Annotated in this window: 54 protein-coding genes and 1 pseudogene (1 of these 55 cut by a window edge); 34 read left to right on the top strand and 21 right to left on the bottom strand. The window is 65.8% G+C overall.

The features are described 5' to 3' along the window. From NX1_RS08540 to NX1_RS36090, 15 genes are all read left to right on the top strand, one after another. Window positions 1–34, top strand: the final stretch of a protein-coding gene (locus NX1_RS08540) for a C40 family peptidase (RefSeq protein ID WP_245668394.1). Its footprint begins 1,109 nt before the window's first position; only the last 34 of its 1,143 coding nucleotides appear in the window; its start codon lies off the left edge, out of view; it ends in the stop codon at window positions 32–34. Continuing rightward, a complete protein-coding gene (locus NX1_RS08535) occupies window positions 31–696 on the top strand; it encodes a hypothetical protein (protein ID WP_068056380.1) in 666 nt (221 codons plus the stop codon). Before NX1_RS08540 ends, NX1_RS08535 begins: the two co-directional genes overlap by 4 nt. After that, window positions 693–1,229 (top strand): hypothetical protein, encoded by a 537-nt coding sequence (locus NX1_RS08530; RefSeq protein WP_068056377.1) that lies wholly within the window; start codon window positions 693–695, stop codon window positions 1,227–1,229. The genes NX1_RS08535 and NX1_RS08530 overlap by 4 nt, the downstream gene beginning before the upstream one ends. Then, window positions 1,226–2,212, top strand: coding sequence for a hypothetical protein (locus tag NX1_RS08525; protein WP_068056375.1), 987 nt, complete (start codon window positions 1,226–1,228; stop codon window positions 2,210–2,212). Before NX1_RS08530 ends, NX1_RS08525 begins: the two co-directional genes overlap by 4 nt. A 42-nt stretch (window positions 2,213–2,254) precedes the next feature. Next, window positions 2,255–3,157 (top strand): hypothetical protein, encoded by a 903-nt coding sequence (locus NX1_RS08520; RefSeq protein WP_068056372.1) that lies wholly within the window; start codon window positions 2,255–2,257, stop codon window positions 3,155–3,157. A 60-nt stretch (window positions 3,158–3,217) separates the two neighbouring features. Continuing rightward, on the top strand, window positions 3,218–4,153 hold the full coding sequence (locus NX1_RS08515) for a hypothetical protein (RefSeq protein WP_157119620.1): 936 nt from the start codon (window positions 3,218–3,220) through the stop codon (window positions 4,151–4,153). 11 nt (window positions 4,154–4,164) lie between these two features. Beyond that, entirely contained in the window at window positions 4,165–5,166 is a 1,002-nt protein-coding gene (locus NX1_RS36095; RefSeq protein ID WP_157119619.1) for a hypothetical protein, read from the top strand. Between the two features lie 264 nt (window positions 5,167–5,430). Continuing rightward, a complete protein-coding gene (locus NX1_RS08505; protein WP_068056366.1) occupies window positions 5,431–6,543 on the top strand; it encodes a hypothetical protein in 1,113 nt (370 codons plus the stop codon). 126 nt (window positions 6,544–6,669) lie between these two features. After that, complete coding sequence (locus NX1_RS08500) at window positions 6,670–8,463, top strand: type IV secretory system conjugative DNA transfer family protein (protein ID WP_169812201.1); 1,794 nt, start codon at window positions 6,670–6,672, stop codon at window positions 8,461–8,463. Continuing rightward, on the top strand, window positions 8,460–9,353 hold the full coding sequence (locus NX1_RS08495) for a DUF4913 domain-containing protein (protein ID WP_068056362.1): 894 nt from the start codon (window positions 8,460–8,462) through the stop codon (window positions 9,351–9,353). The genes NX1_RS08500 and NX1_RS08495 overlap by 4 nt, the downstream gene beginning before the upstream one ends. Beyond that, window positions 9,350–10,249 carry a hypothetical protein gene (locus NX1_RS08490; RefSeq protein WP_068056360.1) on the top strand — a complete coding sequence of 300 codons (900 nt, stop codon included), beginning with the start codon at window positions 9,350–9,352 and terminating at the stop codon, window positions 10,247–10,249. Before NX1_RS08495 ends, NX1_RS08490 begins: the two co-directional genes overlap by 4 nt. Beyond that, window positions 10,246–11,190 (top strand): hypothetical protein, encoded by a 945-nt coding sequence (locus tag NX1_RS36860; RefSeq protein ID WP_068056358.1) that lies wholly within the window; start codon window positions 10,246–10,248, stop codon window positions 11,188–11,190. Before NX1_RS08490 ends, NX1_RS36860 begins: the two co-directional genes overlap by 4 nt. A gap of 215 nt (window positions 11,191–11,405) precedes the next feature. Further along, on the top strand, window positions 11,406–12,269 hold the full coding sequence (locus NX1_RS36855; protein ID WP_068056356.1) for an MBL fold metallo-hydrolase: 864 nt from the start codon (window positions 11,406–11,408) through the stop codon (window positions 12,267–12,269). 248 nt (window positions 12,270–12,517) lie between these two features. Further along, window positions 12,518–12,832, top strand: a complete 315-nt coding sequence (locus NX1_RS08475; RefSeq protein WP_068056354.1) for a hypothetical protein — start codon at window positions 12,518–12,520, stop codon at window positions 12,830–12,832. Between the two features lie 89 nt (window positions 12,833–12,921). Then, complete coding sequence (locus NX1_RS36090) at window positions 12,922–13,722, top strand: hypothetical protein (protein ID WP_157119618.1); 801 nt, start codon at window positions 12,922–12,924, stop codon at window positions 13,720–13,722. 967 nt (window positions 13,723–14,689) lie between these two features. Here NX1_RS36090 and NX1_RS36085 read toward each other — a convergent pair. Next, window positions 14,690–15,658 carry a hypothetical protein gene (locus tag NX1_RS36085; protein WP_157119617.1) on the bottom strand — a complete coding sequence of 323 codons (969 nt, stop codon included), beginning with the start codon at window positions 15,656–15,658 and terminating at the stop codon, window positions 14,690–14,692. A gap of 515 nt (window positions 15,659–16,173) precedes the next feature. Here NX1_RS36085 and NX1_RS08465 point away from each other — a divergent pair. Then, the gene (locus NX1_RS08465; RefSeq protein WP_157119616.1) at window positions 16,174–17,253 is read left to right on the top strand and encodes a hypothetical protein; all 1,080 of its coding nucleotides are present in this window, start codon (window positions 16,174–16,176) and stop codon (window positions 17,251–17,253) included. A gap of 477 nt (window positions 17,254–17,730) precedes the next feature. On the opposite strand, the gene NX1_RS08460 is transcribed toward NX1_RS08465, so the two are convergent. From NX1_RS08460 to NX1_RS08425, 8 genes are all read right to left on the bottom strand, one after another. Beyond that, window positions 17,731–19,053, bottom strand: coding sequence for a Wadjet anti-phage system protein JetD domain-containing protein (locus NX1_RS08460; protein ID WP_068056348.1), 1,323 nt, complete (start codon window positions 19,051–19,053; stop codon window positions 17,731–17,733). Further along, complete coding sequence (locus tag NX1_RS08455; RefSeq protein WP_245668411.1) at window positions 19,050–22,394, bottom strand: ATP-binding protein; 3,345 nt, start codon at window positions 22,392–22,394, stop codon at window positions 19,050–19,052. Before NX1_RS08455 ends, NX1_RS08460 begins: the two co-directional genes overlap by 4 nt. A 2-nt stretch (window positions 22,395–22,396) precedes the next feature. Beyond that, on the bottom strand, window positions 22,397–23,101 hold the full coding sequence (locus tag NX1_RS08450; protein ID WP_068056344.1) for a DUF4194 domain-containing protein: 705 nt from the start codon (window positions 23,099–23,101) through the stop codon (window positions 22,397–22,399). Continuing rightward, window positions 23,094–24,611: a DUF3375 domain-containing protein gene (locus NX1_RS08445; protein ID WP_245668393.1), complete on the bottom strand. Its 1,518-nt coding sequence runs from the start codon at window positions 24,609–24,611 to the stop codon at window positions 23,094–23,096. The genes NX1_RS08450 and NX1_RS08445 overlap by 8 nt, the downstream gene beginning before the upstream one ends. A 362-nt stretch (window positions 24,612–24,973) precedes the next feature. Further along, window positions 24,974–26,302 carry an AAA domain-containing protein gene (locus NX1_RS08440; protein WP_068056340.1) on the bottom strand — a complete coding sequence of 443 codons (1,329 nt, stop codon included), beginning with the start codon at window positions 26,300–26,302 and terminating at the stop codon, window positions 24,974–24,976. Next, entirely contained in the window at window positions 26,292–27,818 is a 1,527-nt protein-coding gene (locus tag NX1_RS08435; RefSeq protein ID WP_068056338.1) for a hypothetical protein, read from the bottom strand. The genes NX1_RS08440 and NX1_RS08435 overlap by 11 nt, the downstream gene beginning before the upstream one ends. After that, window positions 27,815–28,960 (bottom strand): hypothetical protein, encoded by a 1,146-nt coding sequence (locus tag NX1_RS08430; RefSeq protein ID WP_068056336.1) that lies wholly within the window; start codon window positions 28,958–28,960, stop codon window positions 27,815–27,817. The genes NX1_RS08435 and NX1_RS08430 overlap by 4 nt, the downstream gene beginning before the upstream one ends. Window positions 28,961–29,007: 47 nt before the next feature. Next, entirely contained in the window at window positions 29,008–29,841 is an 834-nt protein-coding gene (locus tag NX1_RS08425; protein WP_068056723.1) for a hypothetical protein, read from the bottom strand. 134 nt (window positions 29,842–29,975) lie between these two features. On the opposite strand from NX1_RS08425, the gene NX1_RS08420 reads away from it, so the two are divergent. The 5 genes from NX1_RS08420 (at window position 29,976) to NX1_RS08400 (ending at window position 37,163) form a co-directional block, all read left to right on the top strand. Next, the gene (locus tag NX1_RS08420; RefSeq protein ID WP_068056334.1) at window positions 29,976–31,289 is read left to right on the top strand and encodes a metallophosphoesterase family protein; all 1,314 of its coding nucleotides are present in this window, start codon (window positions 29,976–29,978) and stop codon (window positions 31,287–31,289) included. Further along, entirely contained in the window at window positions 31,289–34,450 is a 3,162-nt protein-coding gene (locus tag NX1_RS08415; protein ID WP_068056332.1) for an AAA family ATPase, read from the top strand. Before NX1_RS08420 ends, NX1_RS08415 begins: the two co-directional genes overlap by 1 nt. 232 nt (window positions 34,451–34,682) lie before the next feature. Next, window positions 34,683–35,207 carry a hypothetical protein gene (locus tag NX1_RS08410; RefSeq protein WP_068056330.1) on the top strand — a complete coding sequence of 175 codons (525 nt, stop codon included), beginning with the start codon at window positions 34,683–34,685 and terminating at the stop codon, window positions 35,205–35,207. A gap of 622 nt (window positions 35,208–35,829) precedes the next feature. Beyond that, window positions 35,830–36,264, top strand: coding sequence for an NUDIX hydrolase (locus tag NX1_RS08405; protein WP_068056328.1), 435 nt, complete (start codon window positions 35,830–35,832; stop codon window positions 36,262–36,264). 224 nt (window positions 36,265–36,488) lie between these two features. Next, the gene (locus NX1_RS08400) at window positions 36,489–37,163 is read left to right on the top strand and encodes a nucleoside/nucleotide kinase family protein (protein WP_084501242.1); all 675 of its coding nucleotides are present in this window, start codon (window positions 36,489–36,491) and stop codon (window positions 37,161–37,163) included. Here NX1_RS08400 and NX1_RS37820 read toward each other — a convergent pair. Beyond that, window positions 37,144–37,392, bottom strand: a complete 249-nt coding sequence (locus NX1_RS37820; RefSeq protein WP_068056327.1) for a PfkB family carbohydrate kinase — start codon at window positions 37,390–37,392, stop codon at window positions 37,144–37,146. The two genes, NX1_RS08400 and NX1_RS37820, sit on opposite strands and share 20 nt — an antisense overlap. A gap of 198 nt (window positions 37,393–37,590) precedes the next feature. On the opposite strand from NX1_RS37820, the gene NX1_RS37815 reads away from it, so the two are divergent. Continuing rightward, a complete protein-coding gene (locus tag NX1_RS37815) occupies window positions 37,591–38,184 on the top strand; it encodes a hypothetical protein (RefSeq protein ID WP_245668392.1) in 594 nt (197 codons plus the stop codon). A gap of 19 nt (window positions 38,185–38,203) precedes the next feature. After that, window positions 38,204–38,779: a hypothetical protein gene (locus tag NX1_RS37200; protein ID WP_174555469.1), complete on the top strand. Its 576-nt coding sequence runs from the start codon at window positions 38,204–38,206 to the stop codon at window positions 38,777–38,779. A 647-nt stretch (window positions 38,780–39,426) separates the two neighbouring features. Here NX1_RS37200 and NX1_RS37195 read toward each other — a convergent pair. Continuing rightward, window positions 39,427–39,594: a hypothetical protein gene (locus NX1_RS37195; protein ID WP_174555468.1), complete on the bottom strand. Its 168-nt coding sequence runs from the start codon at window positions 39,592–39,594 to the stop codon at window positions 39,427–39,429. Between the two features lie 172 nt (window positions 39,595–39,766). Between NX1_RS37195 and NX1_RS37190 the strand changes: the two genes are divergently transcribed. From NX1_RS37190 to NX1_RS08355, 6 genes and pseudogenes are all read left to right on the top strand, one after another. After that, on the top strand, window positions 39,767–40,093 hold the full coding sequence (locus tag NX1_RS37190; protein ID WP_174555467.1) for a hypothetical protein: 327 nt from the start codon (window positions 39,767–39,769) through the stop codon (window positions 40,091–40,093). Between the two features lie 130 nt (window positions 40,094–40,223). Continuing rightward, complete coding sequence (locus tag NX1_RS08375) at window positions 40,224–40,610, top strand: GFA family protein (protein WP_084501240.1); 387 nt, start codon at window positions 40,224–40,226, stop codon at window positions 40,608–40,610. 103 nt (window positions 40,611–40,713) lie between these two features. Then, window positions 40,714–42,189 (top strand): HEPN domain-containing protein, encoded by a 1,476-nt coding sequence (locus NX1_RS08370; protein ID WP_157119613.1) that lies wholly within the window; start codon window positions 40,714–40,716, stop codon window positions 42,187–42,189. A gap of 305 nt (window positions 42,190–42,494) precedes the next feature. Beyond that, a complete protein-coding gene (locus NX1_RS08365; protein WP_218024081.1) occupies window positions 42,495–43,898 on the top strand; it encodes a hypothetical protein in 1,404 nt (467 codons plus the stop codon). Window positions 43,899–43,971: 73 nt separating this feature from the next. Then, window positions 43,972–44,271, top strand: a pseudogene (locus NX1_RS08360) (GFA family protein); the annotation flags it as partial. 343 nt (window positions 44,272–44,614) lie between these two features. Next, window positions 44,615–45,760: a UDP-N-acetylglucosamine--N-acetylmuramyl-(pentapeptide) pyrophosphoryl-undecaprenol N-acetylglucosamine transferase gene (locus NX1_RS08355; RefSeq protein ID WP_245668391.1), complete on the top strand. Its 1,146-nt coding sequence runs from the start codon at window positions 44,615–44,617 to the stop codon at window positions 45,758–45,760. On the opposite strand, the gene NX1_RS08350 is transcribed toward NX1_RS08355, so the two are convergent. Genes NX1_RS08350 through NX1_RS08340 form a run of 3 tightly spaced genes read right to left on the bottom strand, consistent with a single transcriptional unit; the run spans window position 45,757 to window position 48,822 of the window. Then, window positions 45,757–46,884 carry a DegT/DnrJ/EryC1/StrS family aminotransferase gene (locus NX1_RS08350; protein WP_068056311.1) on the bottom strand — a complete coding sequence of 376 codons (1,128 nt, stop codon included), beginning with the start codon at window positions 46,882–46,884 and terminating at the stop codon, window positions 45,757–45,759. The two genes, NX1_RS08355 and NX1_RS08350, sit on opposite strands and share 4 nt — an antisense overlap. Continuing rightward, window positions 46,868–47,842 carry an ATP-grasp domain-containing protein gene (locus NX1_RS08345; protein WP_068056309.1) on the bottom strand — a complete coding sequence of 325 codons (975 nt, stop codon included), beginning with the start codon at window positions 47,840–47,842 and terminating at the stop codon, window positions 46,868–46,870. Before NX1_RS08345 ends, NX1_RS08350 begins: the two co-directional genes overlap by 17 nt. Further along, window positions 47,839–48,822, bottom strand: a complete 984-nt coding sequence (locus tag NX1_RS08340; protein ID WP_068056307.1) for a dTDP-glucose 4,6-dehydratase — start codon at window positions 48,820–48,822, stop codon at window positions 47,839–47,841. Before NX1_RS08340 ends, NX1_RS08345 begins: the two co-directional genes overlap by 4 nt. 181 nt (window positions 48,823–49,003) lie before the next feature. Between NX1_RS08340 and NX1_RS38345 the strand changes: the two genes are divergently transcribed. After that, a complete protein-coding gene (locus tag NX1_RS38345; protein WP_068056305.1) occupies window positions 49,004–50,512 on the top strand; it encodes a peptide deformylase in 1,509 nt (502 codons plus the stop codon). A gap of 13 nt (window positions 50,513–50,525) precedes the next feature. Further along, window positions 50,526–51,083, top strand: a complete 558-nt coding sequence (locus NX1_RS08330) for a GNAT family N-acetyltransferase (RefSeq protein WP_084501238.1) — start codon at window positions 50,526–50,528, stop codon at window positions 51,081–51,083. Between the two features lie 8 nt (window positions 51,084–51,091). Here the strand turns inward: NX1_RS08330 and NX1_RS36075 are convergent, their stop codons facing one another. Then, window positions 51,092–51,286, bottom strand: a complete 195-nt coding sequence (locus NX1_RS36075; protein ID WP_157119612.1) for a hypothetical protein — start codon at window positions 51,284–51,286, stop codon at window positions 51,092–51,094. Between the two features lie 122 nt (window positions 51,287–51,408). Between NX1_RS36075 and NX1_RS08325 the strand changes: the two genes are divergently transcribed. Next, a complete protein-coding gene (locus NX1_RS08325) occupies window positions 51,409–51,831 on the top strand; it encodes a hypothetical protein (protein WP_068056304.1) in 423 nt (140 codons plus the stop codon). A 527-nt stretch (window positions 51,832–52,358) separates the two neighbouring features. On the opposite strand, the gene NX1_RS08320 is transcribed toward NX1_RS08325, so the two are convergent. Beyond that, window positions 52,359–52,943, bottom strand: coding sequence for a hypothetical protein (locus NX1_RS08320; RefSeq protein ID WP_068056302.1), 585 nt, complete (start codon window positions 52,941–52,943; stop codon window positions 52,359–52,361). Then, window positions 52,940–53,575: an RNA polymerase sigma factor gene (locus NX1_RS08315; RefSeq protein ID WP_084501237.1), complete on the bottom strand. Its 636-nt coding sequence runs from the start codon at window positions 53,573–53,575 to the stop codon at window positions 52,940–52,942. The genes NX1_RS08320 and NX1_RS08315 overlap by 4 nt, the downstream gene beginning before the upstream one ends. Window positions 53,576–54,338: 763 nt before the next feature. Between NX1_RS08315 and NX1_RS38655 the strand changes: the two genes are divergently transcribed. After that, a complete protein-coding gene (locus NX1_RS38655; protein ID WP_169812200.1) occupies window positions 54,339–54,587 on the top strand; it encodes an NUDIX domain-containing protein in 249 nt (82 codons plus the stop codon). Further along, on the top strand, window positions 54,553–54,741 hold the full coding sequence (locus NX1_RS36060; RefSeq protein WP_157119610.1) for an NUDIX hydrolase: 189 nt from the start codon (window positions 54,553–54,555) through the stop codon (window positions 54,739–54,741). Before NX1_RS38655 ends, NX1_RS36060 begins: the two co-directional genes overlap by 35 nt. Here the strand turns inward: NX1_RS36060 and NX1_RS38800 are convergent. The 4 genes from NX1_RS38800 to NX1_RS08295 form a co-directional block, all read right to left on the bottom strand. Beyond that, on the bottom strand, window positions 54,735–55,526 hold the full coding sequence (locus NX1_RS38800) for an NYN domain-containing protein (RefSeq protein WP_218024080.1): 792 nt from the start codon (window positions 55,524–55,526) through the stop codon (window positions 54,735–54,737). The genes NX1_RS36060 and NX1_RS38800 overlap by 7 nt on opposite strands. Window positions 55,527–55,795: 269 nt before the next feature. Then, entirely contained in the window at window positions 55,796–56,296 is a 501-nt protein-coding gene (locus tag NX1_RS08305; RefSeq protein WP_068056296.1) for an HIT family protein, read from the bottom strand. A 306-nt stretch (window positions 56,297–56,602) separates the two neighbouring features. Continuing rightward, entirely contained in the window at window positions 56,603–57,412 is an 810-nt protein-coding gene (locus NX1_RS08300) for an SAM-dependent methyltransferase (RefSeq protein WP_068056293.1), read from the bottom strand. Between the two features lie 18 nt (window positions 57,413–57,430). Continuing rightward, entirely contained in the window at window positions 57,431–57,616 is a 186-nt protein-coding gene (locus NX1_RS08295; protein WP_068056291.1) for a hypothetical protein, read from the bottom strand. Between the last annotated feature and the right edge of the window lie 55 nt (window positions 57,617–57,671).

The raw sequence follows: 57,671 nt of genomic DNA, 5'->3' as shown, positions 1-57,671 counted from the left end.
TCCCGACACCAGCCTCCCAGGAGGTCGCACATGAAAACCCGTCCCCCGTCGGTCACCGGTGGCCAGATCACCCCCGAGATAGTGGTGCGCGTACGCGCTGCCTCCCTGCGAAAGTTCACCAGGAAACGGCAATTCGACCAGGTCGCGGTCCAACACGGCTTCACCGATTCGTGCAGTTTCGAGCGGTTCGTGACCGCGTTACTCGATGTCGCCGGAGTCGACTACGAAGGGTTGCGCCAAGTCGAGGCCGCGCGGCGCACCGTGCACCGCCGACTGGTGGCCATGGCGCGGCGCGGGCCGCGATTGATGTTGTGGTCAGCGGCCACCATGGATGCCTTCATCGTCTGCCGGGCCGACGGCCGAGTCATCTGGCACGACCACTTTCCGCCCGACTGCCCCGTCGCGAGCGGCATCGCCGCAGCGGAAACCTCGGCACGGCAGGCGATTTGGCTGGCAGGTCAAGCCCGCGTCCATTGGGGCGCTGAAGCGGCCACCCTGCACCTGATCTTGGCTCGTAGCCGTGGAGTCGAGCTGATCAAGCTGCATCACGCGGCCGTTACCGCGGCGCTGGTGCTGGATGTGGTCACCGATCCGGTACACAACCCCGCCGCCGAACAATGCACTCACCCCACCGTCGTCGACTGGCACCGCACCGACCTGGGCGCGCTGATCCATTCACCCCGGGAATCGGCGTGAGTACCACCGCCTTCGTCCTCGTCGTGGCCGTAGCGCTGGGCCTGGCGGCGTGCTCGTCCACCACTCCCGACACCGTGCTGCCCACCCCGGACCAGTGCCGCGCCGATCGGTTCGCTGCGCCCTACAACGAGCTGGATCCGTGCCGGGCCGAGGCGGTCCTTGCTGCGGCGGTGACCGCGATCTTCGGGTATCGGCCGCGTGAGCACGCCGACCCGCGCGCCGCGTTTCGGGTCGCCTACCCGCTGATGGACCCGCGGTTCGCCAACCAGGCCGAACCTTCTGCGCTGGTGTGGGCGCCGATCACCGCCGAGCAATTCCAGCGCTGGCAGCACGACGGCATCGAGCTGACCACGACGGTGCGGATCACTTCTGATGACCACCCGGCCGACACCGCCACCACCGCCAGCCGTGTTCTCGCCGTCAGCCTCCAACCGCACGACCAGGTCGGCATCGAGTTCGCGGTCTATGCCCACGCCAGCCGCGCCAGCGAGAGTGCGGCGTGGCTGCTGTCGGGGATGGAGGTGGCTTCGTGAGCGGGGATCCGGTCGAAGAAGGCAGCCAAGTCGTGCGGCAAGGATTCGTCCAAGCTCTGCAGACCGCGCACACCACCGCCGCGCTGATGCGCGGGCGCGGCGGTGAATCCCGGTCGAAGGCCGAACATGTCCAACGCATGAACGACGCCGCGGCCAAGGAGCAACGCTCAAGCCTCGAACACTGGATCCGCGTGCGGGATGCGATCGAATCATCCAGCCAGGCAAGGGAATTGAATTCTGCCAGGGTGCAGGAAGTCCGTGCCCGGATCTGGCGCGGCGGACAGCTGCATGAGCTGGATATGCGCCACAAGGAACGCCAAATCGAGCGGGCCGATGAAGACCTGGACCGCCGCAATGCGGCGGGGAGGTTGGAACGCAAGCAGAAAAAGGAGCTCCACAAGCATCAGGTCGACGGCTACGTCAACCGGGAAGCCCGCGCGGTAGAGATGCACAACCTGGAGGTCGAGTACAAGCAGCTGCTCATCGACATCCGTCGCCGCGCCGCCGGTTTCGCCGACTCGCTGACCGAGCACGGTGATGCCGGGGCCGCGATGGGTTCGGCGGCGGCGTTCGCCAACGCCCAGACGGCGGAGGGGCTCTCGGATAAGCATCAGCAGGCCGCGGCAGCCTACCGGGCGCGGCTGGCCGAGGACGCCGGCATGGATGTCGATGACTTCGAGGCTCTGGCTGACCTCGCGGCGGCGTGGGAGCAGGCCGGGCCGTGGCAGGGCGCTCTCGATGATGTTGCCGGGCTGACCGAACAGCTGAGCTTCGCCACGCAGCTCGAGCACGATACCGGCGACGTCGTAGTCGACGCCGAGGTTCTCGACGCCGGGGCCCGCGATGGCTCGCTCATCGAGACAGCGATCGAGACCGCGGGGTTGACCGGTGTGGACTACGACGCGGTCATCGACGTGGACATCGAACTCGATCCGGTCGAGATCCCGCTGGGGCCCGTGCCGGAAACGGGGGTCGAGCGATGAACACACCGACGATTGCGCTGCCGCTGGGCGGGTGGCGGTGAGATGGACGCTCCGACTTTGTTGCAGGCGCATCTGCTCAAAGCGGTGCAGAACCTCGCCTACGACAACCACCAGTTGCAGGCGCGGGCTCGGGCCACCGGCCAAGCCGATACGTCGCCGGAGTTACTGCGCACACTCGAAATCGGTGAGCGCTCTCGTGAACAACTCGAAGCCACCGCGGTCGCGATCGGCGTGCCGAAGGCGTGGATCGACTACGCCCGCGCCGCCGGGCAACGCGGCGCGCTGTGGCAGCCGGGACAGGTGATGCTTGGCTCCGGGCACGTGCCGCGCCACACGCTGATCGCCGCGCTTTCCCGGGAAATGCACGGGTTGCAGGACATGGCCGGTGTCCATGCCGCCTACACCGGCCGGGGCGACCTGGGCGGTGGTCCGGTCGCGGAATTTCGGCGGGTCATGGGTATGACTTGGCAGCGCCTCGGCGCGGTCTCCCACGCCTTGACGCTGAGCGAGGAGGAACGCCATCAGGTCTGGCAGCGCGGGCGCCAGCACTGGTCTACGGTGGTCGCCGCGCAGGTACGCGACTATCCCGACCAGGAACTGGTGCGACGCTGGAATCAGGTGGCGGGCATGGAGTTTCCCGTGGTGGCCGCGCCGATCCTGGTCCTGCAATGGGCTGGAATCACCCACGAAGATTCCGCCGCCCAGATGCCGATCTCCCCGGACCGCATGGTCGAACTCGCCGCCACCGCCCTCACCGAACACACCCAGGACGCCGAGCGGCTGACCGTCACCGACCCGGGCCGCGACCACGACACCGCAACGGCGATCAACGCCGCGATCGACGCCGCCGGACTCACAGCTCTGCCGGGGAAAGCCGATCTCGCCGAGGAGGCGGTGGAGCCCGCACATCCACCACGTGAGCTCGACGCCGGGCGAGGGTTATAGCCGGTCCTCGTAGCTCGAAAACTACTGCACACCAACGCTTTACATGGAAAGGCAAACGACGTGAATCAACCACTACCGGAGCTGGAACGATTACCGAGCTGGAAGGTGCGGTTGCTCGAACGTATCCAGAACCTCTCCGCCGTTCACGCTCGGGTGCTGATGCAGGGGCATCCGGAATATCAACCGCACTACGGTGAGGGGCATATCCCGATCCAAAGCTGGCGGGCGCATCTGCGGGCGTTGGAGGCCGACCGCGGCGAGATCGAGATCCACGCTGCCGCCGTCGGGGTGCCTTCCGTGGCGATCGCCGCAGCGCAGGCGGCGGGGCAGCGGGGCCTGCAATGGGACGAGGTTTCCCATGCCGTGCCCACGCTGCGGCATGGTGAGGACCCGGTTCGCGGCCACATGGTCGATGGAATCACCTCGGATGTGTGGCAGCTCGAGCACATGGCCGTGATCAGCGTGGAGCATCGGCTGCGCGGGTTCGACGGCCGGGTGGCACGTGATGCCGGGGCGGACGCGCAGTTCGAGGCGAACATGGTCGCGTTGTGGGCGCGGGCTGACACCACCGCCCACGTGATCGGTGTGACTGCCGAGGAAGCCAGCCAGTTGTGGGAGCGTGATGGGGCCGGGTGGCAGCACCTGGCTGGGGTGGTGCGCGGCTACGACGACGCCGAACTGCACGAGCGGTGGCGCACCTACGCCTGGCCCGGAATCGAACACGAAGCCCGCCGCGGCAGTGATGATCTCGTCTTGGCTCACCAAACCCACGCCGAGCTCGACCTGGCACCACCGACCCCGCATGTGCTGATCCATCGCGCGACTGAAGCGATCTCCACGATCGATCCCACGATGTCGACCACTACCGCGGAGATCGGGTCAGCGGTCGGGGCCGCACTCCCCGATGACTCGGGCCGGGATTGGGTCAGCGAAGCCAGTACCGAAACTGGGCACCGGACAACCGATTCCGGTCCAGATCCCGGCTACGAGCTCTGAAGGACGCGGCGATGACCACCCCCGATTCCTCACCCCCGGACACTGTGGTCGGCTGGCAAGCTCAGCTGCTGCTGCGGATCCGGATGCTGGCCGCCGAACACACCCGCGTCCGCAACGCGGGCTACGAAATCACCGAGGACCCCGACCTCAACGTCGAGCACCGCGCCGCCTACCTAGCACACCTGGACACCCTGGAAGCCGAGCGCGAGCAGGTCGAGCAGACCGCGCTGAGCGCGGGGCTCGATCCCACTTGGATAGAGGACATCCGCGAACTCGGTACCCGCGATGTCCGTCCACCCATCCGGCCGACCGCCGCACGCCCCGCGCCCGCGCGCGACAACGCCGCTCAGGAGATGTATGTCGACATGCTCGGGGTGGATTTGTGGCATTTGGAACGCATGGCTAGCCTGTCCGCGGCGCGCGCGGATCGTATCGCCACCGGCCGGTGGAGTTTCGGTGCCAATCCGATGGCCGAACAACGCTTCGCCGACAACATGCAGGCGCGTTACCAGCGTGTCACCGCCCTGGCTCACGCCGCCGAGATCAGCCCGGCCGAGGCCGAAACCCTGTGGGGCGCTGGTGCTGAAGGCGCGCGCCGCGCGCATGCGGTGTTTGTCGAAACCTACGACGAGCTCAGTGTGGTCGCCGAATGGAACTCCTACGCCATCGCCAGCCCGGATCTGGCGATCCCGCCCTACCTTCCCGCCGACTCCGCTACCGCCACCCCCACCGCTGGCGCGCACGCCTGGCCACCGACGCCGCAGCAGATGGTCGACGCCGCCAGCGCCTCGCTGCGCGCGCGCTTCGTCGACGCCGCATTGTCCGACAGCGGTGTGATCGACGACCTCACCGCCGACCACACCGCCATCACCACCGCGATCGAGGCCGCGCTGCCCGATGGCGGCGGCGACGCCGCGCTGCCCGTCGGTGACACCGTCGGGGCCGGTGAGCTCGACTATCCCGCCGACTCATACGAGCCGCGCCTCGCGACCGATTTCGGCACCGAGATATGACCACGACACCCCGAAAGGATTCGCTGCGAACCGACAGACTGAAACCTGCTCCTGCCTAACGCTTTTCGTTGACGTCTGGTTACGGGCCAACAGACCGTGACGTCGAACCCTGCCTGCCGGGACATTCCTGCGCCGCACCACCACTTGGCGGTCGCCTGGCGCTACGCCTTCCACTTTCCGGAGGTCGTCGATGTCCACCACCACCGCATCACCACACCTGTCCCACTCATCGGTGCACGTTGAGCTGGAGCCGGGGGCTCGGGCATGAGCTGGCCCGATCCGCCCCGCGGACCCACCGACCCCGCCTACTACAGTGACGCCGCCACCAGTCTCGAAGCCGAGGTCCGCGCCGATTTCGCGCTCTATCGCCAGCTGCGGGAGATCGCCCCGTACGGTGAAACCCCCGAACAGCAGCAAGAACTCACCGCCCGCGCCGACGAGCTGGCTGCCACGCGGGGCCGCAGTGAATCGGTCGAGGCTCGCACACTGTGGGGGCAGCTGCAAGCTGCGGTCGCCGGATATGAAGCCCGCCCCGAGACCACCCGTCAACTCTTCGCCCGCCTCGACCAAGCGAAAGCAGCCGGTGATCTCCCGGTCGACGAGCTGGCGTGGCGCAACCTGCGCCAGGCCGCCGAAGTCACCGGCCACCTGGAAACCACGGTCACCGGCTCGGACCAGGACGGTGCTCGCTGGCAGCCACCGCAGCGCTCCCGCACACGTGAGGCGCAGCGCCCCACCCTGTTCGACCGGGCTCTCGGTGGGCGCGGGCCCGAGCTGACCACCCTGACCGAGGTCGACGCGGTCATCGCCGAGACCGATCGGCTGCTGGCGATCGAAGAAGAACTCGGCGACCTCAACCGCGGCGAGCACGAGCACACCGACTTGCTGCCCGAGCGCCTGCGTCCGCCACCAGGCGCCGACACCCACACCGGCGAACCCGACCGCGAGTCCGCGCAGATCACCGCGCTGCGCGAGGTGCAGGACTTCACCGCCGAGCACGCGCGGCTGGTCGAGAACTGGGACAGCTCACCCGAGCACGATCAAGCCCACATCGCGCGCCTGGAATCCCTGCTCGCCGCCGCGCGCACCGCACGAACGACCGCCGCCGACGCGGGGGTAGCGCTGGCCGATATCGAAGCGGTCTACCTCGCCGGGCGCGAGGGCACCTACTGGCACCAACAACCCGGTGACCCACAGCTGGCCAACCGAGACCGACCAGTGAGCGAACCAGACCCACTCCCAGAAGGCGCCGAGATCGAAGCCGCCATCGAGGCGGCGATGCCCGAGGGCGAGGCCGCCGACTGGAGCGCCGAGCACGCCGAGGACGCCACCGCCGTGGTGGAGCACCGCGACCTAGGCGTCGATGTTGCCTCGTGAAAATCACTGCACCCCAATGCAACCCATGACGAAGGAGTTCTGCTCATGATCTCGACCCGGGAAACCCGCCGCCGCACCAAACGCGGGATCGGCGAGGAAACCGCGCTACTGCTGCTTGCTCTGGCGGTGATCGTCGTGGCGCTGATGGCGTGGGCGGCACTGTGCGTGGGCAGCTGGTGGGCCGGACAACCCGTCATCGCTCACCCATCCCGCGCGCTGCTGGCGGTCATCTCCGGGCAACACCGGTGGCCCTGGCAGTCCAGCGTACTGCTGGTCGCCTTCCTCCTCGCCGGCACAGTCGTGGCGGTGGCCGGGTGGCGAGCGCTGTCGGCCGGTAGCGAAATCGACGCCGCCGCACGCACCATGCAACGCCCCGGCCGGATCCGGCTCGCGCGAGCACGCGACAATCTCGCCGTCAACCGGCGGCTGCTGCGCGACGCCGGCCCCGCCATCCAGGCGATGAAGGGCCCACCCCTGGGCAGGACGGTGATCGGCGGGGTCGAGTTGTACGTACCCGCCGAGCTCGGTGTCACGATCGCGGCGGGCACCCGCACCGGCAAGACCATGGCCTGGGCGATTCCCGCGGTACTGGCGGCGTGGGGGCCGTGCCTGGCGACGTCGAACAAGCCAGATCTCTACCGCCACACCCTGTCTGGGCGTGAACAGCGCGGCCGGGTCTGGCTGTGCGACCTGCAGGCGGTCACCGGGAAGGTCGAGTGCGGGTTCTGGGTGAACCTGTTCGCCCAGGTCGATAGCTTGCCCGCGGCGCGCAAGCTGGCCGGGTTCTTCGTCTCCGCGGCCTCCGGTTCGGCCTCCCAAGCCGCAAATGCGAAGGTGGACAGCTATTTCGACGGTGGCGCGCAAGAGCTGCTGGCGCTGTACATGTACGCCGCCGCCTGCGCCGACGGGGACCTGCTGCACGTGGCCGAATGGCTGGGCCGTGACCAGGACCAAACGCCTTCGCTGATCCTGCGCTCCTACGGCCACGCGCGCTCGGCCGACCGCATCCTCGAATCCCAGGCCCTCTACGCCCGCCAGCGGGACGGCCTCTACGACATGGCGCGCCGCTACCTCAACGTGCTCACCGACGAGGGCTACGCCCAGCTGGTTACCCCACCCCGGCGGCAGAAATTGCAGGTGCAGGAGAAAACCGACAAGGACGCTGGGGGTAAGACCCGTCTCGTCGTGGTCAAATCCGAACAGGCTCAGACCCACTTCTTGCCGGAGTTCAAACTGGTCGAGTTCGTCACCTCCACCGACACGCTGTATGCGCTGTCGATGGCCGGACCCGATGGTGCGACACCACTGACCTCGGCGTTGGTCGGCCAAATCCTTGAAGCCGCACTCGAGACCGCGCGCGCTCGCCCCGACGGTCGATTGGCGGTGCCGCTGTTGGGGGTGCTCGATGAGGCCGCCAACTGTGCCCGCATCGCCGAACTGCCGACCTATTACACCTACGCCGGGGGCTGCGGAATCATCCTGATGACCATCCTCCAGGTCTTGGAACAGGGCGAAGACCTGTGGGGGGCAAATGGTTTGAAGACGATGCGTGCCCAGTCGATCGAGGTCTACGGCGGTGGGATCGCCGCGACCGACTATCTCGAGCATTGGTCGGCGATGACCGGGCCTCACGATGTGGCCGATCGTTCCCGCAGCCACGGCGCCCAAGGCGTGCAACGCAGCCTGTCCTGGCGTTCCGAGCCCAACCTGGACGTCGCCCTGCTCGCCGCGTTGCCCAAGGACCGCGCCCTGGTGCGGCTGCCGGGCCATGGGCCGGTGGTGGTGCGCAAGATCTGGTGGCAAGACACCGAATACGCGCCCCTGATCCTTAAATCGTTGGCGCGCTTCGACAAAGCCGCCCAACCGATCGCCCTGCCCGGCGGCGGCAGCAATGCCGTGGCGGGGCAGCAGCAGCCATGACCAGCCCGACACCGCCCACCGCGGGCGGCACGACGAAGCCGAAGAAGCCGAAGCCGCCGCAGTTCACGCATTTCACCGACTTCGTCGAAGACTGGCTGCTGCCGGTCATCAGCGTCCGCCTGGCCGAAGCCAACCGCGAGAACACCTACACCTGGTGTTCGCAGTGGTGGGCCCACCGCGCGGTCGCGGTGCGGATGGCCCACCTGCACGCCGCGTTCGAAGCCCAAGGCCGCGCCCGAACCGGTAACGCGTTCAGCTCGTATCTGCTTTCCCATGTCGATGCCCATTTCAAGGTCATCGGTGACGCGGCTAACGGGCCGCTGCACCGCTGCACCCGCACCACCCATGTGGCCACACCGTCGCTGCCGTTCACCCCGGTCCCGGCCAGTTGGGGCAACCTGGCGAAGGCCAAGAAAGAAGCCAGCAGCTCAAACGGCGAGGAGGAGAAGAAGCCGCCGCCGCGGTTCGCCCATTTCAGCCAGTTCGTGCAGGACTGGTTGCTGCCGGTCACTTCGGTGCGGATCGCGGCCAACAACCGGGAAGGCCAATACACGTGGTGTCGGCAGTGGTGGAGCCACCACGGGGTCGCGGTGCGTTTGGCCGGGTTGCACGCGGTGTTCGAAGCCGCGCTGCGCGCCGAGGACAAAATGGCGATGAGCAGCCTGTTCACCCGCCACATCGACCCGCACATGCGGGTAATCCTCGATGCCGCCAACGGGCCGCTGCACCGCTGCACCCCCGACCAGCACAACCCCACACCCGGGCTGCCCGCAGCACCGATCCCCGCGAACTGGTTCGGCACGCCGGGAGCCAAAACTCCGATCGACCGGCTCGGGTTCGGCCCCGACTTCCGTGCACTCGGTATCAACCCGGCAGCAGGCCGGTCATGAAGGAGCCGACCCGAGCGCAGGTCAAGGTGCTCGAAAGTGTGCAGAACCAGTCGGTGCACCTGCGCGCCCTGCACGCCACCGCCGCCGAACACCAACAGCGGACCGGTCAACGCCCACCGCCGGCGTGGTATACCGAGTTCCACCACCACGCTGTCGCGCGCGAGGCCTTGAGCGAGGCGGCGCTGGCCGCGGCTGTGCCGCGGGCGTGGATCGACCACGTCCGTGAGCGGGGCGAGCGTGGCATCAAATGGCACCCGGATCTGTACCTGCGTGCCCCGGAACCAATCGAGTGGGACCGGGTACTGGACGGCCTCGACCGTGACGTCCAGCGGCTACGTGAATGGACCGCACTCGATGCCGCCCACCACCCCGGCGCTGCGGGCGGCACTGAACTCGACGCCAACCTCCGTGCGCTGCACACCCGGACCGTGGGGGTGGCGAACCTGTTCGGACTCACCTCCGGACAAGGCCGCCAGTTGTGGGGCACTACCCAGGACTGGGTGCAGGCCTCGGTCGCGATGCTCGACGGCGTTCCAGCCGAGGGAATCGCCCAACGCTGGCAGCAAGCCCTGCGCACCGACACCAGCAGCTACGCCCGCCAAGCCACCGCACTGGCCGAGGCCGGAATACCGATCGACACCGCCGCGGCGCTCCCGCGGCTCGAGAATCTGCGGGCTCGCGTCGGCGCCTCGGTGCAGCCGCCGCAACCGCTGTTCCGGCCCGCGCTCACCGCCGCCGAACAGATCGAGGCCGCCGTCGACGCCGCGAACCTCACCTACAGTCCAGAGTTCGACATCGAATCCGCCGCTGCGCCACCGGTATTCAGCGATCCCGATGGCGCCGACCCGTGGACCGAGATCACGATCCTGCCAGCGGCGGACGGGGCGGAGCGATGAGCGGCCCGAACACCGATACGCGCGTTGGCGATCTCCCGCGCGAGCATGCGGCGTTGCTGCGCGAAATCCACCAGCTCGCCGCCGAATCCGCGCGACTGCGCCACACCATGCACACCGACAGACTCAGCGCCGCCGACAGTACCGCGGTACTCGACCAGCTCGGACACCTCGACCGGGAGCGCGAACTCACCGAAATCGCAGCCCGCAGCCAAGGCATCCCACCGAGCTGGGTCGACCAGGCACGCCAAGCCGGACAGACCGGGCGCGCCTGGACCGACGAGCAACTGCTAGGGGCACCGACACGCCAGCAGACGGGCCGTAGAACAGTCAAACGGGTCATCGCCGACACCGCCCAGCTGGTCGACATGGCCGCCATCACCGCCGCCCGCGAACACCTCCTCACCCTCCACGGCATCACCAGCGAGCCCGAACCCGCTGCCGCGCAACAACTCCGACGCAACATGGACGCGCTGTGGACGCGCGCGACCCGTACCGCGGCAGCGATCGGGATGAGCGGACGCGAACGCGCCCGCGCCTTCACCATCACCGACGAGCATGTGCGGCAGCGCACCGAGCATTACCTGCACTACGGACTCGATGAACTCAACGCCGAATGGCGCAACCACGCAAGTCCCGCGGTCGCGGCCAGTGTTCGACGTTCACTGTCGAGCCTGCGACGCGACGCCCGCACGACGACGACCCCCTCCAACCCCGACCTCGACGCCGACCTGCCCAAACCCGCAGAGCTGAGAGACCGCGCCCGCGCAGTCCTCGGCGAGGCGGTCGCCGCGGACCACGCCGAGTCCGGCCACGCGACCGAGGCCGCGATCGCCGCCGCCATGCCAGACCAACTCGCTCACGACCTGGACACCGACGCGAGCACCGACGGCGGCGAGGCGACCACCACCGAGGCCTATCGGGACGCCGGACCAGACCCGTAAACCGCTCGACCGGCGCCGATCTGGCCTGCCGGAACCAACCCCGCCCGGAAAAGGACCAATGCCTCGCGACTCGATCCCCACAGGCGCACACCGACCCGCCCCGCGACATGACCAGACCGCCACAACGCCGCGACCTTCGCCGACCACCGACCCGGCCCCGTCGGCGACGACCGCTGACACGCCCCTTGCCTCTCGCACGACCAGGAGTTCCTGCCATGACCCTCAGCCTGAACCGTAGCGCCCGCCCGGCCGCCGTGCACAGCCACCAGCTCGGCGAGCACACCATCACCTACCTGCCCGACGGCGTCGCGCTGCTCGAACCCGAAGCGTGGCTGCCCGAGGCCGACGACCAGGTATGGACCGAACACGCCCATCTGATCAACGACGACGGCTACCTCGTCGGCAGCGTCGGCGCCCTGCTCATCGAATACCGCGGGCGCGCCATGCTCGTCGACGCCGGCTTCGGCCCGTTGGCGGTGCCCACGGCGGTGGGGTTGTTGCGGGGCGGGCAGCTGCTCGACAGCTTCGCCGCCGCAGGCAAAGACCCCCGCGAGATCGAACTGATCGCGGTCACCCACCTGCACATGGACCACATCGGCTGGCTGTGGGCACACCCGCCCGGCCACACCGACCGCCCGTTCGCCGACGTGCGTGTGGTGGTCGGACGCACCGAGTGGCAACACCCCGAACTCGCCGCCGTCGACGGCACCCCGCGCGAAGTCCTCGACATCTTCGCCCACCAAGTCCGCACCATCAGCGCCGACGAGGAGATCTTCCCGGGCGTCACCGCGATCCCCGCCCCCGGCCACAGCCTCGGCCACACCGGCTACCTCATCGAATCCAGCGGGCAGCGGCTGATCACCTTCGGCGACGCGCTCACCACCCCCGCCCAGATCACCCACCCACACCTGACCACCGTCACCGACGATGAGCCCGCCCTGTCCCGCGCGACCGCGATGCGACTACTCCACGAACTCACCCGACCGGACACCCGCGGATTCGGCCTCCATTTCGCCGACATCCAACTCGGCCGCGTCACCACCGACACTGAGGGGCGACACCAGTGGCAGCCCGAATAACGCTGCTGCACAAACACCTTCCGCACCCAAACCTCCACGCCGACATGATCATCCACGCGGTGATGCAGTGATCCCTTGAGCCCAAGAACGTTTTCGACACCTCATTTGGAGGTTTCTGCAACCACCGATCCCAGGCCGCCGATCCTCGGCGGGTCGGGGTCTCGAAACCTTGGTTTCGAGACGCACTGCGTAGAGCACGCCGATCATCGGGTGGCGCTGTTGCGTCATCGACGATCACACTTTGAGTCATGAGCAATCTGGACTTGCCCGCCGACGTCAGCGCAATCCTGGAGCACGTCGGCAGATACGCAGAGGGCTACGGCGGTCACATGAAGTGGAACGAGGAGGCCAAGCTCAAAGCCGACATGATGAACATGCGGCACCGATGGGGATCTCACCGTGTCTCAGTGGCTGCACTGAGACACAAGTGTCGCGAGGTCGGCCTGTCGGACGAGGACACCAACCTGATTGTCGATTTGCTGACCAAGACCCAAGCCGGTCGACGCCTGATCCCTCAGAAGACGTATCGCGACTTCCGTTTCGCGCAGCAGGTCGAGGGCTGAACCGACTGGCTCGCAACACTTTTCTCGAATGTCGGCAGGAGTCGACCGAAGACCTTCATGCGCTGTCTCATTCGCCGTACGGTCAGCGCATGAACTTCCTGGATGCGGTCGGCGCCGAACGGGCGGAACGAATTAGGCGCGCCCATGAGAGAACGAGCCAAAGGATCGAATGGCTGGGAGATCCACACCTGCCAGCCGAAGGCAGCGCACTGGCCGGTGATGACCGGCTTTGTCCAGAATGGTCGACAAGCAAGGTAGCTCTCCAAGGGCTCATTTCAGCAACTGACCACCTCGGCGCGCTGCTCGAGTCGGTGCTGACACACACCAGGCCCGTCTCGCAATTCACCTTGGCGCGCGCTGCCCTGTTTGCAGCCTCATGCACGATCTGGGTGTTGAGCCCGAAGCCACGGCCGGATCGGCAGAAACGTGCACTGTCGCTTGCTCATGAGGATTTCCGTCAGTTGCGCGCTTTGGTGACCGATATCGAAGGCGGGGCGATGGCTGCACTCCTGACCCCAGCGAACGCCGCTGCAACCCGGACATACGTCGACACCCAGGTGAGCAAGATCGAACAGATTCCAGGATTCGAGGGCCGCAAGCCCAACGACAGCGAAATCATCAGCAAGGCGGCCGAATACATTGATCCTGAAGACAGCGGTGCCGCACACGCGCTCAAGCTGCTGTGGCGCATCCATTCGGGTCATGCCCACGGCCTAGGCTGGCCACAACTGCTGAGACAGCCTGAGATCGTGGCGAGTAGTCCGAACATCCTCTACCAGCGGGTCAAGGCAGATCCCGACGCCATCGCACAGGCCATAGACTCCGCGACCCTCGCCAGTGATGTGGCCTTCAGGCTTTACGAGCAGCGCTCAGCATCTCCGCACGAGTAGCTGGGAGGAGAAACCTGCCGAGGGCACCATCAGGCGAGACGAGATCCTGGCGTTACTGGCGCGCGCCGACATCCCCGGGCGGCCTAACGGACCACACAGCTCAGCCTGGAGTCCCTTTCGGCTCCGGGGCTGAGCTGTGGTTTCCGGCGTTTCAGATCCTCGACTTCGCTGACTGCCAAGGACTTCTGGCACAGGCCAGCGCCTACACCGCACTCGAAAGCGCCCGCGCAGCTTGGACCGGATCGCCGACCGCGATATCACCCTCACCGCCGAAGAGATGGCCAGGTGGACCAAGCCCTTCGGCGGTCACGACTAACCGCCATCGGTGACAACATCCAAGGGGACTGTCGGCGAGGCCGCGGGCCGATTCCACCGGGGTGGCGATGAACGTGAACGATCCGGTTCCGGGGGCGACGATCAGGGCCAGGCCCAGGAATATGAGTCGCGAGAGGCCGTAGGGTTGAGATCATGGCGTGCGCTCATTAGGTCGGTGATGCCTGCCGCGGCGACCGACAGTCGGCCGCAGCCGCGGCACGTCGCTGCGGCTGGTCTTCGGCTGCTTCTTTCTCGGATGTCGAAGGGCGGTGTCTCCGATACTGCGGGCTGCCACATGCGGAGGGATTCTTCGCCGGGTGCTGTAGAAGACATGGATGCTGGCGTCATCTTCGGCCGGAACCCAAAGTCCTTTGCTGATGTCGACGTTTTCGGCTTCGCTCAGGCCGACTGGATGGCACCGCAACGTTCCCGATCTTCGGGGCCGGGGATGTCGGTCTGCGACGGCTTCGCGGAAGAAAATCGGCAAGGCACCCGAGCACGGCGCGAGCGTCGCGGCGTCGACGATGGTCGGGGTGGAACAAAGCGACTCCAACGGCCAGACCCACGTAGAAAAGACTGAGAATCGAAGCGACGGTCACACTGACGGCGACGACCTCGCCGATAGATGTGACCACAGCAGCAGGCCATGTCCTCATTTCGAGTTGCTCCTGGAATTACGGCGCGCAGGCATGAGCTGGGTGTGGCGCTGGGCGGCGGCTGGACAAGTGCCCCCGTACACGAGCGTTAGCGATGAACTGCCCAGTCGAATATGCGCGCGACCACGTTCTTGCACGAAGGACGCTTGCGGCAGTCCGATCATCGGGGCTGTGAAGCAGGCGGCGAGATCCTCCGGGTACGGATACCCGTTCCAGCTCAGTTCCCAAGTCTTGTCCGTTCCCCAGAGCTGGGAGAAGCGCTCGAACGGTCGCGCGAGCCCGGGACGCGGGGGGCGGTGGAACGGATCCCACCACCATGTTCCTGTAGCCCAGCGCCGGTCCGGATCTCGAACGTTGAGGTAGCTCACCAAAGCCGCGAGGATTGTTTCGATCTCCACCGTCATCGGAGGCACACCGTCCACAGCGGCGCGTTCGACATCTGTTAGCGGCATGTCGGGACCGGGATAGCGGTCATCGATAGGTCCGTCGGCATTGTGCGCGGTCTCGAAGGTGCTGCTAGCGGTAACGACTGCCCGAGCGCCGGTTGGCAGGTGCAGAAGGTGGAAGCACTCGCCTAGCGCTCGGCCTGCGGCCTTCCCGGCGGCAAACAGTCTGAGCCCGGGCACTCCAGTGTCGGGATAGGTGGGACTTCCCAGCAGACGCCCGACGGCGTTCTCCGGCGCACCTGGGACGACGAACACCAATAGGTCGAAACGGGGGGACACCGTCATCGTGTAGGACAGGAACGTGCTCGCGTTGTAGACGCTGACTATCGGATGTTGCCGACCGGCTGAGTCGAAATTGAACAAACTCAAGGCGAGCAGCGCTCTGAACCGCCGTTGCTGATCAGTGAAATCAACCAGGCCAACGGTTTTGCGGCCGACTCCGGCCTTGGCTGAGGGGGCGTCCTCTCCGGTGTAGGTCCTCCGGAGATCGCTGAAGTGGCGACGCGGTGTTGCAGGCATGCGTGATCCATTCGTGCGGCCCGGTCCACGTGGTCACGCACCTCGGCAGGCACGACGTTCATGGATTGCGAAACGGGTGCCCCACACCCTTTGTAATTGCGCACGGAAACCGGGCTACCGCCGCAAAGACACCACGACCCTCGCCGAGCCGCGTCGTCGCAAGGACAACGCTGCAACACTAGCACGAGCGATCGGCAGTGTCGAAGGTCGCGACGCCCGGACGGCAACAGCTAGGTCGTCGTCGAGTCATCGGCGGAGATATGACTCAGCGTGCCCGGCGGGTGCCTATGCCGGGCGACATCCGGTCGAGAACGCCTTGCCTCGAGGGCTTTTGGCAGGCTATGCTGGCCGCTGCCTGTGGAGGCATTGTTGGCGTCGTCTGCCCGGTTTCAGGACGACAGGGCCACCGAATGAGCAAGGGCTCACCACGATCGAAGTTTGATGATCAATGACAACTGTGGAATTCTGACCAGATTTTCCTCGCCGAGCCGGGCGGCCGAGAGGAAGGCTGAGTCATGAGTGATCCACTCAAGCAAATCATCGATCTTCGCTGCTGTTTGACCGGCGAACGCCATGCTCTGGCTGGTGATCTCGTAAATCGCGGGCTTCGTTCTCTGTCGGTCGGTACGACGTCTGCGGCTATCTTCCGGCAGATCGCGTCACGGCAGTGCATGGACGAACGCTTCGGTGAACTCCGGCCAGTCCTTTTGCCGGATGCCACCTCACGGTTTCAGCAGCGGTTGGAATCCTCGCTGCTGCTTCGTATTCGAGAATGCGCGCCGATGGCCTCCGACGAGCCGTACACTGGGCACAAGGTCTTCCGCATGGTCAGCCCTCGTCGCGAAGGCATGGTTATCGATGTGGCCGACGAGACGGTAGAACGCTTCTTGCGTGCATTGCTGCCGGTTCCCGAATCCAATGGCGATTACCTCGGCGTGCCAGGACTGCGATTCACAGTGCGCGACGACCATCTGCGAATGCATTTGCTCGACAGCACTGGCCGCCTGACCGACGCCTGTGCAATTCTCAAAGGTATAGGAAGACGGAGGTGGCGGAAGATATGGTCGAAGATCGGCCGAGTTGACTACGAGGAAACTGTCAGCATCGGGAAATGCCTCGACCCCGTTCTGACTCACTCGCCGAAATTGGACCAGATCGAGGTGCACAATTGGGACCATCCACCCGAGCCCAATGTGGCGCTGAGCAGCGCCGTGCTCCGTCGGTATGGTCTTCTCAAGGATGCGTTCGCGATCGATGTCTGGCAGTCACGCAGAGCCGTTGTCGCATTGGAGATCGATACAGGGCGGCCGGTCGAGGAGATCCTTCACCTTCTAGCCGCACCTTACCTGGGAGTCGATCAAGACCGATTCTCTATCGACATCAAACGCCGCGTAATCGTCGATAGAGCAGCGGATCTCACTGGCTTCAAAGGGGGCAGCCCACACACAGTCCAGCCACCTGCGATCGAGTTCCGAACGCTCCGGAGCTACGACGACCAGTCCCGCGACTACTTGCCGGACCCTGCCGTAGTAGACCAGAAAGGCCCGTCAATCGAGGTCGGCGGGAACATCGGAGAGGGTTCGGCTTATGAGTAGCGCCGTAACACCTGCGCTGATATATGTGGCCCTACTCGATCGAACTCTCGACAGCGGTGAACGCTCTCGGCGAGTAGCGATCCTGATGATGATTGGCGTCGGATGCCTCCTTCTGTTACTGATCGGCGTTGCCGGAATACTCGTGGCCCTCTCCCTGACGATTGGAACGCCGGGCACCCTGGCGATTACCGGTGCCACGGCAGCGTCGGTATCGCGACTGGCGAAATCCTCCAGACCCTCCGGTCGCCGACCGTAAGCGACCCAAAGGCCTTCTGTGATCGTCGGCCGAGAAGGTTCCGTTCAACTCGTCACGGATATGAGCGAGGTGATGAGGCACGCCGTTCGTGAACTTGGGTCTGCTCCAGACCTTCCCACAGCAGACGAGCCCCGACGACTGTTCGAGTGAATCGGCCTCGATCCGTCATGGAAGTCGTGTCCGGATTCGGGTCGGCATTTCGGCGGCCATAGCTCGCGATCTCAATCTGGCGCCGCACGTGGTGAATCCGCTGTACTTCTGTTGGTGGCCCACGACCGGCAATGCGGTGGCCCCATCACCCTGGGCAACGGAGGGTCGATCGCTGATTTGAGTCGTGCTGCGGCGTGGGGGAGTGGGATGGCTTCCTGCTCGATTCGTCGGAAGGGTGCGGGTCCTGCTGTGGTGATGGTGTCGTAGGCGGTTGCCTCGGCTTGGGTGAGGTGGGTGAGCCGTGTGGCTGTGGGTTTGATCGGGTGACCAGCTTTGTCGTGGTTTACGCCGTGGTGGGCGTAGTGGTGTAGGTCGGTGGCGTCCATGAGGATGGAGTGGACGGTTTTGGCGGGCAGGCCGGTGGTGGTGGGGGTGGCCATGGTGGTGCGGAGTCGGTCGAGGATCGCGTAGCCGTCGGCGTCGATGTCGCCCCAGTAGATGATGTGATCGGCTGCGCGTATCCAGGTGATGTCGGCGAGGAAGGACGCGGCGGCTTTGCCGCCGCCTTCGACGACGATCGTGTCGTAAACGGATGGGAACCAGAGGCGGCAGTCGCGGTTCTCGACGATGAGGACGACGCGCGGTGAGTAGGCGAGGTCGTGTGTGTCGCCGGTGGTCCAGGCGTCGTGTCGGCGTTTGCCGGAGGCGGTGTAGTCGGGGTCGACGTAGGTCAGGTGGACCACGGCCAGTCGTGGCCGGACTTCGGTGCGCACATCGCGCCCGGTCACCGCTCGCAGGAGCGTGCCGTGGTTTTCGAGCCATTTGGAGTGCATGCCCGGGACCGGGAGTTGGCGGGCGGTCCAGGAACCCACGTCGGGATGCTCGCGTAACCAGGACACGGCCTCGAACAGGACCACGGCGTCGGGATCACCGAGCCGATAGACGGCCTTCAGAACGGCCCGGGTCAGGGTCGCACCGGCAGTGTGGAGTGAGGCAGCGATAGAGCGGGCACGAGCGATATCGATCGTCACCGGTTTCCTCGCAGTCCCGGAGACGATCTCGGCAGCGGCGGAAAGGTTCTCGGCGACGAGTGTGGCAGGGAAGTTCCCGGTTACACTGCGGATGGTTACTGGTTTGCGGATGATTTCCGTGCCTGGGGTGCTGCGGATGTCCCGGGTTTCGTACGTGCGCCACGCTGTATGCCATTCGTGCCAGCGGTCGTATCCGATCTGCTCGACCGCCTTTCCGCTCGACAGGCTGGGGCGAAGCGGGACCGAGAAGGTCACGGGGTCGCCGACTCCGTGTTCCGCGCATATTGCTTCGGCCCACTTCTGGTCGATCTTGGCGCGGAGCATCTCGACGGCCTCGGTCGGAGTGACGAGTTTGGCGGTCATTGGTCGTCCCGAGGTACGCCGAGGATGGGTTTGGCCCAGGAGCGGTTGTCGGTGTTCTTGAGTACGAGGTATTCGGCGTCGATGTGTGGTTCGATGGCGCTGTTCTTGTCGTTGGGGGCGCCGATGATGAGCTGGAATCCGAGTCCGCGCCAGGCGCCGATGGCGCGGCCGGTGTAGCGGGCGTCGGCTTTGATGAGTGCTTCGTCGAGGAAGACCGGTGCGTAGCGGGGGCGTTCGGCGCCCGCGTCGCCGAGTTGGTAGCGCAGGGCGGAGCCGACGATGAAGGCGACGAGTTCCTGGGATTCGCCGCCGGACTTCTCGCCGATGTGGTCGTAGAGTGCGACGTGTTCGCCGGCGGCGTTTCGTTTCTCGGCGCTGATGCGGATGTGGTTGCGCACATCGATCAGGTCAGCGAAGTCCGGGGCGGTGCGCCGGATACGGTCGATCACCTTGGCCATCCGACTGTAGGTTCGTTCCCGCTCGCTGTCGGTATCGGCTTGGGCGATCTGGGCACGGACGTCGCGTAGTTCCTTGCGGAAGCGAGCGCGGACCGTCGAGTGGCTTTCCTGTGGGTCGATCTGAAGTCGATGGTCGTTGTCGGAGAAGGGGAGGTCGGCGAGGATGCGGTTGACCGGTTCGATTCGGTCGCGGATCTCCCGGATCGCCGAGGAGAGTTCGCTGTCGAGGCTGGTGAGGTCGTTGCCGGACAGTTTCAGCAGGCTGTCGCGCCACTGTTCTTCCAGCTCGTGCAGGCGGTTGGTTTCCAGGTCGGTGAGCAGGCGGTCGAAATCGTCGTAGGAGCCCTCGGGGTCGGTGCCGAGGTTCGGGTTGGGCCAGCGCTCGACGAAAGTCGACAACACCGAAGACAATAATTTCCTGGCGCTGCCGATCGCGGTTTCCGCCGTCTTGCGCCCCTCGGCCAGCCGTTCGGCCGCATGGCGTGTAGCGGTCTCGAATCGCTCGAGGGCCTTGTCGGCAGGGACTTTCTCTGTGTCGTTATCGAAGAACTCGGTGAGATAGTCGCGCTGTTCGGCGGTCACTTCGCGTCCGTACTGGCGCGCGGTGTCGAGTTCGTGTTGGGCACTGGATGCTTCGTTGATGGTGTTTTTCCATGCCGTTTCGAGCTCTTCGTTCTTGAACCTGGCGCGGTGCGCTTTATCGACGAGGTCGGTGACCGTGGCTTCCACCTCGTTCAACTTCTTCTGCAGCCAGTCGATCTCAGGGTTGTCGGATCGGACCTCGTCGATGATCAGTTGCCATCGGTCCCGTTCGGCGGTCACCGAGTCGAGGTCCACCTGATCCCAGGACAGTTCTGTCAGAGTCCGATAGGCGCTGCGGCGGTCCTCGAAGGAGTCGAGGGCCTTCTGGGCCTGTTCGGCGTGGTCGTCGGCGTCGGTCTTGCGTTCTTCGGTGTCGCGGATCTGTTCGTCGAGGCGCTTCAGCAATCGTTCGTTGGTGAAGCCGAGGACGTTGGCCCGCCCCTGACCGCCGTGTGCGCCACGCGCGCCGTGGGAGGTCTGCCCGGAAAGTGTGAGCGCCTTGAGGTGTTGCGACAGCAGGCGGGGGCTTTCGACACAGACGTAATCGAAACGATTGACGAGTTCGTTCTTGAGCCAGGCAGTAAACACCGAGGGGCGATAGTCCAGCCGGCCGGGGAGCGTGCGATCGTCGAGTCCGGTCTCGTCCCGCAAGCCGGTGGGCGCCCCCTCGAATTGGATACGACGCGCTGTGGGTACGGTGTTGATCTTTTCGCGGAACGTGTTCAGGTGCGCGGTGTCGATCAGCATCTTGGTGGCGAACCCGCCCAGTGCGAGGTTGAACGCTTCGCGCCACGGCTCGAATTCGGTTCGGACCTCTATCAGTTCGCCGACGAATGGGAGTTGTTCCGGTGTGAGTCCGGCGGCTTCGGCGAGGGCGGCGCGGGCACGATGCAGGTCGGTGGGGATATTGCCCCGACGCGAGGCGACAGCGTTGCGCTCAGCGCGGAACTGCCCCAACTCATCTGTCACGTTCGTTTGGTTCGTCTTTGCATCAGCGAAGCGGTCCTGTGCGGTCTGCCTGGCCGCTTTGTCCGCGAGCAGTTGGTGTGCTTGCTCGACCAACCCAGCGAAGTCTGCTGCATCGGAGACAGTGGCGCCGAGAATTTCGAGCGCCGTATCGACCCGGGTCCGCGCCCGCTCTACCTCTTTGAACCGGGTGTTCACTTCACGCAGCTCTCTGTGGGCCTTGTCCAGTCTTTCGCCGCCGGAAGCGCGGAGTGTCTCTGCGATTCCCTCCAGTTCGGATTCCGCCCCGTCGGCCCGTGACTCCGCTTCGGCGGCGGCTGCTCGGGCCTTTTCTTGACGTCGCTGCAGGTCTTGCTTGGCCGCCTGCAGTAACTCGACGCGTCGTTCGGACCGCCACAATCCCGCCGGTGACGAGGAGTCGTTGAACGAACCGATATCGTCGATGATGCGCACGCGCTCGATCGCGTCGAGGATGATGCGGCGATGATCGCGGATCGGAGTGAGCGCTTTGACCTGTTGGCGGGCGGTGGCCATCTGTTTGCGGGTGCTGGACAGTTCATCGAACTGTTTGACCACCTCGTCGGCGGTGGCCAGCGTGGATGGTTCCTCGAGAACCATCGTCTTGTACAGCGCGTCGACCGTGGTGATCTGTTGTCCGGCCTGGATCCGGCCCAGCAATGCGACCGCCTTGTTTCCGTCACCGGCGGCGCCGATCCCGAGCGCGGTGTGCAACCGCGCGGTGTATTCCCGATCGGTGGGCTGGCGCGCCAGCCCGAGCGCCTTGACCGCGGCCTCGGCGAACCGCTTGCTCGCCGGTCCCTCCAGCGTGCGCAGATCGAAGGAGGCGTCGCAAGTGGCACGCAACTGGACGAGGTCGTCGACAGACCTTGCCGACGACGGCACGTACCAGGCCCGCACTGCGGTGAACCGCGCGCCGGACCGATCGGCCCAGGTCATCGCGATCGCCGACCAGGTGTCTCGGCCGTCCCCGCGCAGCACGCGGGCCTTTGTCTCGCCTCCGTTACGGGATTCATCGAGTTTTCCTCGCGCATAGGACAGGATGTTGCGCTGATCCTTGCCACGCGGGCGTCCGACGACACCGCCATTGGAGGCGCCGTTGAACGGCATCGTGTGCGGCATGATCAACGCGATGTAGGAATCCATCAGGGTCGATTTGCCTGACCCGGACTCCCCGCACAGCAGGGTCGCACCAGGTGAGAACCGCACTCGATGGTGACCGTCGTAGCCGCCCCAGTTGACCAACTGCAGATCCTGCGCTACCCACTGCTCGCCTCGCGATGCCTCGGGAATCAGCCCGAACAACGTGTCGATCATGCTCACGGTGTGGTCTCCTCGGCGCTGCCCGCGATTGTGTGGCCTGTGCCGTTGTTGCGCTCGCTCAACCACATGTTCAGTTCGCTCAGTTTCTCCGTGCTCATCACGACCTCCACCAGCGGCGTGATCCGATATCGCCCGGTGGTCTCCTCTTCCAGGAGGCCCTCTCGGGCCAACCGTGTCACCGCGCTGCGGATCTCCTGCTGCCCTTTGGCCATGTTGGTGTCGTCGGGGTCGTAGTAGGTCAGCCCGGTCTGCTCGAGCTCTTCGATATCGACGCGCGCCGATGTTTCACCTGCGATCCGTTCCTGTTGGAACACCGTGCGCAGATGCACCAGGACCAACGTTTCGGCGCGGTTGTAGGGGTCGTCCTTCAACAGGATCGGCACATCGAGTTCCGCGGACCGCACCTGTTGTTTGTAGGCGACGCCGCGATCGTGATCGACCACCAGCCTCACGAACAGGTCGTGCAGCCGGGATTCGAGGAGTTGCTGGTTCTCCAGCAACGTCCGCCACTGCGCCGGATTCTTTTCGGCCAACAGGAACCGGCGTTGCAGCAGCCGCACCAGCACCCGCCGCACTGCTGCATCCAACGTGCCCGCATCACCGGCGAACAGTTCGGTCGGGTCTTCCTCCATCGAGACCGGGTCGATGAATCCGGCGTCACTGCCCGGCCATCCGTCGTCGTGGATGTTCGTTTCACTCATCGGCTGTCTCGTCCTCGGTCGTCACGATGACCCCACCCAACGCGAACCGTCGTCGCGTCCGATCCGGTCGAACAGCCTCGACAGTGACCACCGCCCCGGTTTCGGTCATACCCGAGCGATGCGCGAGTTCGAGGAGACCGAGCAGATCGACCGGGCGGCGGATTTCCTCGGGTGCCGCACCGAAGACGGCCGCGATGTCGACGGTGCCCGCTTCGGTAGCGAACCGGGCGAGATGTGCCTCCAGCGCTACATAATTCGGGCCGCCCCAGGCTCGGGTGTCGGTGTCGGGCACTTGCTCTTCGTCCCATTCGGCCAACGGTGCCGGCGGGCTCGGTGGGCGGGGATCGCTCAGCGATTGACGCAAGTGCTCGACGCCGGCGCTCGGCAGGCGACGTAGCGGTTCGATCGGCTGGCCGTGGCGCGAACTGGGCATCCAGTGATGCAAACCGGTCATCACCTCCCGTAACAACTCGTCGACCTGCCGGTCGCGCATCGGGTCGTGGTTACGGACCTGGGTCGTGATCACATGCGATGCCTGCCGCTGCGCGGTCAGTACCTCTTTGACGCCCCGCTCGATCCGACGTGCGATGTCGGTCAACTCCCGCCGCTGCGGCTCGGCCAATCCCGCGACGAACCGATGCCGCAGCACCATACGGAGCTGGCCGGACAAGTCATCGATCTGCTCCGGATCACCGATCAACCGCAACGCCCCGGCGAAGGCCCGCCCCTCCGGCGTCGCGTCCATGATCTGCTGCCCCCGCTCCAAATATTCCCGCAACACCTCACCCGTGGGCCGGACATCCTGACGCAGATCGGCGACCACATCCCGCTGCATGGCCTTGAGCGACTCGGCCACCCGAGCGAAATCCGCAGGCAGCTCCCGCGCCAGATGCAGCACGTTTTCCGCTTCCTCCACCAGCCGCTCATCATCGACCGCCACCACCGCACCGCCATGCTCGAGCCGCCGCAGCTCCTCCTGACGCTCTCGGATCTCCACCTCCAACCGGGCGATCCGCGCCATCACATCCGGGTCGGCATCCTGAGCCAGCCGCTCCACCGCCTCCAACAGCGTCCGGACCCGCGACTCCGACACCCGCGTGCGGGAACCACCCACCCGCCCCGCAACCTCCAACGCTCCCACCCCATGCGCCGACAACCGATACACCTCGACCTCGTTGTCGAGCACCTGACGTACGAGCCACCCGGCGTTCACCCACTGACGACACAGATCACGCGCGTTCCCCGCCGGTAACGGCAGCCGGTCCTCCTCGCCATAACCGGCTGCCCGCAACTGATTCAGCGCATCACCGATCTCGGCATGAGCGTCTGCCACCGCGACCGCGGAACGCTCAGCGGTGAACACCGTCGCCAGCATGGTCACCACAAACGGCGCATATGTCTGGTGGAGCAGATCGAGCATCGGCGTCTTGAACGCCCGAAGAGCCCCCTGATACGCACCCTCTACACCCCGACTACTCATCAAACCCAGAGTACGTCCAGTGGCCGACAACCAGGCTGAAAGAACCTCCCCCGGAGTCGATTCGGGAAGAGCGAAACAATTTGCTCTGCCACTGCCAACTCGCATCGTCGCGCCACTGTGAAGTCCAGGCGTACACGGGTTGCGTCGCCGCGCACGCGGCCGCGCGGCACCCGTGGTGCTGGTCTTGTGGACACGGCACGAACAGCGCAGGTCACGCTTGTGCTCCGACCAACCACGTATCAGCACCAGTCATCTCAACCCGCGTGGGACCGTATCGGGCGTCGGTCACAATCAACGTCGGCACTCCTCCCGCCGCGCGGTCAGCGGCCCACCCCGGTTCCCTTCCCGACAATCTGGCCGAACTTGCTTCGGTATCACAGTGCGGATCGAGTTCATGCGGCGACCCGATGGCCGGCCAACTTGGCCATGATCACCTGATTGGCCTCCCACCCGTCAGGAAATTTCGCGGGCACCCCCAGATGTACGGGCTCGGCGGACGGATGACTGTCGAGCATGTCCGGAATGCCTTCCCGCGCGACAACTATGCACGCTTGCCGGTGACGGGAGGCAAGTACGCACAATCGTCCGGCTTCGAGGTGGAAGGCGGTGGCGTCGCGGCGTCCGGACAGGGGGTGTACCACGATCATCAGCTCGAATTCGCGGCCTTGCAACCGGTTCGCCGTGTTGACCGCGATGTCGGCGGCGTGCGGGTTGCCCGTGCGGGTCAGGGCGATGCGGACGAGGTCGGCTTGGTCGCGGTGGGCGACGCCGATGGCGATGTCGGCGGCGGACAGTTCGCGGCCGTCGGGGTGGCGTTCGCAGGTGGCGACCGCGCCGCGGTCGAGGATGCGGGCGGCGAGATTCGCTGCGGCCTGGATGGTTTCGCTGTCGGTGCGGGGGACGTGCCGACGTGGGAGTTCGTGGAGTGCCCATCCGGTGGTGAAGGCGGTGGTGAGGGTTTCGTCGAGATCGGTGTTGCCGAGCGCCCTGGTGCGGAATTGCATGGACCGGACATGGGGTCCAGTGCCGGCGGTGAAGGGCGCGAACGGGTAGAACGCGTCGGCGATGGTCGGGGCGGCGGTGGCGGGCAGCCGCCAGGACACTGGCAGCTTGTGGACCGGGGTGTCGGGGTTGTGGTCGAGCATGACCGTTACCCCGTTCACGGTGGGGTCGTGCGGAAGGCCGATCCAGCGTTCGGTGCCGACCATGGTGAACGGATCCAATTGTCCGGGGTCGCCGACGAACAGGCCGCGGTCGAAGCGTTCCACGATCTGGAGCAGGGTGTCCGAACGCATCTGATAGGACTCGTCGAGGATTGCCCACCCGAACCGACTGTCGCGCACGGTCGCCCATTTGGCGGAGGTGCCGACGATGATCTGACAGCTGGACAGGTCTGCCAGTGTTTTCCGTACAGTCGACGCCGCATCGACAGCGGGTGGCGGGGTGTAGGTGCTGCCGGACAGTCGGCCGATCGTTAGTTCCGGGTGTTCGGCGGCCAAGCGAAGGATCATGTCGTCGACTTGGTTGTTGGTTTGTGCCACCACGATCGGGTGTTCGTCGTGGTCGACGAGATGTCCGGCGGCGCGGACCACCAGGGTGCTTTTGCCGGCGCCGGGTGGGGAGTCCACGACGATGGCTCGGTGGTCGGTGGCCAAGTCGGTCAGGATCGCGGTGGTGGCCTGTTCGGCTGCGGCTGCCGCGTTCGTGTGGTCAGTCGTCATAGCCCCACTCCTCTGCGGTGGCGTCGTCGGGAATCACACCTTCGGATTCGGGGAGGTCGGCGATGGTGTGGGTCCATGGAAGGTCGGCTCGGTCGGGGAACACAGGGTTGGGGCGCCAGCCCGGGTTGGGCAGGTAGGCGATGGACCGCCCGAGCTCGGGAACAGCCTCCGGTTTCGGAGTTTTGGCGGTGCCCATGCCTGCGGTGATTTCGATGGTGACCACGCTGGTGGGATCGTCGAGTTCGGTGGACACGATCGTGGCTTTGTGACCGGCGGGCATGTGGGGGCTGATGAGTTCGGTGCCGTCGGCGAGCCGGGTCGGGTCCAGGGTGCGGATGGTGACCAACGGTCGCAAGACCCGTCGGCCCTTGTCGCTGCGCACGACGCGGTCGGGTTCGGTATCGATCACTTCTCCGGCGAACGCTTCACCGATACTGCGCCGGTCAGCGAGCACGAAAGGGTCGTCCAACGCGGTGTCGGCCTCGTAGTCGGCCAGCGCGCGTTCGAGCCGAGCCAGTCGCCGGGCCGCGGCGACCGCGCCGTCGCGGGTCGGTTGTGGCAGGACGGTGCCGGAGTCCTGGATGTCGGAGAAGCCGGTGAATCGGGCACGGTCACCGGCGAATCGTCCTGCGGCGCGGGGTGCTTCGGGCACGCCCCGCAGCAGCGAGATCGCCTCCCACATCATCCGCCAGGTCGGTTTGATCTGTTCGTTGATCAGTTCCCGCAGCTCCGCCTGCGCGGCGGCCAGCGCCACCTGGTCGCCAGTAGTTCGGGCGGCGTCGAGATGCTTGATCGCCGGTGCCAGGTGCGTGTTGTCGAAGTACGGGTCGGTCGCCGGTCCGGCGGGCGGGCACACCGCCGGGTCCTCGGCGTCGAGCAATGCCTGTTGGACGCTCGTCCCCGGAGGGGGCGCGATCCAGGCCATCAGCGCGGCCAGATTCTGGTCCTCGAGGCTGCTCTGCCCGGTGGCCCAGTGTTCGGTGAGCAGATCGGTGACCGACATCAGCATCGAGGTCCCGGCCTGTTCAGCCGAATCGGCCAGGAACGTCAACCATCGGCCCAGTTCGGGGACGCCTTCGGGGACCGAGTAGACACCGGTGGTCTCGCGGAACCGGCAGGCGCGGCCCAGGTCGGCCAAGGACTTGATGCCACCGCGGTTCGGGACCAGGATCTGCGGGGCGTCGGTGTAGAAGGACCGCGCCTCACCATGACGGGTGGGGCTGTCGTAGCGGTCGATGCGACAGGAGTTGATGTGGCCCATGACTTTTCGGGCCAGGTCGGCGGCGAACACGAACCGCTGCACGCGGTCGCGTGGCTGTCCGACCACGAGCAGCGTCGGCGCATGTTTGGCGTCGCCCACGATCGCGGCCAGTGGCGCTCCCGCCTCCCCTGCCATGGTCAGCGGTGCCACCACCAGCGGTCGCGGGGACAGCCGCCGATGCCGGAACCTTGTGATCGGAACCGCCCGCGTGCTTTCCATCGCTTCCAGGTGCGCGAGCGCGGACACGCGGCTCATTGCGCGTCTCGAGCGTCGGCGGCGGTCACTTCGGCACGCAGTCGGGCCGCGTGCCGCAGCGCGGCGGCCATCTCCACCTGGTCGGGGGCTGGGGCCAGTTCACCGCGCGCCAGGCCCAATGCCATTGTGGTGGTATCGATCCCACCGAACTGTTCCCGCACGGCCGAGCCCAGGACGTCCAGGGACGCGCACTCGCGGGCGCGGGAACGACAGAAGAACGCCATCTCGCAATGGTTCAAGCATTCCGGGCGGTAGTTCGCCGGTACCGCATCCAACGCTTCCACCAGCTCCTCGACCGATCGTTGCGGCTTTCCGTCACTGCCGATGGCCAGATCGAAGGTCAAGCCTTCCGGGAGCTGATCGACCAGGTCGGTGATCTTCTCGATCCTTGTCAGCTGTCGGGCGAGATTGCGGACCTGCTTGCGCGCGTCGATCTTCGCGCCGGTAGGGCGGTTGCTGAAGTTCTTCGGTGCCACGAGTACGACCGTGTCCGACACCGTGTCGGGTCCGATTCCGTGCTCGGCGAGCATGGCGCGTAGCGCGATGATGTAGGCGGCGGCCTGGGTCGTCGCCGAGCGCAGCAACGCCGGGTTCGCCTGCCCGTCGATGATCGGGAAACTCTTGATCTCCACGATGTGGAACCTGTCGCGGACCCGGAATGCGACCAGGTCGGGTTCCAGGAACACCGGGTACCCGCCAACGACCAAGCGCAGCATCGGGTGATCGAACAGGGTGCCCTCGATCTCACCGCGCGCCACTGCGACCAGCTGCTGGCGGGTCTTGGCGTGGCGGACGGTGGAAGTGGCGTCGCCGGAGACCTCGTTGAGGTCCGCGTGCGCGACCTCGGTCGGGTCGAGTTCCAGCGTTTCGCGCAGCACGCGTAGCAGTTCGGCACCACCGTTCGCCTTGACCATCGCCTCGAACGAATTGCCGCGGGTGATGGCGAAGACGGACTGCCCGTAAGTGGTCGGGTATCCGACGCGGGCCGCGATGGCACTCTTGTCCGAGCCGGACGCGTCCAGGACCGCGCGTAGCGCGCAGCGGGGGTTGTTCTCCAACGCCGCGAGGGATCGGGCGTTGTAGGGCAGGCGGGCCGTGGATCCGCGCAGCGCGTCGAGCCGCTTGTCGGGGGCTACCTTCACAGGAGTCGGTTCCTCGGGGTGGTCGATGGGATTGGAGTGTAGGGGCTTCAGCTGCTGGTCCGTACCTGGTTGATCTGCTGCAGCTGCGCGCCGAACAGTTGCTGGTCCTCGCTGAGCTGTTTACGGGCGCGTCGGGCGGAGCTGGCGCGAGTGGCTCGATCAGCTGGCTCGTGGATCGCCAGTTCCGCTGCGGCGGCGTCGATCACACGCTGTGGATCCGCTGCGGCACCCCCGGAGGTCGGGTCTGCCGCGTTGGGGATGCTCCCCGCGAACCGCCACAGCAGGCGTTGCGCGGCCGGAGTCGGGCCCATGCCGGTGGTGCGGGCCTGATGTACCGCTTCGGCGATGTTGATCGCGCTGGTGAGGAAATCGACCCTTGGCGACAGCGGGCCGATGATCCGCTGTTCCAGCGACCAGGTGCTGATCGTGACGAGCGCGCGAGCGGTGCCGAGTAGGTCGTGGGTCAGCGCCGGGCATAGGTAATAAGGACGTGCGCCGGGCGCGGTCCGGTAGGACCGTTCCTCGTCACGGCGCAGGCTCGACAGTTTCGATGCCGACAGCTCGCCTGGAAAGAACGCCTCGTGCACACCGACGATCAGCTTCGGTGCCGCGGGCGCCTGCAGCAGCATCAACGCCCGGTGCGCGTGCTCGCGCGCGGGCAGCATCATCGCGTGCGACACCGCTGTCGCCCCAGGTTCGGTCGTGACGGGTTCAGGTACGGCCTCCTCGGTCTCGACGAGGGCGTCCCAGGCCCGTTCGGCGCGGCGCAGTTGGGCGCGCAGCTCGGCGGCGCGTTCGGTGTCACCGGCCGCGGACGCGTCCCGGATCGCCCGACGCAGCACGGCGATGTTCCTCTCCAGCACGTCCAGCGGCTCGCTCATGCCGGGAACCATACCAGAGTTCCAGAGTTTGCCAGACTTCCTCCAGAGTGTGCGGTACAGTGGTGGCGCTCGGACCCCATTCGATCCGCGACGGCGCACAGTGAGCCGTCTTGCCCCTTCCCGGAGAATCTCCCGTGACCGGACGTATCTTCCACACTTCCGACTGGCATCTGGGCCGCCAGATCGGACGCCGCCGACGCGACGACGAGTTCGCCGCAGTATTGACCGAAATCGTGTCCATCGCAGAGGCTTTCGGACCCGACCTGATCGTGCACAGCGGAGACCTGTTCGACGGGTCCCGTCCGAGCCTGGACGATCTACGTCTCGCCGTGGAGACACTGCGCCTGCTCGGACGGATCGCGCCGACTGTGGTCGTGGCCGGCAACCACGACACCCGCACGGTCCTCACCTTCCTGGAGTACGTGCTCGACGTGACCGCAGTGACCGACGACCACCGGGTGAGGTTCGCCACCGACGCTCGCCCAGGCGGTCTCATGGTCGCCGAATACCCTGCCGCTGGCGGCGAACAAACCATCCGCATCGGCGCGCTGCCGTACCTGCATCCCAATCGGTTCACCTACGACCTCACCGATCCTGGCACGGCCACAACATCATTCGCTCACCAGATGCGGCATGTGCAGGACGACGTATACCGGCAGCTCGGTGCCGGCCGCGGTAGCCGCGACATCCTGATCTATGCCGCGCACCTGTTCGTGGAAGGTGCGACTCCTTCGTATTCCGAGCGTCCGATCTCTTTGAGCTCGGACTACGCGGTGGCGGCTACGGGGCTGCCGCTGGTCGACTACGGTGCGCTGGGACATATTCATAAGCCGCAACGCATCGACAGCGTCGGGTTTCCCGCGCACTACGCCGGTAGCCCGCTGCAGATGGACTTCGGCGAGACCAGAGACACCAAGAGTGTGGTGTTGGTCGAGGTCGATCCCGGCAGCGATCCCAGGATCGAACTGGTCCCGCTGCGTTCCGGCCGGCGACTGGTGAAGCTGACCGGGACATTGGACGAGATCACTCAACGCGCAGGTCGGGTCGGCGACGCCTGGGTCAAAGCGATCGTCGACACCGACAGTCCCACCACGGGGCTGTCGGAAGCCCTCGCCAAGATGCTGCCACAGGCCACGATCATCGATATCCAGGAACGTCGTGCGGGAACGACCAACCCGATCCTTGACCGTTCCGCCGCGACAGCTGAAGTGCCCAGCGTCCAAAACTTGCTGCACGACTACCTGATCGACCGCGAGGTGACCGGTCGGCACCTCGACCATGTGATGGCCGCTCTTGCCCACCTGCAGAGCGAGCCCGATCCCGCCGATCCTGCCCCGTGTTGTGAGGAGAACCTGCTCACCGCGGCCATCGACGGGCACGGCCTCGACGGCGTAGACCGGTCTGGGCTGCTGGCCGGTGTCATCACCGACGAATCGGCGGTGCGGTGATGCAGCCATTGACTCTGACAGTCAGCGGGTTCCGCAGCTACCCCACGCCGGTCACCATCGACTTCACCGGCAAGGGCCTCACCGCCGTGTTGGGTGATACCGGTGCCGGCAAGAGCAGCATCCTCGAAGCAATCACCTACGCGTTGTTCCGCGAAACAACATGGGATGGCCGCAATCTCGGCCAGCTCATCGCTGACAATTGCGATGCCATGAGTGTGGAGTTCACCTTCCGGCACGACGGACAGCGCTGGCGGGTGAGCCGCACGATGAACGCCGGCAACCCCAATGCCGGGCGCCACCACCTCACCAACCTCGACACCGGTGAGGAGGTCGACCGCGCCAAACCGGTCGACGCCCGGATCGAATCCGTCCTGGGAATGAGTTGCGAAACCTTCCTGCGCGTCGGTCTGTTACCGCAGGGCCGATTCGATCAACTTCTGACCGCTCCCCGCAAGGAGCGCACCGCCCGCCTTCGGGAGCTGTTCGGCGCGGATTCGTTGACCGAGGCGCGTCGACTCGCCGAGAAGCAGAAAGAACGACTCGACGGCCTGATCGGGCAGGCCCAGATCAAGCGCAAGGCGATGCCGGAGAATCCGGCACAGGCCGCGCATGAGGCCGGGACGCTGGCGGCATTGTTCGAAACGCGAGCCGAGTATCTGACCGACACCATCGACACGATGTCGGAACTGCGCGAACAGATCACGATGTCACAGCAGGCCACCGTTCGGACAACCGACGCGGTCCGGCGACTCCGCGATCACGCCGCCACGAATCCCATAGCAGCCCTCGACGACCTGCAACCCATCGCGGATCAGCTCGACGCCGAGGCGAAGGCGCTCAACGCTCGCACGAGCGAAGCGACGACGCTGGAGTCCGATCTAGCAGACCGGATCACCGCCCGCGAGGAGGCGGGGGAAGGGCTCGACGCACTCGGCAAGGCCACGGTCACGATCGACGGTCTGGCCGCCCGCGCGCAGGAACACCGCAACGCCCGCGCCGCATCCGACGAACGCACTCGTCAGCTCGACACGGAGAGCGAACAGATCGCCACCGCCGAAACAGAACTCGCTGATCGCCTGGAGCAGACCACGGTCCTCACCGCAGCCGCTGACGACGCGGAACGCAGAGCCGAGTCGATCCACGAGCATGCAGGAACCCTGCGTACCAGAATCTCCCAGGCGGTTGCTGCCGCGCTGCGCGCAGCGGAAACCGCCCGCGCGCACGGCGATGCGCAGGATCGACTGGGGGAGTTGGAACAGACCGCTGCCGAGCTGACTGCAGGGGAGTCCAGCGCGGCCGAGGTCCTCGCTGTCGCCGCCGCCGTGGTCGCCACCGTGACCCGGCGGAATCAGGTCGCCGCGATCGCCATCGACCTACACCCCGGCGACGACTGCCCGGTGTGTCACCATCAGCTCCCGGCGTCCTTCACTCCGGACACAGCGGACACGGCGACCGAATTGCGCGGAGCGAAGGCCGCACACCAGGACGCCCGGAGCGAGCACACGCGACTGACCAACGAAAGCGCCCGAGTGCGGGCCACAGCAGCCCTCACCCGGGATCAGATGAATCAGCTGCAACAGAACCTCGAGACCGCGCGCAAAGACGCCAGCAGCGCCACTGATATCGCCGGCCGACTGTTGGTTGAATTCGCTTCCACCGCCGATACCTTCGATGTCGACGCCGCCACGACGAGTCTCGTGTCCGCGACAACCACATTGTCCGGGCCGGGAACCGACACCGATCCCGACCAGCTGACGGCTGACATTGCGGCCGCGGTGGCTCGTTGCGAACGAGCTGCCGACGAACACGCCCGATCGCAGCGCAATCGGGTTCACCGCCACACCGCGACTATCGACGCCGAGCGCGACGCCTTGGGCAATCGCAAGGACCGGCACGAGGAAGCCCTGCGCGCCGCCGCCGCCGAGTCGGAGCGAATCACGGCGGCTCTCGAACGAACCGCGGCCGACATCGACGCACTGCCGAGCCACGTCCGCGTGCTCCTGCCCGCTGAGATCGGCGATATCGGGCCCGAGCAGACAACCGCGGCAGCGGCGACGATCGCGGACAGTCTGTCGCAGGTGCGGCAGCTCGCCCGGCGGCGAGACGATGCCCGCCGGGAAATCAACGAAACCCTTTCCAAGCAAAGGACTCTCGACCAGGCGATCCGCACCCAGATCGACACTCCATTGGCCGAGCTGTACCGAGGACTGCGCATGTGGGAGGACACCGCCGCCGCTACTCTCACCGAGCACCACCTCGACCATCGGGTTCCGGACCGACCGGCGAAACAGGACGTCACCGGTGTCCGGGCATTTGCTGTCGCGTTGGCACAGATCACCGCCACCGTGACTCGCGAGCTGACCGAAATCAGTACCGGGCACCAGCACGCCACCGAGACCGCCACCACGAAGTTGCGTGAGGTCGCCGGCGCGCTCGGCGATATCGACGGGTTCGACCTGTCGGCTGATCTGACGACTCCGAACGCGTTGCATCCGTTGGTCGCAGCCAAAACGACCGCGAGCCGACAAGCCCAGGAACTGCGCATCGCCGAATCGGCCGCGCACGCTCAAGTGCGGCCCGCCGCCGACCTCGACTTCGCCATCGCCGCGGGAACAGCCCGGCGTGACGCGGTCGAGGTACTGCGAGTCCATCTCGTCGATGCCAAATTCCTCAGCCACCTCATCACCCACAACACCCGTGCGCTGCTGGGTATAGCCAGCGACCTGCTGGGCAAGCTGACCGGCGACCAATTCGGCTTCGCCGAGAATTTCGACATCGTCAGCCGCGGAAGCGGTATGGCGCACAGCGCGGGCCGACTCTCCGGTGGCGAGAAATTCCTCGCGTCTCTGGCCTTGGCATTGTCTCTCGCGGAACTGCACTCGCGCAGCGGCCCCCGCCTCGGCTCACTGTTCCTCGATGAAGGCTTCGCCACCCTCGACACCGATGCCCTCGATTCGGCCCTGGACGTCCTTCGTACCCAGGCCGGCAGCGACCGCCTCGTCATGGTCGTCAGCCACCTCCACGCCGTTGCCGAAGCAGTCGACGACGTCCTATGGGTTCGACGCGAGACCACCGGATCCACCGCGCATTGGCTCACCGACAACGAACGAGACGAACTAGTGAATTCGGACTTGGCCAGCGGCCTCCAGGCACTTATGTAACCCATCCCTGCAGGCCGAAACTGCAAGCGCTACGGCCCACTTCGGACCACACCGGACGGCGCCGTCGAAGCCCTCAATGACGTCTTACGGTACACCGACTGCTGATGGACGGCTCTGTGGTTGATTTCGGCCAGCGAGAAGGAATCAGTGCCGCATCGAACCTCCAAGAAGCCCTGACCTCGAACCGGTCAAACTCTTGACCGGTCAAACTTTTCACCGATAGTCTGGCGACATGGTGACCGACAACGACCGCGACAAGGTATTGGAACACCTCGACGTCGCCGTGGAGCAGTGGCAATTCGCCGATGATGAGCTGGTGGAGGTGATGGCATATGCGCTGCAGCACGGCGTGACCCGCAACGAAGTCGCACGCCGGGTGCCCATGTTTTCCCGACCTACCGTCCTGTCGGTGCTGTCGCTGATCGACCGCAAGGACAAGGTCAACCAGATCCTTGCCGATGCCGGGGTCGCCGTCCTCACCTCCGACGACACGGAGCAAGTTTGGGTGCACACCGTCAGCAAACCGAGGCGCGGGCTCACGATCCAGCACGACTCGAACAACCTCGACGACGGCGAACCTGGAACTCCCGGGCGCGCGGCCGCCGCCGAGCGCGTTGCAGCCAAGGTCGTGCCGACGCTTTACGACGCCGGATTCGAAATGGTCTCGGGGAAAACCCGGCTCACCCGCACCGACGCGGCCGTAGCGTTCGCCGACCCGGACGCGGTGCTCTGGATCAAGGAAGCCCCGAAGCCCTGACCGCGCTGCACCACGACCCGACAATCTGACTACGAAGGGGGACACCACGATGCCCAAGAAGACCGTCGACTGCGTCGAAGCGGTCCGCGCGATGTGGCCCAACGACGACTTCACCAGGGTAACTGGCTCAACGACGTACAAGACCAGTTCGACGCAACACCCATCAACGACGTCGTCATAGTGCTGCACGCCGAACTGGCACAACCCCTGCGCGGCCACCAGCTCGGAGCCTGGATGTGTCGAGATCGCCTACCGAATGCTGTCAGCACACGACAGACTGATCGCGCTGTGCCCAGCAAGTCCAACCGACGCCCGCCCTGGAATGGTGCGCGCTCCGAAAACAGTTCGACTCGACACCGATCAGCGACGTCGTGGTCCTACGACAGCCCAGACAGAGCCCGTAACACACCGATCCAGTATCGTCGCCATTGCGAAAACATCTGGAACGCAGTCTATTTGACGACAGCGCCGGTACCCTGGCGCCAGGGTGAACATATTGGGTCCGCTACCAGACTGCCTGGCTGGAGACGGCCGTACGTGCCATCCGGGGCTGCGCTCGGTCTGGCCGCTCGTTCATTCCGCGCCATCGTGATCTCATGATCCGCAGAAAGGATTGCGCCTGATGCCCGAGAAGGTCGTCAAGGAGAAGGTCCTGGTCTACGTCGTTCGCGACGGCAAGCTGCTGGTGTTCCGGCACACCGACTACTCGTGGGAGGAAGTCGGGATCCAGGTGCCCGCCGGCAGCATTCGCGCCGGGGAAACACCCGAGGATGCGGCGCTGCGCGAAGCGCGGGAGGAGACCGGGCTGTCGGACTTCAAGATCGTAGGCAAGCTCGGAGAAGCCGAGTACGACATCAGCCCCTATCGGTTCGAGATCCAGCACCGGCACTTCTTCGAGCTGGAGTTGTGCCAGGACGCGCCGGACCGGTGGGCGAGCCAGGAAGACCACGACGGCCAGGGGGAGCCGACACGGTTCGAATGCTTCTGGATTCCGCTCGAAGCCGCCCACGTCCTGCAATCGGGACAGGGCGTTCTGCTCGGCAGCCTCGCCGACTGAGCCAGACCAAGCCACCGATTCCAGTTGGGAGTGAGAGCCCCGTGAACGGGGACAACCAGCACAGCCGCAACACCCTCACCGCTGCGACGGTTCGCTCCCACCTAGCGCTCGCCCTCGGCACCGACCACCCCCTGTGAACGCCATTCTGCGGAACGCGGGTGCGAGGCGCGCGGTTGGTACCGTGGTCGCACCACTGATTCGACTCACGTGCAAAGGATTCCGTGATGCGTGCAGGTAGCGAAGTCTCCGTGACCGAGCTCGCGGTATGGGTGTCGGCGCGCGTCCCCGGTGAGCGCCGCTACGTCTTGGGCATCGCCGGTCCACCGGCGGCGGGCAAGTCGACACTGTCGCAGAATCTGGCCGCGTCCATTACCACCGCATGCGGGATCGGCGCGGAGATCGCTCCGATGGACGGGTTTCACAAGACTTCGGCCGAGTTGGACGCTGTCGGCGCACGGCACCGCAAGGGGCAGCCCGACACCTTCGATGTGGCCGGGTTCGTCAACCGGCTGAAGTTGCTGCGCGAAGCCCCGCTCGGCGCGCGTGTGGGCTGGCCGATCTATGACCGCGAACTGCATGATCCGGTGCCGGACGCCATCACTTTCGCCGATGAACGGATTGCGGTGGTTGAGGGGAACTATCTGCTGCTCGACCATCCTGGATGGGCAGAGGTCCGCAGCCATCTGGATGAGGTGTGGTACCTCGATGCCGAGGAGGGTGTGATCGAGCAGCGGCTGACCGGTCGGCATCTGCTCGGGGGCAAGACCGCCGAGCAGGCGCAGTCCAAGATCGCCGACAGCGATATGCCCAACGCCCGCTTGATTGCGCACACTCGCGACCGCGCCGGTGTCGTGCTGCGCGGAACGCCCGGGAGTTACCTCATCTGCGAAGTTCGCTGACGCTGTCGGCCCAGCGGCGGGTGCCGAATGATTGGCACGAGAGCGTGGCAATCGCGGACCCGCGGGTGAGGGCACCGACGAAGTCATGGCTGTGGCCGTAGGAGGCGCAGAACGCGCCGTGGAGGATGTGTCCGGCGCCGAGGGTATCGGCGCGGGTGACCGGGGTGACGTCGATGGCACCGCGTCGGCCGTCGGCGGTGTACAGAATCGGTTCCGGTCCGCGTGTCACGGCCGCATGCTTCGGTCCGGTCGCTCGCAGGTAGTCCAGCAGCGTGCACCGTCACCGTCGAAGCCGGGCGGTGCGAAGGCGGACGAGCAGATCGCGACATCGACCAGAGGTAGGAGCTGGTCGTGGACCGGCTTCCATCGGCCTGCATCAAGGACGACCGGCACCCCGATCCTGATGGCGTAACGTGCGATTCCGATCGTGAGCTCGGGATGGTGGCCGTCGACGAGCACCCCAGATGCCTGGTCGACGTACCTGGTGAGCTCGGTCGTGAATGGGGCGTGGATCCGGGCGGCGTCGAGCCCGACGACGGTGCGGGACTGCGCTTCCAGCGCGACCACGGCGGTGTTTCGGCAGGCCAACCTGCGCTGCGAACGGGTGTTGCTGACGGGGCACGAGCGGGAGGTTCCACGGTTGGCGCGGGTGGCGGAGGTGCGGGGGAAGGTGCCGTATGCGACTCCACATTCCGGGCGGCATTCGATGGCCCTGTACATGCTGATCGTGCTGAACGAGTTGATGGACAAGAAGTATGGGCTCAGTGCGGCGGACCGCCGCGACTTTGCTCAGCTCTACGGCGACCCGTGGTGGCTGGTGAAGACGTTGCTCGGACACCGGGACGTGGAAGTGACCAAAGAGCACTACCTCGCCCCTGTGATGCACCTGCAACTGGAATCGCTCCTGTCCTTCGACACCGGCCAGAACATGCAGCGCGAGGCGGACGAATCGACGAATCTTGATGACCTGTTGCCCGTTTGGCGAAGGAGACGGCCCGGATTCAGGACGTTGACGTCCTGATCGACGCGGGGACACGAGCGTGAGCGGGCGGGGGCACAAGGCGGTCCTGCCGCCGCCGGATTTCCAGGCGACCCAGCGGATCGCCGAGCAGGGCGTGCAAGTCATGGTGCTCAACAAGGAGGGCTTCGTCCGTGTCTTCGACTTCGCGGCGATGCCGGTGCCCGAGGCGATGCAGCATTCGCTGGCAAGGGTTTTCGCGGAGCAATCGCTGAGCTGGAACAGTCACAGCAGCGGCGAGTCCTACTGGAGATCGCTGCTGACGTTCGCTCGATTCCTGACGGCGCAAGGCCACCCCGCGCCGGATCTCGCTGATCTGACCGCGGCCACGCTGCGGCTCTGGCGCAACAACCACATGGGCACTCCCGGCGGCCGGGAGGCGTTGGCCAAGGTCCGGACACTTCTACAGCGAGATCCGACCCTAACCCACGGCGCGGCGGCCGAAGAGCTGGCTCGTCGCGTCTCCATGAAGGGCGCACCCTCGAAGCGGTCCTACGAGGCGTCGGAGCGTGAGGTTGTGATGAAGGCGGCCGGACGACAGTTCCGGTCGGCGTTGTTGCGGATTCGGGCGAACATGATTGTCCTGTCACGCTTTTAGGCAGGTGAGCTGGACGAAGGAAGCCGCGAGTGGCAGCTCGGGCAAATCCTCGAACATGTCGCCGCTACGGGCGACATCCCATGAGTCGGGACCAATCAGGTTGTTTCCTTGCGAGACAGGGACATTCTGGGTGGGCTGAGTCACGACATGACGTGGGGCAGACTTTTGCTGACACGTCAAGAACTGACCGCGTTGGCGGTCCTGATGACGGACCAATATGGCTGGAACCTATCGGTATTCGACCGGCTACATGTCCCGGCCACCACGGCGTCGGCGGGCGAAGTTAGCGCGGTGACCTACACCGTTCGGGTCGAGAAGCGCCGCACGGGCCCAGGTCGATGGTTTTCCGAGGAGAACTACACCGACTCCGGAGTCGGATCGCCCGGCAGACTGATCACCCAGGCATTGGAAGCCACTCAGCACGGCAGGCCCTGGCCGCCTGCCTCACCCCTGGCACAGACTTTCTGATGGTCGCGCGCCGGTTCCTGACCTCCACTGTCGAAACGAATCTCGACCGGCCTCGACCAGACGGGCCACTGTGCTTCGGGGTGGCCAAGTCCGACGGGACGATCTGGGCGAAATCGCACAACATCGGCTCACCGTTCCAACGCACTCGCCGAACGACCGTCGCACAGAAGCGGCAGCCCCTACAGCACAGCTGAGGCACCCACGAAAGCGTATACGTCCTGCCAGACAAGAACGTTCAGAGAGCCGCAGAACAGATCATCGCCACCGGTGCCGCGGCAGCGATGCAGCAGGCGCGCGACGTCACCTTCCAGGGGAGCCTGACCGTGGTCGCCGACGGTGATCACCACGAGACGGCGACCGTGGACTGCGTGGACGAGGCGTCGAGTCCGTGGCCCGCGCCCATGGGGGCTGTGGAGCGGATTTCCTGCTGTGCCTCGCTTGTGAGAACGCCCGCGTCCACAGCGGTCACCATCCGCGCCTGGCGCTGCTGCACCGCAACCTGCTGGCAATGCGATCGTCGTGGCCCGGAAACTGTGGCACCAGCGATGGGATGACAGTTTCCAGCGACTCGCCGACCTACGTACCAAAGTCAACGAGATCACCTGGGATGCGGCTCTGGCCCGCGCCACCGACCGCGACCGCATGATCAGCCACCTGCTCAAAAGGAGAACTCGCTCCGTGACCACGGCCCTCGCCGCCGAGCCCGATCCGTTCATCCTTCCCATGCCCGGCCCGGACACTCTGGTCGTGCAGAACCGATGGATCAGCCAGAACAACTTCAAGCCGAACTCCCGCTACCGCGACGACATCTGGAGCCTGGGGCCGCTGACTGACAACCCACCCTGATGCGGAGGCGGCCACATCTAGTATCAACGAAGTCTGAAGCGACAAGCACTGCGGCCGAGGGAGTGGTCTCGCCGACGAGCATCACGCGCCCATTCGGCCTTCCCGTCCAGACACGACTACATGAAAGGATATGTGCACCATGCGCGTTGGAGGCTGCCTGTGCGGCAACATCCGGTATCAGGCATCGGGTGACCTCTCGTTCCCCCACCTTTGTTCGTGTATCCACTGCCAGAAACTGTCTGGTGCCCCCGTGATGTCGTGGGTCGACTTTCCCCGGGAAGGTTTCGAGTGGACCGGGCCGGGCGGAGAGCCGGTCTGGTACAACACCTTTCCCGATTCCCAGCGTGGCTTCTGCGACGTGTGTGGAAGTTCGGTGGCCGCCCAGGACGACGGCGACGCGAAACTGGTCGGCGTCACGATGATGAGCCTCGATGATCACGCCGGTTTGGTGCCCGAGCGGCAGAGTTTCCGCCCCAATGCCGTCCCGTGGCTGCCGATCGTCGGCGCACAGGACTGACCGTGTCACCTCCGAGCGCGGTGGCTGAGTGTGTCTCCGTAACAGTTTCGGTCGGCTATTCGAAACCACGGCCAGAAGCTGCTCACGCCCACCGAGGAGTTCGTTGAACGAGTTCGAGTCGACCGCCAAGGCATTCGTAACAGTCTGCTTCGAAAGATTGCGAGCAGAAGGAGCGATCCCGACGTCTACCTCCCACAGACATCTCCAGGCCGGCCTCGACTTCGAAATCTCCCCAATCGAGAAGCTTCCGGAGTATGCGCGGCTCGCGGAATCGGTGATTTCGGCGGCGCCTGACGGCATGCGCGATAGCTACCAGGGTTCCGGCGGGCCGGAGTTCGCGGCCTCGTTGCTGCTGACGAGTTTTCTCGAGTTGTGCGTGCGGGAGTGTTCCTTCGCGAACACCTACGATCCGAACGGTCCGCAAGTGGCTGCTGCCATCGCGCAGTTGATCCAGGTGGTGTCCGGAGAGCCCTACGACATGGTGCTGGCACGCCACGTCTCTCATCTCGTACCGGATTCAGGGCGTGAGATCGAGATCAACGGCGTCACCATCGTTCCCGACGGGCGCACGCATATGACGCTGCGCATCTTGACGGAGATCCCTGACGCCGATCACGCCTGGAAACGGCGCCTTTCCAAGCCGTATCGGCCCCCGCACGCCTTGTTGATCGTCCGCGAACAGATCTCCGGCGTCGACTACTTCGGCGTTGGTAGCCTGGCGCGGACGCTGGACCGGTTCCAGCTCGGCGTCTGCCTTCTTACCGGAGCCAACGTGCAAGGCATGTATCAGGTATTCGGACCGAGCTCCAAGATTGCCACCCAACCGGCTTCTCTTAACCTTCTGGCCCGGAACAGCGACGTTACGACGACGCGGCGAACGGCACGACTCGACGGAACGGAAGGCCCTGCGATCACCGCCCTGACCGCGCTGGTCGCGGAGGCTGAATCAAAGACCGGCGGTCCGGATGTCTGGCTCAGCTCTTTCAGGGAAGCACTCAAGAAGTTCGTGAACTTCGACGACACAACAGGATTCGGCGAACAGATCGTAGATCTCGCCACCTCATTGGAGGGACTGGCACTCGGGACGAACGAGGGAGAGGGCTTGACGCTTCGGTTGTGTACCCGTGTTACCGCTCTGCTTGCGCACGACGATGACCCCGCCGCAGTGCTTTTCGAGGATCTGAAGCAGCTTTATAGCCTGAGATCGAGCATCGTCCACGGTGGGGAAGTGTCGGTGAAGTCCCTCAACGGGAAGCTGCGAGCGATGGAGTGCGTGCCCAGCGAGAACGACGAGGAGAATACCCTGGTCCGGCTTGGGTACGCCGTCGACCGGCTGCGGGATATCGTGCGACGCACCGTCCTTGCCCGCATTTGTTTGGCCAGCGGGGACGAGCCTCCCTGGCCGTTCAAAGAGAAGGGTAAAGAGGGCATGGTCAAGGTCGACGCCGAACTGTCCGACGACGCCACCCGGGCGATCTGGCGGGCCTATTGGCGCGACATGCTGGAGTCACTGGGCGCTGGCGTCGCGGCCGCGAGGTCTGAACCTCCGGTGTACTCGCTCACCGCCGACGACCGCTGAGCACTCGGTCGTCGATCTTGTGACACGCAGCTGTCCGGGGGTTCCGTCAGCACGACGACGATGAAAAACACTCGCGCTGTGGCCGGCCACGCCTCCAGAGCTGCATTCGTGGTGCCGAGGCTGCGAAAACAGTGACAACGCGTACCGGCGCAGCTGTGTCTTCGATCGGTCGACGCGGAAAGCCCTGCCGCGGAGGCACCTTCCGTGGGAATCCATCACTTTACGATCTAGGTCGACGCGATCAGTGCGTACTACGGAGCAATTCCTGGCTCTTCCGAGAGTCACGACAGAGAGGACCGTTGGCGGTGAGTGATGTGGAGCATTTGCTGACTCAGGTGCGCACTCCGGATGTGCGGCCGCTGGTCGGTGAGGCGTGGATCTGCTACTCCGCGGGCGCAGTCCGAGCAAGCATCGCTGCGACGTGGAGTGCGGTGACCACCGACATCATCGGGAAGCTGATCGAGCTGGCCGATGGCGACGACGGCAAGGCGAAGCTGTTCTCGGCGAAAGTGGTTGCAGCGCAGTCGAAAGGGATCAGCACCGACGGCGTGAAGCAGATGCAGCAGATCGAGAACGAGCTGCTCGACACCGCGGTCGAGTTCGAGCTTATCGACTCGGTCGGGAAGCGGGAGCTGGAGCGTATCCGTGAGGACCGCAACCTGTGTGTTCACCCCTCGCTCCGGCCATTCGGGGATGTTTACGAACCTCGGCCGGAGCAGGCACGAGCCCACCTGGCGATCGCCTTGACGACGCTTCTGATTCACCCGCCGACGCAGGGCCGCAAAGCGATTGATGCCTATCTCGACTACACCTGCGACCCCATGTTCGCTCCCGAGTCGGTCTCCCACATCCAGGCCGTGTTCTTCGACCGGTTACGTGCCGCAACCCGCAAGGGAATCGCCAAACTCGCAGCCAAACATGCTCTGCTGGAAGTCGACCCTGGTGAACGGTTCCCCTCAACGCAAAAGTACGCGGATCGATCCGCAGTGGTGCTGTCAGCATTCGCGCAGCGGGATCCAACCCTGGTTCGGACCGTCGTCGCCGAGCAACGCGACAAGTTCGACAACCTCGACGGCGCCGCGCAACTGCGAGCGCTTGGTCGGCTCGGCGCCGAGGACTTCTTCTGGGATCTCGTCGACGGCCCGCTCACCGATCGACTCACGAACCTGCTGAACGTGCCGACTCCGCCCGGCCCCCTGGATTCAGATCTGACAGCCGGGCTAGCGATGGTAGGCAACAGCCAGGCACGAAGGCGACTGCCAGTGCTGGAGCGACGGTTCGACGAGATGAACTGGTACAGCAAGCTTTATCTCATCGACCTCAGGCCGGCCGAGTTCTACGTACCGACTCTGATCGAACTCTTGCGTGAGGCACCGTCCTTCCGGGACGCCGAGCCTGTCGGTCAGCTCGTTGTGGCTCATGCGAACTGGCTGCGACCGGACACGTTGCGTCACGCGCTGCAGGCGTGGGCGGCCAACGACCAATGCCTGAAGGCCGCCCAGATGCCACAGATCGCGACCGAGCTGTTCGAAAGTACCCGTCATCTTGGCACCGACCAACAGGTCGCGTTCCTGGAGTTCCTGGCAGCGGCGCAGCAGAAGGCACCCGACCCAGAGGACTACTACCGGTACCCGGCGCTGACGGTGGCGATGAATGCGGCCGGAGTTCTCCCAACGGCAGCAAATGGAACACCAGCGTCGTCGGGGTAGGCGAATTTCCCAGACCGGATCCTGTTGTTGGCGTTACCTTTGAACAGAAGCACTTGACGGGGAAGTCTGTTCTTGTCCGCACTGCCAGAAGTTGTCCGGTGGGCCGGTGATGTCGTGGGTCGACTTCCCGCGTGCCGGGTTCAAGTGGACAGGGCCGGGCGGAGAAGCGGTCTGGTATAACACTTTTCCCGATTCCCAGCGTGGCTTCTGCGGTGTCTGCGGGAGTTCTGCCGCGGCCCAGGACGACGGGGACGCAGAACTGGTCGGCGTCACGATGATGAGCCTCGATCAGCACTCAGATTTGACGCCCGAGCGGCAGAGTTTCCGCCCCAACGCCGTCTCGTGGCTTCCGATCGTCGGCGCCCAGGACTGAAGCCGGGCAGCGCTATCGAAGCCAAGGCCTCGTCGACAGCACTCGACGATCGGCCGGTTCCGGTCAGAGGGCCTGTGCGACTTCTGCGGCGATGGCCTGCTTCGGCGGGGTCGGTGGAGTTCGGCTGTTTGTTGCTCGAGCTGTGTGATTCGGCGTTGGAGTTCGTCGACGTCGGTCGGTGCGCCGAGTCCGGACTCGCGCCATGCCTGTTCGCCGAGCATTTCGGACTGGTCTGTGCTCGCCAGCCCCCACCCCGGCGTCGACCCGCACAGCCGCTCGCAGGAACATGCACAGTGATGGCAGACTCGTGCGCGTTGTTGGCCGGACAGGGAAGGCGGGCGTCGTGCGGGTAGCGATCGCGGGTGGTGGTACTGGTGGGCATGTGTTTCCCGCGCTCGCGGTGGCGCGCGACCTGCGCACTGGGGACGGTCCGGCGCAGGTGCTGTGGCTCGGGCAGGCGGATTCGCTCGAGCAGCGGACCGCGGTCGGCGACGGCATCGACTTCACCTCGGTCGTTGTGGGCAAGCTGCGTCGTGAACGGAACCCGCTGCGGATGTTCAACCGCGCCAATGTCACCGACATGGCGCGCGTGCCGGTCGGGGTAGCCCAGGCCGTTCGGCGGCTGCGCGCCTTCGCCCCTGACGCTGTGTTGACCACCGGCGGATACGTCGCCGTGCCGGTCGGTGTGGCCGCTGGCCTCCTGCGCATTCCGCTGGTCACCCATGAGCAGACCGTCGGGCTCGGTCTGGCCAACAGAGTGCTGGCGCGGGCCGCGACCGCGGTGGCGGTGACGTCGGAGGCGACTGTCGCGGTGCTGCCGCCGCGCGCCGCCGCGCGCGCGGTGGTCACCGGCAATCCGGTCCGCGAGTCCGTGCTCGCCGGCAGCGGCCCTGCTGCGCTGGAGCGGTTCGGCGGCGGGTTCGACCACCGGCTGCCGACCGTGCTGGTCACCGGCGGCGCCCAAGGCGCTCACCAGATCAACATCGCCATCGCTGAATCGCTCGAGGCACTGCTGGCCCAGGCCAACGTGATCCATCAGGCCGGTGCCGCGGATCTGTCGGTGTTGCAAGACGTGGCGGCGGCGCTGCCCGGCGAGCTGGCCGGGCACTACAGCGTCGTCGATTTCGTCGACGGCTCTGGGATGGCCGATGCGCTGGCGTTGGCCGAGGTCGTGGTGTGCCGTGCCGGGGCCGGCACGATCGCCGAGCTGACCGCGCTGGGCAAGCCCGCGGTGCTGATCCCGCTGGCGTCCTCGGCCGGTGGCGAGCAGGCGCGCGCGGCGCGGCTGCTCGAGCAGGCCGGGGCCGCGATCACGGTGTCGGGCACGGTGACCGGGCAGACCGTCAGCGCGGCGGTCGGCAGACTGCTGGCCGATCCGGACGCTTGTGCCCAGCTGGGCAAGGCCGCCCGCGAGCTCGGGCGCCCAGATGCTGGAGCGCGGCTGGCCGCGCTGGTGCGCGCCGTCGCCGCGCGCGAACCGATCGGCTAGCCGCAAGGGGCGAGCGCGGCGGCTAGGGCGTCGACGACGGTGGTGACATCGACCTCGGTCATCGCGGGGTGAAACGGCAACGACAACAGCCGCGGCGCACTGGCCTCGGTGTCGGGCAGGCGGCGGTACCAGCGCTCGAAAGCGGGCTGAGTGTGGTTGGGCGGGTAGTGAACCCCGACCCCGATGCCCGCCGCCTTCATCCGCACGAACACCTCGTCGCGGTCGTCGACGCGGACGACCAGGTTGAACGGAACCGTGTTGTCGATATCGACGTCGACGAGCTCCACGCCCTCGAGGGCGGCGAGCGCGCGGGCGTAGCTGCGCCACAGCGCGGTTCGCAGGGCCACGACATCGTCGAAGTGGGCCAGCTGGACGCGGCCGACAGCGGCGTGGACGGCGGACAGGTGATAAGGCAGTCCGTATCCGTCGACGCGGTAGTCGGTGGTGCGGATGCGGGCCAGCTGGTTGGCGCGGATGCCCAGCGTGCGCATGGTGCGCAGGCGCTCGGCCTCGCGGCGGTTGCGGGCCACGATCGCACCACCTTCCAGGCAGGTGAGGTTCTTGATCGGGCCGAACGAGAAGCAGGTGAGCTGGCCGGTCGCGCCGACGCGGCGGCCATCGCGGTGGCGAGAGCCGAAGGCGTGGGCTGCGTCTTCGACCACGGCGATCTCCCGATCCGCCAGCCGGAGTTCGGTCAGGTCGACCGCGCGGCCGCCGTAGAACACCGGCAGCACCGCGCGAGTGTTGACGGTGATCGCGGCCTCGACGGTTTCGCCGGTGACGCACTGGGTGGCGGGGTCGATGTCGGCGAAGCGTGGTACGCCACCGGCGGCGCGGATGGCGTGGATGGTGGCGCAGAACGTCTGGGAGGGGACCACGACTTCGTCGCCGCGCCCGATGCCGACCGCCATCAACGCCATGTGCAGGGCCGCGGTGCCGCGATGGGTCGTCACTACGTCGGCGACGCCGAGGTAGTCGGCCAGTTCCTGCTCGAAGACCTCGGTTTCGGTGTTGTGCCCGTACTGCCCGGCGGCCAGCGCGCCGGTGAGCGCGTCGGTTTCGGGACCGTGCAGGTACGGGGCGGCGTTACGGGCGACTGCCGGGGTGTCAGTGGGTGCGAGCATCACGGTCTCCTGTGGTGACGGCGAGGGTGTCGACGTATTTGGTGAGGGTGACCCCGGGGCGGTAGGCGAGCTGGTCGTAGTCGATCGGCCCGCCGAGCAGGGCAGCGAGGTATTGGCCGGTCAGATCGGCGCCGGCGGCTTCGGCGGCCAGAAACGCACCGGCGGGGCGGGCGTTGACCTCGGTGATCTGCGGCCCGGCATCGGTGGCGAATCCCTGCACGCAGCACCACCCGCGGATGCCGACCGCGGCCAGGGTGGCGCGCACCAGCGCGTCGGTGTCGGGGTCGGTGAAGGTGCGGGTCACGATCGACAGCCCGCCCTTGGTCAGCAGCCGCCACCGCAGCACGACACCGGCGCGGCCGTCGTCGCCGACGAGGCAGTCCGCGGTGAATTCGGTTCCGGTGAGCCGGGTTTGCACGATCGGGTCCTCGATCAGCAGGCATGCCGCGCGCGCCCGGTTCCGGCCCCGGCATTCCAGGACTCCACGCGAGCCCTGGCCGGTGCGGGGTTTGACGACGAACTCCCCGTCGGCGGGCGCGTCGTCGAGTTGTTCGGGCAGCCACGTCGCCGGGTGCGCGACGGCCGCGCCGGCGAGCGCTTGGGCGAAGACCGCCTTGTCCCGGCAGGCGGCGGCCGCGCGGTGCGTCGGCAGCCAGGTCCGTGCGCCCACCGCGGCCAGGTCATCGGCGAGACGGATCAGGGCGGGCAGCTCGGATTCCACGGTCGGGGCCACCGCATCGACGGCCTCGGTGTCGCACAGTTTCACCAGCGATTCCCCGTAGCGGGGATCGGTGACGTGCGGGCACAACCGCGGTTCGATCCCGTCGATCAGCAGCCCGTTGGCCAGCGGGTCGGCGTCGACGCCGATCACCGTGGCGCCGAGCTGGTGCAGACGCCGCGCCAGGTCGAAGCCGGGCTGGCCACCGATACCGGTGACCAGCACCCGCGCCCCGCTCACCGCCGGACCCCGGCGTCGGTTCGGGCCAGCATCGGGGCCCACATGTCGGCGTTGGCCCGGTACCAGGCGATGGTCTCGGCCAGCCCGTCGGCGATGCTGCGCTGAGGCCGGTAACCCAGGCTGGCGATCTTGTCCCAGGTCATCGCGTAGCGGCGGTCGTTGCAGCGGCGATCGGGCACCCGGATCACGCGATCCCAGTCCGCGCCCATCGCGGCCAGGATCAGCCCGGTGAGCGCTTCGTTGGTCAGATCCGTGCCGCCGCCGAGGTTGTAGACCTCCCCGGGGATGCCGTGGCGGCGCACCAGGTCCAGGCCCGCGCAGTTGTCGGCGACGTGCAGCCAGTTCCGCACGTGCTGGCCGTCGCCGTGCAGCACGATCTTGGCGCCGTGCAGCAGCGCGGTGATGTGGGCGGGGATGATCTTCTCCGGGTGCTGGTGCGGGCCGTAGTTGTTCGACGAGCGGGTCACGCACACCGGCACGCTGTGAGTGCGGTGGTAGGACAAGGCGATCAGGTCTGCGGCAGCCTTGCTCGCCGCGTACGGCACCGTCGGCGCCAGCGGCGCGTCCTCGCTCGCGGCGCCGTCGAGCACCGGCCCGTACACCTCGTCGGTGGACACGTGCACCACCTTGGCGATCCCGTGCCGGAGCGCGGCATCGAGAATCGTCTGGGTGCCGGCCACGTTCGTGGCGATGAACCGGGCCGCCTGGGCGAAGGAGTGATCGACGTGCGATTCCGCGGCCAGGTGGACGATTTCGTCATGATCGGCGACCAACTCGTCCACCAGGGCGGTGTCACCGATCTCGCCGGGAACCAGGCGGAGTCGCGGCGAGAGCATCGCGGTGCCGAGGTTTTCCGCGTGCCCGGCGTAGGTGAGGGCGTCGAGCACGGTGACCTGCTCGGCGTCGTCGTGGTCGAGTAGATGGCGGACGTAGTGCGAGCCGATGAAACCCGCACCGCCGGTCACCAGAATCCTGCTCATGGTGTGCCTCCCCGAACTCGATCGGCCCAGCGAACTCACCCGGATCGGTCAACCGGTGTCGGTCGGATTGGGCTGCTGGTGTTCCATTTCCCCACGGATGCAGGGTGTTTCGGGAGTGTGGGCGCATACTCACGGGGTACTCACGCACACGCACACCCCGGCGAACAGGAGCACCGCGACAGTGACCCCGGCCGATAACTCGCCCGCCCACGATGCCGCGGCGCAGGTCAACGTCTTCGCACTCGAGCTGCGCCGCTGGCGCGATGTCCGCGGCCTGTCGCGTCGGGCGCTGGCCGCCAAACTGGGCTACAGCCGCCCGTATGTGTCCAAGATCGAGTCCGGCACCGAGAAACCGTCGAGGGAATTCGCCGCCTGCGCCGAATCGACCCTGCAAGCCGGCGGGGCGCTGCGCGCCGCCTTCGCCGAGTTCAACGCCACCCGCCCCACAACCACCCGCCCAACCCCCATCGCCGACCCCGCCGACACGCCCGGATCGCTGGTGGTCGACCACGACGACGCGAGCCTGTCCTTCGACGGACACACCTACCGGCTCCGTCAACGGCGCCGCCTGATCAACGGCGGCGCCGAACCGATCACCCGCTACCTGATCAGGATCTCCGTCGATCGCTATCCCGGCGACCCCGAACGATCCAACCAGCTCTACCAGGAACACCCACTGACCTGGGACGAGATCGACCTGCACGCCTGGCACGGCGAACACCGCGCCGAGCCCATGGCCTGGACCGCCCACCACGACCGCGATGCGTTCAAGGAAGTGTGGCTCGAGTTCAGCGAACTCGGCGGCGGCCGCCATTTCCCGCTCTACCCCGGCCACGCCTGCTGGATCGAATACGAGTACACCGTCTCAGCGACCCACTGGGGCAACTGGTTTCAGCGCGCAGTCCGCCTGCCCACCAACCGGCTGTCGGTGCGGTTGGACTTCCCCGCTTCGCTGGAACCCTCGGTCTGGGGGCTCCAGACCTCGATGGCGGCCGAGGGCCAACCATTCCCCACGCCCATCACCCATCACGCCGAGCAGGACCGCCACATCTACGCCTGGTCCACCGACGACCCGCCCCTGCACGCGCGCTACCGCCTCGAATGGGACTTCCGCGGCCGCAACGACGACGAACGCACCCCACCGAGCAAAGTCATGGCCGGCCTCGGCATCGCCCAAGAAGGTGACGAGATCCTGCGCCAGATCGCGCGCCCGTTCGACCTGCCGACCGAAGCCGAAGACGCCCGCCGTGTCGTCGCCGAACTGAATTCGGCCGCCGAACGTGTAGCCCAGGCACACGTGTTCGGCAAGGGAATGGGCATCGCCGCACCCCAGATCGGGATCAGCCGTGCCGCAGCGATCGTGCGCACCCCCACCGGGGGCACCATCACCCTGTTCAACCCCCGCATCGTCGAAACCAGCGGTGAAGACGAGCAATACGAAGGGTGCTTGAGCTTCTTCGACCTGCGCGGGCGGGTACCGCGACCACTGACGATCCACGTCGAACACACCGACATCAACGGCACCACCCGGATCACCGTGTTCGATCGCGGTCTCGCGCGCCTGGTCGCCCACGAAGTCGACCACCTCCACGGACAGCTCTACCTCGACCACATGAAACCCGGCGTCGAACCCATCTCCGTCGAGCAGTACCGAGGCACCGGCACGAACTGGACCTACTCGCACGAATAGCGAGGTCGACCATATGGCGGAGATGTTCCCGAAATCCAGTTGCGCGTGCGGAGTCACCACATCAACATCGGGGCCCATGACCAAGGCTGACCACCTGATCGTGCGAACGTTGCGACCACACGACGAGGAGGCCTTCCTCGAACTACGGGCGGCGATCGTTAACGACGGCACTGCCTTCGCCAAGGACTACCAGCCCGGTATCGCCTGGCCGGACTACCTGCTCGTCCAGGACAACGCGCGCGCAGGCGTCGGCTTGGCGGCAGGTGCAGTGCCCTACACCTTCCTCGTCGCCGACCTCGGCGGCGTGCTGGTGGGTAGCAGCGATATCCGCCACCGGCTGACCGAGAAACTGACACGGTGGGGTGGGCACATCGGCTACATCGTCGATCCCCGTCACCGCCAGCGCGGGTACGGAACCGAGATTCTGCGCCAAACACTATGTCTGGCAGTCGGTCTCGGCATTCGTCCCGCCCTCACTTGTCGGGCCGACAATGCCGGATCACGCGGGGTCATCCACGCCTGTGGCGGTGTCGTGTCGGCCCAGACCCACGACGGCATCTGCTCCTACTAGATCTGACCTTAGTTGCCGGGGCTGGCCGACGACCGGGGATTCCCTGCCGCATCCGCGGCCGCGCTCGCGGCGGTCAGCGCCAACTCGCTGTCCTGGTCGGCTGTCCGCGCCGGCATGCAGGAGTTGGGGCCGCCGTCGACCACGGTGATCGACGTGCCGACCACCACGCCCGCCGAACTGGAGCAGCGAGCGGGGTTGAGCACGGTTGATCAGTGGCGCAAGGCTATTCGAGCTCCAGTAGGAAGGCAGTTGACGCGCGGGTGATCGCATTCGGGCTCGAGCCGATCGCGACCGGCAAGGCGTGACCGCATGGCAGTCTCTGTCCATGGGGAAATCAACACTGCTCATCGATGTCCTGGGGTTCCCGCACCGCTGCGACCGGTGCGGAAGCGAACAACAATGGGTGTGGGCCGTCGAAGCGCGCGCGCTCGGACGAGACGGCATGGTCGAAGCGGTCGCGACCGACCAAGAACTCCCCGTGCACATCGCACGCAGCGTACTGACGGCCGCCGGCCGACCCGACGTGGCGACGCTACTGGGGCAACGGCGTGAGCGCGGACGCAGCTTCAACCCGAACATCTGCGCGAACTGCGGGCACCAGGAGTGCTGGCACTCCCTCGAAAGCGTTGTCGTCGCGGGCGCTCACGCAGTCCATGCTCCGATCGCCAGCGCACCCCATCCCGTACCGGAATGGCGCCAGCTCATGGCGTCGCTGCGCAACTACGAATGCTGGTACGTCGGCCGATGACACGGCCTGGGCCGAGTGCCTCGACGGTTCCAAGCCGGAACTACCGACTCCTACGGGCGGGATTCGACCGTTCGACAACGGCCTGGGATTCCTCCCGTACGCGAATGCAGTGCACCATCGCGATCGCCGCGAGCATTTCCACGAATACATCGCCTCTGGACCCGTTTCGATCGGGTACGCCACCGATGCTGGTGCCGGACTGCATTTCTCCGTCACCGAACTCGTGGCTGCGGTCAGCGATCCGAAAGGTGCTGGCGCATAAAAGGTCTCACGCGGGCCGGATGGCCAGGTCGTGCCCGAGTACCGCGTCGCTTTCGTGAAGTGCGCCGACGCGCTAGTCCGGGCTGGGGGTGTGCTCGCGATTCCTGTCGCACTGTTCACGCGGGATCCGCCTCGACGTGCTGCGGCGATGGAATTGGCTCGGGGGCAGACGATTCCGCATGCGCGGCGCCGGTGATGAGGGGCCAGTTCGGGTGAACGTTTCGTGGTGACCGCGGTGTCGATGCCACGGTCACCACGCGTCGTTTTCACCCGTAGGCGACCCACCCGCCGGTGTCCATGTTTGTTGCGTGCTTTTTCGCCATCGAGATGCGGGCGAGGATGTCCTCGAGCGGCAGGTCCAGGGTCGCGGCAAGTAGCCGCATGGCCTGAAGCATGGTGGTGCTGTCGAGTTCGTGATCGATGAGGATTTGGTCGAGAACCATCGCGCTGATCACTTGCTCGCGTGTGAGGAACTTTCCGGGCAGCCAACTCAGGATCCATCGTTGGCCATGGATACCGTCGGCGAGCCTGGCGGCGAACAAGGCCGAGCTGGGGTTGGTGATCCGCAGCGCCGTGACATCCAAGGACTCGGCGTAGGCGATGATGAGTGCGCGGACGTGGGGGTCAACGATGCCGGGTGTCAGAGCGATGTCGATGCAATCCGCGGTCTGTCTCTGGTTGCCCAGATATGGCTCGGTAGCTGCGCTGATCCGGCGTTTGAGTTCAGCCAGATCGTCAGCGTCATCGTAGTGATAGGCCGGGTTCTGCTCGGTCAGGTAACTGTCGAGTTCGCGGAATGCCTGCCGGATGGAGATGGAGCTCGGTGTTGTCCTTTCCGCTTCGATGGTCATGCTGATGCCTCTCCTCGGCCCTTTGGGGCCAATGACGTTGTAGGGCCGCCTGTTTCGGCGGGGTCGAACGCGATGCGGTGGTCACCGCGATGGACCATCGCCTGGATCTTCTTGCGTGCTCTGCTCTTGTGTGAATGCACCGTGGAGACCGTTCTGCCGAGGATTTGGGCGATCTCGCTGTCGGACCGGCCTTCGTCCCAGGCCAGCAGGGCGACGCGGTATTCGGTCTCGGTCAGGTTGTGCATCAACGCCTCTCGGAAGTGTTCGAGTTCGTCGTTGCTGAGGACTCGCTCCTCGGGGGTTCGCATGTCGATCGAGCGGGCGAACATCGGGATCGCACTGTCGAGGTGCTCGAAGGTCGAGACGGTACCGCGGGTGTCGCGACGCCAGGCGTCCTTGATGCGGCAGCTTGCGATGCGCATGATCAACTTTTCGATTCGACTCTCCTCGCGGCCCAGGAAGTCCCGGTCGTACTGTTGCCAGACTGCGAAGAAGACCTGTTGGACGATGTCATGAGCTCGATCGGTGTCACCACGGAAAGACTTCATGGCGTAGCGAAAGACTCTCGGGGCGTAGCGTTTAACGATCCGGTAGTACTTGTCCTCCTCGGAGGAGGGATTGCGATCTGTCATCGAGACGGCATCTTTCGGGGTGAGGTCGGAGCGGAGACAGACGAGCAGCGACGCTGAGGAGAACCATTACCGACCTTCACCGTGATCGTCCACGAGGTCCCAGCAGAGCGGCGCGAGCTGCACACAACCGAGCTGCCGCAAGGTGTGTGGCGGATGATCGTGCGAAGCATCAAGCGCTGTTGCCAGTCTCGGAGCCAGCCGACTAGCTGATACAAGATGGCAGAGATCATCGGAACGAACGCAGAGCACCAGGCGATCTGGTCGGCAACATCGTGCCAGTTCTCACGAGCCTGCATCAGGATCATGCCCCGTAGTCGTGTGGAGTTCCCTCGATCTTGAGGTCCCGCCAGATTTCACGACCAAAGCCAACCTGACCACCCGGGGCAGGAGTACGCTCCGTCGACGTCACCGACACCCGCGGTGATGCACAACGCGTGGGATTTTCCCTGCTCGCGACACTCAAACCTACCGACTCACCCCGCACCCCTGACCCCACCACGGCACCGCTGGAGGACACCATGGGCAACACCGGCGACTCGGTGGAAGCCGACATGCTGCGCATCGGCCAACGCCTCGCCGACATCGCGCAAAATCGTGTCTCACCCACGGCCACGACGCATTCGACCACCAGCGCTACACCGAAACCCAGAAGCTTGCCGCTGAGCTACTGGCAACGGTCAGCGGCCGATCACCGCAGCAGCTGGCGGCGATCCTCGCTGCCGAGACCGGCTACAGCACCCCCAAGGTCGATGTCCGAGCCGGTGTGTTCGACGCCCTCGGCCGCATCCTGCTGATCCAGGACCGCCAAGACCAGCGGTGGGCACCACCCGGGGGATGGTGCGACGCGGGCGAATCCACCGCCCAGGCCGTCGAGAAGGAAGTGCGAGAAGAAGCGGGCCTTGTCGTGCGTGCCCGCAAGCTCGTCGCCGCACTGGACCGCGACATCCAAGGACACCAGCCGCGGCTGCTGTTCAGCGTTGAAGATGTACTTCCTATGCGATGTCGTCGATGACAGCGGCACCCCAGACCCGCTGGAAACCCTCGACATCGGCTGGTTTCGAATCGATCAGCTGCCTCCCTTGTCGACTACGCGCATCCTGGAAAGCCAGATCAGTATGATGCACCAGCACTGGCTGCACCCTGATCAGCACACCGTGTTCTACTGATTGCTCCCGCGTTTCGGGGCGCGGCGCTCCGGCAGCGGTTGGAGCCTAGGCATGGGGCTTGTTGCGGATGTAGGTGACTTTCGGTTTGCCGTTGCCGGGGCTACGTTTCCGAATCTCGAACAGAGCGCTTGCTTTGACGAAATCCCCGAATTTGCTGGGCCCGTAGCTTTTCGCTGTGATGCCGTGATGGGTTTTGAGGACATCTCCCACGGCGCCGAGGTGAGCCCATCCGTCGCCGTCGGCCGCGTGGTCGACCGCGGCGCGTAGCGCGCGGCGATGACATTCGGGTCGAGCTGGAGTGGGTCCGGTGCAGCGCCGTTCGTCGGAGTGGGCTGACGATTAGCTGGTCGGGGGTTTTGCGGGTGGCGGTTGTGAGTTCGATGATGTCGGTGAACTGGTGGCATGCGGTGATGAACGGTTTCGGGGTTTTGGCCTCGCCGAATCCGTAGACGCGGCAACCCGGATTCACGGATACGCATCGCTAGTCCGGTGAAGTCGGCGTCGCTGGTCACCAGGACGAACGAGGCGACGTTGCCGGTGTGGAGCAGATCCATCGCGTCCACGGTCATGGCGAGATCGGTCGAGTTCTTGCCGGTGGTCCAGTTCGGGTGGTGCATGGGTCGGATCGAGTAGGCGAGCATCGGCGCGCGCCATCCGCTCAGGTGTGGTCGGCTCCAGTCTCCGTAGGCGCGTTTGATGTGGGCGATACCGTAGCAGTCGACCGCTTTGAGCACGGCGCCGATTCTCGTGGGCGATGCGTTGTCGGCGTCGATCAGCACGGCCACGGTGCCACGTTCGCCCATCGTGAACCCGGGCGGTGGGGAGTCGCACTCGCGCGGTCGTGTCGGATCGCCGGTCAGTCGCCGACCGAGGGTGATGAGTAGGCGTCCGGCGGCTGTTCGAAAGTCTCTGTGATGAGTTGCTGTTCGATGCTCCCCGGATGCCATTGCTGCACAGTGCCGCCCGCATCGGCTCCCGGCGTGCATCGTCGCAGCCCCGGGGTGATTGCCCGTTGGGAAGCACCGCGACGGGTGATCGCTGGGTTCGGTCGGGATCATCGGTGCTCGTCTGTGGGGCTGTTCGCCTCGGCCGGTCGGGCATCGGGTGTTGCTGCTGCGGCTTGGTCGAGTGCGTCGTCGCAGTGGGGGAACAGTCGGCGGATGCCGCCACGAGGGTTGGGGAGGTCGCCGTGCCAGCGGGGGATGATGTGGATGTGCAGGTGGGTGATGCTGGCTCCGGCGGCTTGACCGTCGTTGATTCCGATGGTGTAGCCGTCGGGTCGGAACCGGTCGTGGAGCAGTGATCGCGCGGAGCGCGCGATGGCGCGCAGGTCGTGCATTTCCTGGCTGGTGAGGTCGAAGAACGACGGGATGTGGCGGAAGGGGACGAGCTTGAGGTGGCCTGGTTGGGCGGGGAAGTTGTCCCAGCGGGCGTACCAGCGACGGCTACGGGCCAGGACGGTGTTCATCTCTGGATCCGCGGGACGGCAGAAGATGCAGGAACGGGCGGGATCGGGTCGCTGCTCAGCGGAAGACTCGAGTACAACCTCCGGCATGGTCGATGACTCCTTTCAGGGCATGTGGGAACGAAATGCTGGGTGGGAAACGTATTTCGGCGCGACGCCGTCACTGCCGGGGAGATTCCTCGGGTGTGGTTGATGTGGTTGGGGTTGCGTTGTTCGATCGGGGCGAGTCGGGCCACATCCATGGCGGCAGTGTGTGCCGATCGACTTCGTCGTCGTCGGTGAGTTCTCTGTTCGGGCCGCGGTAGCGGGGGTGGTCGGCCATCACTGCACGGCCGAATCGCGCGAGCAACGTCGTCATCCGCCGCGCTGGTCTGTTCGTCATTCGGTCGCCTGGACTCATCGGGCGGGGAGATGTGCGAGCGCGCCGCAAGCGGGTAGCGGTGTCGCCTGCCCGATTTCGGTGGATGGGGGTCTCCACTGGTTGATCGCTACGAGGCCGGGGTCGACGAACTCCCAACCGTCGAACAGTTTGTGGAATTGCTGGCGGGTGCGGGGTGTGTAGGGCACTGCGCCGGATCGGTTGTAGTGCTCACACATTCGGATGTAGTCGGGGTGGTCGTCGGTGCCGTCCCACAGCGCGAGGTAGCTGCCCGAGGGGACGAGGTCGGTGACGGTGCGCACGATCTGCCGCGCTAGGTCGTAGTTTTTCGCGTAGCCGAGTACTCCCATGAACATCACCGCAATAGGTTTGCCGAAGTCCAGCACTATTTTTGAGTCGGCGAGCATCCGGTCGGTGTCGTGGAAGTCGACGTCGAGGGGGAAGGTGAACCCTTCTGGAGTGGTGCTGGTCAGCATCGCGCGTGCGTGGGTCAGCACCAGCGGGTCGTGATCGACATAGACGATTCGGGATTCCGGTGCGATCCCCTGAGCGATCGAGTGGGTGTTGTAGAGCGCGGGCAGGCCGCAGCCGATGTCGATGAACTGCCGCACCCCGGCCTCGGCGGTGAGGTAGATGACGGTGCGGGCGAGGAACTGCTGGGACTGGCGGGCGATGGCGGTGACGTCGGGGTAGATCGCGCGGCATTCCTCGCCGACGATGCGATCGATCTCGTAGTAGTCCTTGCCGCCCATCCAGTAGTTCCAGATCCGCGCCGACTGCGGGATATCGGCGCGGACCCATAACGGGTCGACCTCGCTGTAAGCCACTGCTTGTCTCCCCGTCCGCTACGCCGGGCAAGGCCGGGTGACCACCCGGTCGAGTTCGGCGCGCAAGCCGGACAGCGTCGCGTGCAGGTGTTCGAGATCAGCGCTGGTCGGGATCGTCAGGGCCGCCGTTTCGCTCAACAGCGCGTCGGTGATGTTTGGGTGCTTGCTCTGGCGGGCAGAAAGGTCGGTTTCGGTGGTGTCCATAATGGTGTTCCTGATGGGTGGTGGTCGCGGCGGCGTCGTGTCACGTCGGGAGGCT

Source organism: Nocardia xishanensis NBRC 101358 (assembly GCF_001613365.1).
Lineage (GTDB): Bacteria > Actinomycetota > Actinomycetes > Mycobacteriales > Mycobacteriaceae > Nocardia > Nocardia xishanensis.
The sequence above is the reverse complement of the archived record's forward strand: the minus strand, read 5'-3'. Positions and strand labels throughout refer to the sequence as shown.

Excerpts from the sequence above, each read along its gene's own strand:
- NX1_RS08425 (WP_068056723.1), bottom strand. The coding sequence starts at position 29,841 with ATGAGCGAGCCGCTGGACGTGCTGGAGAGGAACATCGCCGTGCTGCGT.
- NX1_RS36855 (WP_068056356.1), top strand. The coding sequence starts at position 11,406 with ATGACCCTCAGCCTGAACCGTAGCGCCCGCCCGGCCGCCGTGCACAGC.
- NX1_RS08350 (WP_068056311.1), bottom strand. The coding sequence starts at position 46,884 with ATGCTCGCACCCACTGACACCCCGGCAGTCGCCCGTAACGCCGCCCCG.
- NX1_RS36860 (WP_068056358.1), top strand. The coding sequence starts at position 10,246 with ATGAGCGGCCCGAACACCGATACGCGCGTTGGCGATCTCCCGCGCGAG.
- NX1_RS08400 (WP_084501242.1), top strand. The coding sequence starts at position 36,489 with ATGCGTGCAGGTAGCGAAGTCTCCGTGACCGAGCTCGCGGTATGGGTG.
- NX1_RS08375 (WP_084501240.1), top strand. The coding sequence starts at position 40,224 with ATGTGCACCATGCGCGTTGGAGGCTGCCTGTGCGGCAACATCCGGTAT.
- NX1_RS08450 (WP_068056344.1), bottom strand. The coding sequence starts at position 23,101 with ATGAGTGAAACGAACATCCACGACGACGGATGGCCGGGCAGTGACGCC.
- NX1_RS08325 (WP_068056304.1), top strand. The coding sequence starts at position 51,409 with ATGGGGAAATCAACACTGCTCATCGATGTCCTGGGGTTCCCGCACCGC.
- NX1_RS08340 (WP_068056307.1), bottom strand. The coding sequence starts at position 48,822 with ATGAGCAGGATTCTGGTGACCGGCGGTGCGGGTTTCATCGGCTCGCAC.
- NX1_RS08535 (WP_068056380.1), top strand. The coding sequence starts at position 31 with ATGAAAACCCGTCCCCCGTCGGTCACCGGTGGCCAGATCACCCCCGAG.
- NX1_RS08460 (WP_068056348.1), bottom strand. The coding sequence starts at position 19,053 with ATGACCGCCAAACTCGTCACTCCGACCGAGGCCGTCGAGATGCTCCGC.
- NX1_RS08505 (WP_068056366.1), top strand. The coding sequence starts at position 5,431 with ATGAGCTGGCCCGATCCGCCCCGCGGACCCACCGACCCCGCCTACTAC.
- NX1_RS08305 (WP_068056296.1), bottom strand. The coding sequence starts at position 56,296 with ATGCCGGAGGTTGTACTCGAGTCTTCCGCTGAGCAGCGACCCGATCCC.
- NX1_RS08410 (WP_068056330.1), top strand. The coding sequence starts at position 34,683 with ATGGTGACCGACAACGACCGCGACAAGGTATTGGAACACCTCGACGTC.
- NX1_RS08435 (WP_068056338.1), bottom strand. The coding sequence starts at position 27,818 with ATGAGCCGCGTGTCCGCGCTCGCGCACCTGGAAGCGATGGAAAGCACG.
- NX1_RS08520 (WP_068056372.1), top strand. The coding sequence starts at position 2,255 with ATGGACGCTCCGACTTTGTTGCAGGCGCATCTGCTCAAAGCGGTGCAG.
- NX1_RS36085 (WP_157119617.1), bottom strand. The coding sequence starts at position 15,658 with ATGCCTGCAACACCGCGTCGCCACTTCAGCGATCTCCGGAGGACCTAC.
- NX1_RS08330 (WP_084501238.1), top strand. The coding sequence starts at position 50,526 with ATGGCGGAGATGTTCCCGAAATCCAGTTGCGCGTGCGGAGTCACCACA.
- NX1_RS08455 (WP_245668411.1), bottom strand. The coding sequence starts at position 22,394 with ATGATCGACACGTTGTTCGGGCTGATTCCCGAGGCATCGCGAGGCGAG.
- NX1_RS08405 (WP_068056328.1), top strand. The coding sequence starts at position 35,830 with ATGCCCGAGAAGGTCGTCAAGGAGAAGGTCCTGGTCTACGTCGTTCGC.
- NX1_RS08495 (WP_068056362.1), top strand. The coding sequence starts at position 8,460 with ATGACCAGCCCGACACCGCCCACCGCGGGCGGCACGACGAAGCCGAAG.
- NX1_RS08320 (WP_068056302.1), bottom strand. The coding sequence starts at position 52,943 with ATGACCATCGAAGCGGAAAGGACAACACCGAGCTCCATCTCCATCCGG.
- NX1_RS08295 (WP_068056291.1), bottom strand. The coding sequence starts at position 57,616 with ATGGACACCACCGAAACCGACCTTTCTGCCCGCCAGAGCAAGCACCCA.
- NX1_RS08490 (WP_068056360.1), top strand. The coding sequence starts at position 9,350 with ATGAAGGAGCCGACCCGAGCGCAGGTCAAGGTGCTCGAAAGTGTGCAG.
- NX1_RS08475 (WP_068056354.1), top strand. The coding sequence starts at position 12,518 with ATGAGCAATCTGGACTTGCCCGCCGACGTCAGCGCAATCCTGGAGCAC.
- NX1_RS08315 (WP_084501237.1), bottom strand. The coding sequence starts at position 53,575 with ATGACAGATCGCAATCCCTCCTCCGAGGAGGACAAGTACTACCGGATC.
- NX1_RS08440 (WP_068056340.1), bottom strand. The coding sequence starts at position 26,302 with ATGACGACTGACCACACGAACGCGGCAGCCGCAGCCGAACAGGCCACC.
- NX1_RS36095 (WP_157119619.1), top strand. The coding sequence starts at position 4,165 with ATGACCACCCCCGATTCCTCACCCCCGGACACTGTGGTCGGCTGGCAA.
- NX1_RS36090 (WP_157119618.1), top strand. The coding sequence starts at position 12,922 with ATGAACTTCCTGGATGCGGTCGGCGCCGAACGGGCGGAACGAATTAGG.
- NX1_RS08415 (WP_068056332.1), top strand. The coding sequence starts at position 31,289 with ATGCAGCCATTGACTCTGACAGTCAGCGGGTTCCGCAGCTACCCCACG.
- NX1_RS08465 (WP_157119616.1), top strand. The coding sequence starts at position 16,174 with ATGAGTGATCCACTCAAGCAAATCATCGATCTTCGCTGCTGTTTGACC.